This window comes from Pedobacter duraquae (genome assembly GCF_004362245.1).
GTDB lineage: Bacteria > Bacteroidota > Bacteroidia > Sphingobacteriales > Sphingobacteriaceae > Pedobacter > Pedobacter duraquae.
Genome location: NZ_SNWM01000003.1, coordinates 57068 through 114738, shown reverse-complemented (window position 1 = coordinate 114738; position 57671 = coordinate 57068). Strand labels below are relative to the sequence as shown.

The 57671-nt window shown below is 40.8% G+C and carries 40 protein-coding genes and 1 tRNA gene (2 of these 41 running past the window's edge); 16 read left to right on the top strand and 25 right to left on the bottom strand.

Annotated features, from left to right (window positions below; genetic code table 11):
- The 10 genes from CLV32_RS11945 to CLV32_RS11900 all read right to left on the bottom strand — a co-directional run.
- On the bottom strand, positions 1-1650 hold the 5' portion of the coding sequence (locus CLV32_RS11945; RefSeq protein WP_133555808.1) for a glycosyl hydrolase family 28-related protein. Its footprint begins 1338 nt before the window's first position; the window shows 1650 of its 2988 coding nt (coding positions 1-1650); it begins with the start codon at positions 1648-1650; the stop codon falls past the left edge of the window.
- Between the two features lie 18 nt (positions 1651-1668).
- Complete coding sequence (locus CLV32_RS11940) at positions 1669-3072, bottom strand: glycoside hydrolase family 30 protein (RefSeq protein WP_133555806.1); 1404 nt, start codon at positions 3070-3072, stop codon at positions 1669-1671.
- 6 nt (positions 3073-3078) lie between these two features.
- Positions 3079-4566 (bottom strand): glycoside hydrolase family 30 protein, encoded by a 1488-nt coding sequence (locus CLV32_RS11935; RefSeq protein ID WP_133555804.1) that lies wholly within the window; start codon positions 4564-4566, stop codon positions 3079-3081.
- Positions 4567-4669: 103 nt separating this feature from the next.
- The gene (locus CLV32_RS11930) at positions 4670-6199 is read right to left on the bottom strand and encodes a RagB/SusD family nutrient uptake outer membrane protein (RefSeq protein WP_133555802.1); all 1530 of its coding nucleotides are present in this window, start codon (positions 6197-6199) and stop codon (positions 4670-4672) included.
- A gap of 11 nt (positions 6200-6210) precedes the next feature.
- On the bottom strand, positions 6211-9333 hold the full coding sequence (locus tag CLV32_RS11925; RefSeq protein ID WP_133555800.1) for a SusC/RagA family TonB-linked outer membrane protein: 3123 nt from the start codon (positions 9331-9333) through the stop codon (positions 6211-6213).
- 271 nt (positions 9334-9604) lie between these two features.
- Positions 9605-12514, bottom strand: coding sequence for a triple tyrosine motif-containing protein (locus CLV32_RS11920; RefSeq protein WP_133555798.1), 2910 nt, complete (start codon positions 12512-12514; stop codon positions 9605-9607).
- 375 nt (positions 12515-12889) lie between these two features.
- Positions 12890-14122: an alkaline phosphatase family protein gene (locus CLV32_RS11915; protein ID WP_133557110.1), complete on the bottom strand. Its 1233-nt coding sequence runs from the start codon at positions 14120-14122 to the stop codon at positions 12890-12892.
- Positions 14123-14144: 22 nt separating this feature from the next.
- On the bottom strand, positions 14145-15047 hold the full coding sequence (locus CLV32_RS11910; protein ID WP_133555796.1) for a metallophosphoesterase: 903 nt from the start codon (positions 15045-15047) through the stop codon (positions 14145-14147).
- Position 15048: 1 nt separating this feature from the next.
- On the bottom strand, positions 15049-16839 hold the full coding sequence (locus CLV32_RS11905; protein WP_133555794.1) for a RagB/SusD family nutrient uptake outer membrane protein: 1791 nt from the start codon (positions 16837-16839) through the stop codon (positions 15049-15051).
- Positions 16840-16871: 32 nt separating this feature from the next.
- Positions 16872-20081, bottom strand: coding sequence for a SusC/RagA family TonB-linked outer membrane protein (locus tag CLV32_RS11900; protein ID WP_133555792.1), 3210 nt, complete (start codon positions 20079-20081; stop codon positions 16872-16874).
- A 185-nt stretch (positions 20082-20266) separates the two neighbouring features.
- On the opposite strand from CLV32_RS11900, the gene CLV32_RS11895 reads away from it, so the two are divergent.
- Positions 20267-20890 carry a TetR family transcriptional regulator gene (locus CLV32_RS11895; protein WP_133555790.1) on the top strand — a complete coding sequence of 208 codons (624 nt, stop codon included), beginning with the start codon at positions 20267-20269 and terminating at the stop codon, positions 20888-20890.
- Here the strand turns inward: CLV32_RS11895 and CLV32_RS11890 are convergent.
- From CLV32_RS11890 to CLV32_RS11870, 5 genes are all read right to left on the bottom strand, one after another.
- Complete coding sequence (locus tag CLV32_RS11890; protein ID WP_208110999.1) at positions 20861-21121, bottom strand: CBU_0592 family membrane protein; 261 nt, start codon at positions 21119-21121, stop codon at positions 20861-20863. The two genes, CLV32_RS11895 and CLV32_RS11890, sit on opposite strands and share 30 nt — an antisense overlap.
- Before the next feature lie 132 nt (positions 21122-21253).
- Positions 21254-22318 (bottom strand): phytase, encoded by a 1065-nt coding sequence (locus CLV32_RS11885; RefSeq protein WP_133555788.1) that lies wholly within the window; start codon positions 22316-22318, stop codon positions 21254-21256.
- 2 nt (positions 22319-22320) lie between these two features.
- Positions 22321-23583, bottom strand: coding sequence for a right-handed parallel beta-helix repeat-containing protein (locus CLV32_RS11880; protein WP_133555786.1), 1263 nt, complete (start codon positions 23581-23583; stop codon positions 22321-22323).
- Positions 23584-23609: 26 nt separating this feature from the next.
- Positions 23610-26387, bottom strand: a complete 2778-nt coding sequence (locus tag CLV32_RS11875) for a TonB-dependent receptor (RefSeq protein ID WP_133555784.1) — start codon at positions 26385-26387, stop codon at positions 23610-23612.
- A 269-nt stretch (positions 26388-26656) separates the two neighbouring features.
- The gene (locus tag CLV32_RS11870) at positions 26657-28270 is read right to left on the bottom strand and encodes a tetratricopeptide repeat protein (protein WP_133555782.1); all 1614 of its coding nucleotides are present in this window, start codon (positions 28268-28270) and stop codon (positions 26657-26659) included.
- Positions 28271-28431: 161 nt separating this feature from the next.
- On the opposite strand from CLV32_RS11870, the gene CLV32_RS11865 reads away from it, so the two are divergent.
- Together CLV32_RS11865 and CLV32_RS11860 are read left to right on the top strand one after the other, a co-directional pair.
- Entirely contained in the window at positions 28432-28662 is a 231-nt protein-coding gene (locus tag CLV32_RS11865) for a hypothetical protein (protein ID WP_133555780.1), read from the top strand.
- 487 nt (positions 28663-29149) lie between these two features.
- The gene (locus CLV32_RS11860) at positions 29150-29608 is read left to right on the top strand and encodes a hypothetical protein (RefSeq protein ID WP_133555778.1); all 459 of its coding nucleotides are present in this window, start codon (positions 29150-29152) and stop codon (positions 29606-29608) included.
- A 32-nt stretch (positions 29609-29640) separates the two neighbouring features.
- Here CLV32_RS11860 and CLV32_RS11855 read toward each other — a convergent pair whose 3' ends face one another.
- The gene (locus CLV32_RS11855) at positions 29641-30765 is read right to left on the bottom strand and encodes a WG repeat-containing protein (protein WP_166641939.1); all 1125 of its coding nucleotides are present in this window, start codon (positions 30763-30765) and stop codon (positions 29641-29643) included.
- Between the two features lie 130 nt (positions 30766-30895).
- On the opposite strand from CLV32_RS11855, the gene CLV32_RS11850 reads away from it, so the two are divergent.
- The 5 genes from CLV32_RS11850 (at position 30896) to CLV32_RS11830 (ending at position 35377) form a co-directional block, all read left to right on the top strand.
- The gene (locus tag CLV32_RS11850) at positions 30896-32200 is read left to right on the top strand and encodes a hypothetical protein (RefSeq protein ID WP_133555774.1); all 1305 of its coding nucleotides are present in this window, start codon (positions 30896-30898) and stop codon (positions 32198-32200) included.
- Positions 32201-32202: 2 nt separating this feature from the next.
- Positions 32203-33204, top strand: coding sequence for an SPFH domain-containing protein (locus CLV32_RS11845; RefSeq protein ID WP_133555772.1), 1002 nt, complete (start codon positions 32203-32205; stop codon positions 33202-33204).
- A 10-nt stretch (positions 33205-33214) separates the two neighbouring features.
- The gene (locus CLV32_RS11840; RefSeq protein WP_133555770.1) at positions 33215-33454 is read left to right on the top strand and encodes a hypothetical protein; all 240 of its coding nucleotides are present in this window, start codon (positions 33215-33217) and stop codon (positions 33452-33454) included.
- 12 nt (positions 33455-33466) lie between these two features.
- Positions 33467-34630 carry a hypothetical protein gene (locus CLV32_RS11835; RefSeq protein WP_133555769.1) on the top strand — a complete coding sequence of 388 codons (1164 nt, stop codon included), beginning with the start codon at positions 33467-33469 and terminating at the stop codon, positions 34628-34630.
- Between the two features lie 138 nt (positions 34631-34768).
- A complete protein-coding gene (locus CLV32_RS11830; RefSeq protein ID WP_133555767.1) occupies positions 34769-35377 on the top strand; it encodes a hypothetical protein in 609 nt (202 codons plus the stop codon).
- An 82-nt stretch (positions 35378-35459) separates the two neighbouring features.
- Here the strand turns inward: CLV32_RS11830 and CLV32_RS11825 are convergent, their stop codons facing one another.
- Positions 35460-36557, bottom strand: a complete 1098-nt coding sequence (locus CLV32_RS11825) for a hypothetical protein (RefSeq protein WP_133555765.1) — start codon at positions 36555-36557, stop codon at positions 35460-35462.
- Positions 36558-36794: 237 nt separating this feature from the next.
- On the opposite strand from CLV32_RS11825, the gene CLV32_RS11820 reads away from it, so the two are divergent.
- The 5 genes from CLV32_RS11820 to CLV32_RS11800 all read left to right on the top strand — a co-directional run bounded on the left by CLV32_RS11820 (position 36795) and on the right by CLV32_RS11800 (position 44311).
- A complete protein-coding gene (locus tag CLV32_RS11820; protein WP_243732297.1) occupies positions 36795-38663 on the top strand; it encodes a 7TM diverse intracellular signaling domain-containing protein in 1869 nt (622 codons plus the stop codon).
- Between the two features lie 264 nt (positions 38664-38927).
- On the top strand, positions 38928-40793 hold the full coding sequence (locus tag CLV32_RS11815) for a glycoside hydrolase family 30 beta sandwich domain-containing protein (RefSeq protein ID WP_243732296.1): 1866 nt from the start codon (positions 38928-38930) through the stop codon (positions 40791-40793).
- 19 nt (positions 40794-40812) lie between these two features.
- Positions 40813-42039 carry a family 16 glycosylhydrolase gene (locus CLV32_RS11810; RefSeq protein ID WP_133555761.1) on the top strand — a complete coding sequence of 409 codons (1227 nt, stop codon included), beginning with the start codon at positions 40813-40815 and terminating at the stop codon, positions 42037-42039.
- A gap of 47 nt (positions 42040-42086) precedes the next feature.
- A complete protein-coding gene (locus tag CLV32_RS11805) occupies positions 42087-42977 on the top strand; it encodes an omptin family outer membrane protease (protein WP_133555759.1) in 891 nt (296 codons plus the stop codon).
- A 149-nt stretch (positions 42978-43126) separates the two neighbouring features.
- A complete protein-coding gene (locus tag CLV32_RS11800) occupies positions 43127-44311 on the top strand; it encodes a serine hydrolase domain-containing protein (RefSeq protein ID WP_133555757.1) in 1185 nt (394 codons plus the stop codon).
- Between the two features lie 1416 nt (positions 44312-45727).
- Here the strand turns inward: CLV32_RS11800 and CLV32_RS11795 are convergent.
- From CLV32_RS11795 to CLV32_RS11780, 4 genes are all read right to left on the bottom strand, one after another.
- Entirely contained in the window at positions 45728-46147 is a 420-nt protein-coding gene (locus CLV32_RS11795; RefSeq protein ID WP_133555755.1) for a hypothetical protein, read from the bottom strand.
- Between the two features lie 378 nt (positions 46148-46525).
- A complete protein-coding gene (locus tag CLV32_RS11790; RefSeq protein ID WP_133555753.1) occupies positions 46526-46969 on the bottom strand; it encodes a JAB domain-containing protein in 444 nt (147 codons plus the stop codon).
- Between the two features lie 178 nt (positions 46970-47147).
- Positions 47148-48185 carry a GTP pyrophosphokinase gene (locus CLV32_RS11785; RefSeq protein ID WP_133555751.1) on the bottom strand — a complete coding sequence of 346 codons (1038 nt, stop codon included), beginning with the start codon at positions 48183-48185 and terminating at the stop codon, positions 47148-47150.
- Positions 48186-48247: 62 nt separating this feature from the next.
- Entirely contained in the window at positions 48248-49138 is an 891-nt protein-coding gene (locus tag CLV32_RS11780; RefSeq protein WP_133555749.1) for a hypothetical protein, read from the bottom strand.
- 134 nt (positions 49139-49272) lie between these two features.
- Between CLV32_RS11780 and CLV32_RS11775 the strand changes: the two genes are divergently transcribed.
- A complete protein-coding gene (locus CLV32_RS11775; RefSeq protein ID WP_133555747.1) occupies positions 49273-50373 on the top strand; it encodes an AbiH family protein in 1101 nt (366 codons plus the stop codon).
- A gap of 71 nt (positions 50374-50444) precedes the next feature.
- Here CLV32_RS11775 and CLV32_RS11770 read toward each other — a convergent pair whose 3' ends face one another.
- The 3 genes from CLV32_RS11770 to CLV32_RS11760 all read right to left on the bottom strand — a co-directional run bounded on the left by CLV32_RS11770 (position 50445) and on the right by CLV32_RS11760 (position 52661).
- Positions 50445-51656 (bottom strand): hypothetical protein, encoded by a 1212-nt coding sequence (locus tag CLV32_RS11770; protein ID WP_133555746.1) that lies wholly within the window; start codon positions 51654-51656, stop codon positions 50445-50447.
- A gap of 550 nt (positions 51657-52206) precedes the next feature.
- On the bottom strand, positions 52207-52428 hold the full coding sequence (locus CLV32_RS11765; protein WP_133555744.1) for an Arm DNA-binding domain-containing protein: 222 nt from the start codon (positions 52426-52428) through the stop codon (positions 52207-52209).
- 159 nt (positions 52429-52587) lie between these two features.
- Positions 52588-52661, bottom strand: a tRNA-Ala gene (locus CLV32_RS11760).
- 152 nt (positions 52662-52813) lie between these two features.
- Between CLV32_RS11760 and CLV32_RS11755 the strand changes: the two genes are divergently transcribed.
- Positions 52814-54877, top strand: a complete 2064-nt coding sequence (locus tag CLV32_RS11755) for an IPT/TIG domain-containing protein (protein WP_133555742.1) — start codon at positions 52814-52816, stop codon at positions 54875-54877.
- A gap of 23 nt (positions 54878-54900) precedes the next feature.
- The gene (locus CLV32_RS11750) at positions 54901-56706 is read left to right on the top strand and encodes a Kelch repeat-containing protein (RefSeq protein WP_133555740.1); all 1806 of its coding nucleotides are present in this window, start codon (positions 54901-54903) and stop codon (positions 56704-56706) included.
- A gap of 32 nt (positions 56707-56738) precedes the next feature.
- Here the strand turns inward: CLV32_RS11750 and CLV32_RS11745 are convergent, their stop codons facing one another.
- Positions 56739-57671, bottom strand: partial view of a TolC family protein gene (locus tag CLV32_RS11745; RefSeq protein WP_133555738.1) — the 3' portion only. 543 nt of this gene lie beyond the right edge of the window; the window shows 933 of its 1476 coding nt (coding positions 544-1476); its start codon lies off the right edge, out of view; it ends in the stop codon at positions 56739-56741.

The window sequence follows — 57671 nt, the reverse complement described above, 5'->3', positions numbered from 1 at the left end:
GTTTGTAATCCAAAGGCTCCAGTATTGAGAATCCCAGGCAACATCCTTACCTTGTAAAATTCTGTTTTGCGGTTGATTACCTGTACCTCCTGGTGCTCTCGGTTGTTGCGGCCCCGGATTGATGGATCCATGCCCGCCAATAAATTTAACGTCGTTAAGAAAGGAACCTACGCCCGACATCCATTTGCAGGCTACGGCACGATTATTCCAGACACCTGTATTTAAGCCGATACCAGTAACAATGTTTTCTCCGCCTTTTGGGGTTTCCAGAAGGGCTTTAGGCCCGCCAAAAGAACCAAAGGCAGGTGTAAGGTCTGCAAGTATTAATTGCGTGGCAATCGGGCTAAGGCCAATTAACTTTGTATTCTTTTTCAACAGTATTGTTTGTGACACGCGATACCAGCCCTGTGGCAGATAAATCGTCTCATATTTATCAATGGCATCCTGAATGATTTTGGTATCATCCGTGTCACCATCACCCTTAGCACCCAGGCTTTTTAGATTCACCCAGCTCTTGATCGCCGGGAACTGAGGTATATCTGAATGATAAGGCTTTGGAAAAATCGCTAAGTTCTCTAACTGCTGCGTAGTTTTATAAACGGGCGCTGCATGTAGACCATCAATTTGCAGTCCTATAGTCAATTCTTTAATTTTATAGATTTTCCCGCTACCCGGAAGCTGATTTTTGCTGAGGCGATACTTTATTAATAGCGGCACATCTAAACAGTCCACATTACGTAGCGCAATCTGATTGAATGCATTACCTTCATTACTTATTACTATTGCCGCAGCTGAAACCTGCTCCAGCTGACAGTCTTCCATAAAAAGTTTTTCATGGTAGTTTGAATCGATATCTACCGCTATTGGTACGTTTTTTACGCGCATACGGACAATGGTCAATCCAGCTTCCTGCGTTTTTATAGCGGCTCTACGTTGTCCTTCAAAATAGGTGTCTACCATCATAAACTGCCATCCTGGTGAAGCTTTTGTAGTATAAATCCCGTAATCTCCGTTAAAGAAACGCACATCTTCCATCTCATTCCCCACATCGTATATCCCTGCTTTGCCTGTACCTATGTGAATATCCACATGTGCGATAAAGCTATGCTGGGCGTAATGTGTCCTGAGTGCTATGGCCTGTGGGTTTCCATCAGCAATGCGAAGGTCTACGTTAGAAAGAGCACTGTAGAAAGTACTCGGCCCGGCATCACGCACGGCTTGTCCGGGTTGTACGACGGCGTTTGTAAACCAAAACATGTATTTTGACTTTCCTTTGTCTTGCGGGTCTGGCAACTGAAAACCTGGTGAGTTCCGACCGAGAGTAAATTCCGGCCGCGTTGTCCCATATCCTATAAGTCGCACCGCTGTAGGAATAAAGATTGTTTTTGATATCAGGTATTTCCCTTCAGGAATAAATAAGATGCCAAAATTATATTTGTTCTTAACCTGATTAATTGCGGACTGCAATTCATCAGATACATCTGACTTCCCGTCCGCAGTGATCTTAAAGCTTTCCGAGGTAAAGTACAGTGCATTGGCATCATCCAACTTTTGCGGATAAAAAGATCTACTTCTGCCCGGGTCTGCGGCACGTGCCAGGGTAAGACCAAAGCATAATCCCAATAAACAAAAACCCGTTTTTAAACACATATAGAAAGCATTATTTACTTACCAAACGTAGGTACCAACAGCCCCTTTGTCGAGCGTTGTTGCAACTAACAGTCCGTTATAGCTGATGTTAAAATTTGCTGTTTCTTTTCCAGTATTTGCGACAATCAATACATGTTTTCCTGCAGGTGTTTTAAAGGCTACGTTCGACAATGATTCTGGTTCGTTAGATGCAATTCTAAGTGATCCGGGACGTACAAATTTTGAGGCGTGCGCTATGGAATAATATGCCAGATTTCTGGTGAAATTATTTTTATCGATTGTTACTGCACCCTGGCATGTTGGACAACCACCACGATCTGTAAAAGGCTTGTTTTCAGGATCTGCAGCCAAGTTCCACTCCAATACATTCCGGCTCCAGTTTCTTGTTGCACCAATAATTAGTCTTTTTACGGGTGAGGCAATACTGATACCTTTGTCATTTGGACGGTCGACTACCATTTGCTCGGTAAAATAAATATTTTTATCTGGGTGGGCATTGTGTACGTCTGTTAACGCGTCGATAGTGCCTCCGTATAAATGAAAGCCTGAGCCATCAATGTATTTCCTTGCTTCGCGATCATCGAGGATACTTATCGGGTAATCCGGCCTGTCGGCATTGTGGTCATAAATAATTAATTTCGTAGTCAATCCTGCTTTCTTAAATGCCGGACCCAGATTTTTTTTTACAAAAGTTGCCTGATCCGGAGCCACCATTAACAAACTTGGGTTATTTCCGGGATGTAGAGGCTCATTTTGAACGGTGATCGCGTCGATAGTAATCCCATTCTTTTTCATTTCCTGTACATACTTTACAAGGTAATTGGCATAAACCTGGTAATATTCAGGTTTCAACATGCCACCCCTTGCGTCGTAAGTTGTTTTCATCCATGAAGGTGGAGACCATGGAGAGCCCAGGATTTTAATTTTGGGATTAATGGTAAGAATTTCCTTCATGACCGGGATCACGTCGGTTTTGTCTGCTCCCAAATCGAATTTCTCCAACTTAAGATCCTGCTGTCCATCAGGAATATCATTATACGTAAATACCCGCTCATTTAAATCTGAAGCTCCAATACTTAGGCGGATATAGCTTACGCCAATATTATTGCCATCTGTAGCGAAAAGTTCTTTTAGCAGGGCTGAACGACTTTCCTTACTCATCCTAACGATGTGCATAGCACTGCCCCCTGTTAGCGCATATCCGAAGCCATCGATTTGCTGGTAATTGATCTTGTCATTAACAAGAATGGTCGGGTTAGTATTGTTCAGTTTAGAAAAATTAAGCTGTGTTGTCTGCTGCGCAAATAATGCAGACTTGTCTGGTTTGGTTAGCCAAAGTTGTGCCTGCTGAGCCTGGCTTCGCAGCGCAATAAATATGCAAAGCGAGCCAATGGCCAGTGCGGCAAAGTTTTTTGTTCCCATGTCTGATTAATTGATCACATATGTTGATATAGAGTGTGGTAAGGCTGTCGCCTCTGCCGCTTTTCCAGCTATCCAAACAAAGTGCGAGACTTTATCATTGCTTTTATTCATTACCACCACTACTACTTGTCCATTTGTATTTTGGAAGGCCGTAGTAATTAACTTATCGCGATTTGATACTGCAGCGATACGTTTAGCTCCCGGTCGGATAAATTTGGAGAATTGGCCCAGGTAATAATACGAATTGGTATAGATAAGGCGTCCTGTTTTGGTATCTCCGTGAATTGGAGAGAAACAGAAGTTACCCACGTGGTTTGGACCACCATTTTCGTCAAGTAACATATTCCAGTCTGTCCATGCAGTTGCGCCGCTATTAAAGTCGTTGATCAGTGACAGGCCATATCTTTCCCCAAGTGCCCAATCATTAATCCTATCCATATCAAATTTCTCCACACAAGCTTCTGTCAGCATCAGGTTTACTTTTGGGTATGCTTCATGCACCATCCTTACATTTTCAAACTGTTGTGCACTACCTGTCCAGGTTTCGTACCAGTGAAACCCTACTCCCCAAACGTATTTAGCAGCTTCAGGGTCGTTTAACATGATACTTGCACGTTGATAGATCAGATCACGGTTATGGTCCCAGGTAATTAGCTTTTTATCAGCCAGACCTTGTTTATGCAAAGTTGGACCTAAATATTGTTTAACAAAATCACGTTCTTCTTCAGCAGTATATATGCAAGATTCCCATTTCTGGGTAGCCATTGGCTCATTCTGTACGGAAAGACCCCAGATTGGCATACCCATTTTCTCGTAAGTCTTGATAAATTTTACATAGTAGTCTGCCCAGGCTTGTCTGAATTCTGGTCTGAGTTTACCCCCATGCAACATATCATCATTGGTTTTCATAAACGCTGGTGGACTCCACGGGCTCACAAACATCGGAAGTTTGCCTCCAGCAGCCTGAATTGCCTGTTTTATCAACGGGATACGGTATTGTTCATCATGAGCGACATTGAAAGTTTTCAATGCGGGATCATTATCTTTTACGTAAGTATAGCTGCCACTTGAAAAGTCACTGCTGTGTATGGTCGTTCTCGCCAGGGTATATCCAATACCTTTATCGCGATCGTAGTAAGCTCTTAAAAATTGCTGCTGGGATTCTTTGGGGAGTTTAGCAAAAGTTTCTGCTGTGGCATCAGTGATGGCACCACCAATCCCAAGGAAGGATTGAAATTTCTTATCAGGATCTACAAAAATGCAGATTTGTGTCTCTACAGGTTGTTTTAGCGGCTTAAAAACAAGCGATCCTGATTCGCTTAGCCGGAGATCAGATTTCTCTGCTGTGGTATAGATTTTAGAAGGTCTGTTTTGAGCATCATAGCTTTTTACAGGCAACACTTTTTTCTTTTGTGCTAATACCGGCGTTGAAGACGATGCTGCAGCGCAGATCAAGGAGAGAGCAAATAATGAGAATTTAGTAATTGGTTTCATATTAGCATTTAGGTTGGTCGTTCTGCCGATTTGGCTTGAAAGGATAAAAGTAAGGAGATGATCGTTGATCATCTCCTTAGGTAATTTTTAAAAAAGTCGGGGATTATTTAGTACCGCCCCACTCTTTGCTTTGCAGAATTTTAGTGTTTGAAAGCTCCCCATTCGGAATTGGTAAGATTTCGTTTTTACCAGCAATAAATCCTTTAGAAGCTAATTTAGTGCCCGCTAAGCCCCAACGAACCAAGTCAAACCATCTTTGTCCTTCAGCAACTAACTCCAAACGACGTTCTTTCATGATGTTGTCCATGGTTACTGGCACAGGATTCAATTTTACCCTTGCACGTACAGCGTTCAAAAGGATATATGCTCTACTTCCTGCACCAACAGCAGCACCGCTTCTCAGTAAAGCTTCAGCTTCCATCATATAAGTATCCGCAAGACGCAATTCATACATATCCTGACCAAAGTTTAACTCCAACTGCCCAACAGCAGCTTTAGTAGAAACCCTTCCAGCATATTTCTCTACGAAATAACCTGTATTCGCATTCGCATGTTTGTAAGTCACAATACCCGCTTTTTCCAAACTATCTAAATTCGCAACAGTAGGTTTATTACGCGGATCATAGTGGATCAGATCAAATAATTCCTGTGTGATTGGCATCACGCTCCATCCTGAAACATAATCAGGAGCAGCAGATGTTTTAGGAACATAGTTACGCGGACCAACAAGAATGCCCATTACGTTACCTTCACCGCTACCCACGTTACCCCATCCCATGTTTGATGTGGTGTTGTATACAAGTTCGATGATAGACTCTGAATTAAATTTGTTTTTTACGTTCCATAGGTCGGCAAAATTATCCAATAATTTATAGCCATAGGTATTTGTAGATCCCGGAGTACCGTTCATCAATGCAAACTCTGCAGCTGAAGCAGCCCATTTTTCCTGCCATAAATATACTTTACCCAACATGGCGTGTGCCGCGCCGGCAGTTAACCTACCCGCCTCACCGCCAGTAGCAGTATTCGGGAGATCAGGAATTGCAGCAGTTAAGTCTGCTTCAATTTGTTTATACACATCGGCAGGTGCTGCTTGAGTTACATCATACCATTTATCCAATTCAACAGGCCCAAGAATTAAAGGCACATTTTTGTAGATACGAACAAGGTCAAAATAGAATATAGCTCTTAAAGCCTTTGCCTCAGCAATGTATCTGGACTTAACAGCAGGAGTAAGTGCAGCAGGAGTTTTGCTGATCTTATCCAGCAATACGTTTGCACGATATACGCCAACAAAACCTTTGTTCCATAAGTAACTTGTATTACCACTTAAAGAGGTCATTGTATAGTTATTCATAGATTGCAGATCGCCAAGATCTGAAGGAGAGTCACCTCCGGCAAAATGGTCGTCAGACGCAGATGCAAAGATGTTTAATTTTGTTAAGTAACCACCAGATTGATTTCCCAACTGGTCATAAACAGCCGTTACACCTGTGAAAACTTCTGCTGGCGTAGCATAATAGCTAGACTCCAGAATCCGCTCCCTTGGATTTACATCCAGTTGTTTTTTACAAGAACTTACCAGCTGCGCTCCAACAAGTAGTGCTGCTGTATATAAAATTTGTTTTTTCATTTGATATGTTTTTAAAATCCAACATTTAATCCTAACATAAATGATCTCGCCTGAGGATATACACCTCTGTCGATACCCAATACGGTACCGCCGATTTCAGGATCGTAACCTGTATAGTTTGTTGCAGTGAATAAGTTTTCACTCATCAAATACACGCGGCAGCGTTGTGAACCGAATTTTTGCGAGATTGTTTTAGGCAAAGTATAGCCTAGTTGGAGTGTTTTAAGTCGGAAATAAGCACCACTTTCTAAATATAATTTAGAGAATTTGGTATAGTTTCCGTTGAGGTCTTCCTGAACAACACGAGGTATTGTATTGGAAGGATTGGTAGGCGTCCAGCGATCCAAGATCTTAGTCTGCCAGTTAGAGAACGTAACATCCAGACGACGAAGACCCTGGAAGATTTGGTTACCTGTTACACCGTTTCCGAATGCGGTGAAATCCCAGCCTTTATAAGCAAGATTAAGCGTTAAACCATAAGTCCATTTCGGAATTGGGCTACCTAAGAAAGTTCTATCAGCAGCATCAATTACGTTGTTTCCATCTAAGTTCGCAAATTTAACATCACCTGGTTTTGCACGAGGCTGTAATACTGTTCCGTTAGCGCTTTTGTAGTTATCGATCTCAGACTGACTTTGAAAGATGCCAAGCATATCATAACCGAAGAACTCGCCGAATGAACGGCCGAGTGTAGTTCTGGTTACGTTACCCATACCTTGGAAACTCTGCGCATTATCATCAGTAAATAATCTACCTGGAAGTAACTTGGTAATTTTGTTCTGAAGGTAGGTAGCATTACCATTGAAGCCAACTTTCAGGTCACCAAAAGTTTTGTTGTAGCCTAACTCAAACTCAATACCTTTATTTTCAGTATCACCAGCATTAGATGCAGGAGAACCGGCATAACCTAAGTAAGCTGGGATACCAGGGTACTGTAAGTTACCAGTAGTTTTTTTCTTGTAAAGGTCAACAGTCAAGGTAAAATTCGTAAGTATCGTTGCGTCGAAACCGATGCCTGCCTGACTAGTTTGCTCCCATTTCAAGTCCGGGTTTGAAGGACTTGCTGGGCTCCATCCTATGGTACTTTGATCTGTTGTACCGAAAGTATAGTTTCTTCCAGAGCCAACTAAACCTACATAGGCAAAATCACCGATCGAATCGTTACCAGTTACACCGTAACCTCCGCGAACTTTCAGGAAGTTAACAACTTTGTTCTCAGGCCAGAATCCTTCACGCGTTGGTACCCACCCCAAAGAGAACGAAGGGAATACACCAAACTTGTTATTTGATCCGAAACGTGACGAACCATCACGACGTAAGATACCAGTTACCAAGTATTTCTCATCGTAGTTATAGTTCAACCTTGTAAACAGTGAGTTGATTACGTGCACTGTAGCATCACCACCTTCAGCGATTCTATCACCGTTGATTGGCTTGTAGTTTAAGTTACCCTCGTAGAAGTTTTTAGCGATTACATTGTTGAAACTTACGTTAACATTTTTGTTGTTGTTATCCAGGTAATATCCTTGTCCAACCAATAAGTTAACGTTGTGTTTGCCGAAATCCTTACCGTAAGAAATTGTGTTCTCCCAGTTATAGTTCAGCGTATAGTTCATCTCTCTGTAGAAGTTAGTAGAACTACTGATGTTAGACGATTGCAAATAGTACAATGGTCTGTAGCTTTCTGAACCATAGAAGGCAATCTTTGTACCTAACGAAGATCTGATCAACAATCCTTTGATAGGCGTAACCTCACCGAAAACGTTACCCACAATGTTGTGATCCCATCCGTAGTTACCTAAACGTGTTTGTTGATAAGCAAGCGGATTGCTCATTTCTTGTCCTACAACGGGAGAGATTCCGTAAGGATTGCCATTTGGTGCTCTTACTACGTTTGCACTAGTGTAAGGTGCTGCGTTATATTTAGCCGGATCATTCTCAATCGCCGGAGTGATTGGGTCTAAACTGATCGCTGAACTCAACGGCCCGCCGAACTCACTGTTTGTATTGCCAATTCCTGTACTTACAGAGTGACTATAACCTAAATTTTCGCCAAAAGTAATCCATTTATTTGGCTTGAAAGTAGTGTTCAAACGTACGTTTGCCCTGTTCCATTTAGAGATATCAGAAAGCACAATACCTTCCTGAGTAATATAACCGAATGAACCATATACACTTGCTTTATCTGAACCTCCAGCAACACTGAATTCATGTGTTTGACGTCTTGCGTCATCATTGAAAATAAGTGATTGCCAATCTGTTCCTTCTCCGAAAGATCCTGGATTAGCATAAGGAGCAGCAACACCAGCATTTACTGCAGCTTCGTTTCTGAGTGTGGCATATTGCGTAGCATTAAGCAGGTCTAATTTCTTAGCAGCAGCTGATACGCCATAATAGCCATTGTAATTAATCTGAAGACCAGATTTTCCTTTTTTTGTTGTCACGATGATAACTCCATTAGCGGCCCGTGTACCGTAGATAGCTGTTGAAGCAGCATCCTTCAACACCTCAATCGATTCAATATCTGCCTGGTTAATGTATCCGATACCACCGTTATCCACGATAACACCATCAACTACCCAAAGTGGGTTGTTATCACCATTAGCAGCAAATGTAGAATAACCACGGATACGAATGTTTGAAGAAGATCCTGGCTGACCGTTACTTGTCGAAACGGTAACACCTGAAGTTCTACCTTGCAAAGCCTGCTCAACCCTGTTGATTGGCATACTTTCTAATTGTGATGCTTTCACACTTGAGATAGATCCTGTTACGACACTTTTCTTTTGTGTACCGTAACCAACCACCACAACCTGATCAAGCACCTGTGAATCCTGATCCAAAGCAATGTTCACTGTTCCGCTCGAAGGAACAGCAATTGTTTGTGAGGTCATACCCACCTGCGTAAAGGTTAAGCGTGCTCCTGTAGTAGGAACTGCAATGGAGAAATTTCCACTTGCATCTGACATTACCGCGCGGGTAGTGCCTTGTAGTCTAACTGTAACACCAGGGATGGGCTTTCCATCTGTCCGGTCTGTTACTTTTCCTGATACTGTTCTATCCTGTGCTATTACAGCAAACGGCAAAACAATCATACAGTAAATGAAGAAAATGAATGTAAATCTTCCTTTCATACAAAATGATTTAAGAGTTTATATTTGGTTAGTTTTCGAAATATGGGATCTCCCACAAATCAAGATCAAATCTATACCGGAGATTCATTATTGTGTAATTTTAACACACCTACACGAACCATACATCCTGGTTTTTAGCCCTACATTTTGGCTATTTTGACCCTACATACACACTACACGACACATTCAACATGTTGATTTTTAATTATTTAGTTTTGTATAATATTTTAATTACAAAATTTGTTAAAATGTGTTAAAATTGATAGAAAATCTATTCTTTGCCTCTGGATATATCAATTAAAAACTCATACAGGTTGGTCTCAGGCATCAGCTGGAGCTTCTTTCTTAGCCGATATCGACCTACTTCGACCGCTTTAATTGTGATATTCATGAGTTGCGCCATTTCCTTTGAAGAGAGATTCATTCTGAGGTATGCACAAAACTTAAGGTCGTTTTGGCTCAGCTCAGGAAACCTATCCTTTAACCGGTTGAAGAAATCTGTATTCACGTTATTAAAGTGCATAGTGAGATGATCCAGATCCTGATCTCCTTTTTCAACATCCCTTATTAGTCGGATTAAATGACGGAAACTCGGTGAGCTTTCGGAAACATCATGATTCTTAATTACTGAAGAGATCACCTCTTTAATCTTAGCCAGGACCTTGCCGCGTTGTACCAAGTGCATTGTCATTGTTGATAACTCCTTGTTTTTATAGTTGACATCAGCCTCCAGTTTTTCATACTCCAGCCTTACAATTTCTTTTTCAGTTCTGTCGAGTTCCAACTGATGCAGATAACTCAGACGATCCTGTTCACGCTTATGGGTATTTTTCTGCCTACGTATAAACAGGCGCAGCAGCATTAAGCAAAGCAGTGCATAAATGATTTTGGCAAGTACAGAATTATACCAGGCGGGGGAAACTTCAAATGTATAGCTCCTTATTTCCGACTGATTTTCCGGGCCTGTACGCGCTTTTACGTTGAATGTATAAGACCCAGAAGGGAGATTGGTATAATCTTTTTCTGATCTATTTGTCCATGGCGACCATTCTTTATCAAAACCCACGAGCTGGTAGCTAAACTCTATATTTTTTTCCTGTTCAAATAAAGTCGAACTAAATTCAAAGTGCAGAGAGTTAAAATTGTAATCAAACTTACCTGGCGCAGTTAAATCTTGTTTATCAGCAAGTTGCCCTTTTTTCATGTAGTAGCCACCAAATACAGTGCTATCAGTCTTACCCAAAAGCTTCACAGATCCGATGCTTACCTCTGGTTTGGCAAGGTTTTCTACATACTTGTCATAGTTGATATGATACGCGCCCTTATTAGCGCCAATAAATACGTTCTCGCTGTTTAGAGGATAGATTGATTCAAAACCACCTACTACTTTGCCGTCTAGTTCAGGAAGATAAATCACACTAAAGGGATTAGAATTCCCAGGCCTATTGAAATCAATTACCCCAACTTTCTTATTCGTCACAAACCAAACATTGCCTTCGTTGTCTTCTTTCAGATATTGAATTGGTAGACCCGTCAAGGCTGCATTCAGCAGCTTAAAAGGAACAAATTTCTTTTGCCGGGCATCGTATTCATAAACACCTTTTAAAGTTGCGACTACAATTCTGTTTTTAATACGATATACATAATTGTATAGGCTGGAGGGTAGTCCGTCTTTTTGGGTAAACAATGTTGTATTTTTTATCTTAGCAAAATCGGGGGTCATCTCCATCCGATATACTCCGTGATAAGGATGCGAAGTCCAGATGTTGTCGCTATTGTCGGTCACTAAAAATCGTAGCGATTCTACAGCACCGGTGAGTTTGCCCTGGTTACTTAAAATACCGTTTGCATAAATAATACGTTGCAAGCCAAAATACGTACCTACAATAATTGTTTTTGATGGGAATACTGCCGACATGGGCTGAAAAACCCAGGTTCCGGGCGAGCTGTATAAAGGCTTTGCTGCGCCATCGTTAATTAAAAAGGCACCATCCTCATGTCCCATCATTAATTGACCATTTACTTCATCCAGATTCCATACCTGACCTTTTGTATCTTTAACCTCAGTAAAGTTGGTTGATGAAAAACTTAGATCCGGAGCCCCCAGCTCCAAAGGAGTCGTGTATAATCCATTAGATGTTCCTACATAAAATTGCTGTCCAAACTTCCTAAAAGTATAGCTTGTTGTTTGTTTGTTCCGATCAGGGAAGATATTTTTCACTGCACTATTAATCGCCACAAAGGCAATTCCATCGTCCAGTGCCAGCCACATATTCTTATGCTGATCTAGCCAGATGCCACGCACATTATTACTTTGAACTCCCTCTCTATAATTATATTTCTGTACAAGTTTCCCACTCTGTGTCATTAAGTATACCCCGCCGGAAGTGGTTCCAACAGCATACAGGTCTTTATTAATTTTATTGACCACATAAATGCGTTCATTATAAAATACTGGATCCAGACTGGTTTTTTTAGGAATGAGCTTATTGTTTACCACCAGGAACAACCCGTTCTTCTTGGTCGATACCATTAGGGTATCATTTGTATAAGGCAAGACAGATGTAATACCTGATGTTTTCAATATTGGATCCTGACAAAAAGGTTTCCAAGTCTCCTTGTCATATACCATAAGACCATCTTCTTCAGAATCAGCATAGACCCTGCGGTTAACCTGTCCAATATACCGCCAGGAGATGTTCGGCTTATATGTTTTAATGATTCCGTCTTTGTAATGGAGGATGACATTAACAGCCCTAAAGAATACTTCGTCATTTAAGATCGTAATTTCCCAAATGTCTGCAAACTTGCGATAAGCTTTAGGCACCAGATTTACCAAAGAATTAAACTTAAGTTTTCCTTGTTCATCAGGATAAAAGAACCCGACCTCATCCTGTCCACCTACATAAATCCTGTTTTTAGAGTCAATTCCAATCGACCTGACTGATGTAGAGTTCGGTAATTTATAGAGATTCCAGTACTTGCCATTAAAAGACAGCAGTCCTTCATTATTTCCAAAATACAACATGCCAGTTTTGTCCTGTTTGACGCACCAGTTTTGAATTCCAGCCATATACTGGTCATCCGTGTAATTAACAATCTGCGGTACACCCAGTTGATCTTGAGAAAATAATGGTTTTGCGCCCAGCAATAGAATCAGGGCAAGGATATACTTAATCATATTTGGCTTCGAATACTGCTGCAATGTTAAATATAAAAAATTAATCACGTTGCAGCGAATAGAAATCTCTTCCACGTTTACGTAATACTACGTGATCGCAGATTTTCTGATTTCCAATAATAGTAATTTCTTAGCTCCCTAAAAAAATGGCCTGTACGATGTAGTAAAACTGAATCAGCACATAGAAAGAAACCAATAGCAATAAATAATTTTTAACAGTATTCATGGCATTTAAATAAAGTACTAATGTACTTGCATTAAGACAACCAAAACTGCCACAATCACTTACAAACCCGCCATAGTACATTGCAATCTTGCCATACAAAAAAACCCGCTTTACATCCATAAAGCAGGGGTACACGTAAAAAAACTTCGTTATTTAATGCTGATCCATTTGTTAATGCTGTTTTCTGATCCTTCAACAACGATCTTGTAAAAACTTGATGGTAAATCTTTGACATCTGCAAGATAATGCTGTTGTGTCAGATCAACTTCTCCGATCATTTTGTATACATCCTTTCCGCCGGTCTTCACCTCATTCGTTGTTGCAATCCAAATCCTGGCTTTTCCTTTTTTCTCCAAAGCTTTCCAACTGATATCCAGCAAGCCTTGGGTATAATTAACTTTTAGGTTAGCAACAGAAACAGGACCGATAAACGTTGTGCCGTCTACTTCTTTCGCTACATTTTCAGGCAATTTGACATTCAGGAACCGGGCAATGGAGGGCATGATATCTACAATGCCAAGATCAAAAAACTGTCCATATATATTCAAATCCTTGTAATTGCTCACCATCCATGTAGAGCGCTGTCTATCTGACTGACCGCCGTGTCCGCGACCGGATTTCTCGTCCCGACCGTGGTCGGTGGTGATGACGATAAGCCAGTCTTCTTTAAATTTCTGTTCACGGTAGTTAATAGCATCCCAGATCTTTCCCATTTGTAGATCTAACAAGGCGATGGCTTTGCGGAATTCAGGACTATCACCATAACGATGTCCCATATCATCTGTATATTCCAAATATACCCACGAAAGATCTGGCGCCGTTGTTTGTATGGAATTTACCGCTTGTTTTATAACCTCTTCATCGATTTGGTGCATGTAGGCAGAAACTTGATCATGCTTAAAGCGCACAGTATCCAATTCATAGCCGTCAAAAGCATAATCTGGCTTAAAACGAGCTGTTGCCGCTAAGCCATCACCCAGCAATTTAGTTCGATTGTCTGTCCAACTCGAGAAAATGGCAGTTTTCTTTGTGGGATATTGCTCTTTAAATAATTTGAAGATAGTTGGATAGTTGTAGTTCGGATCTTTAATTGCGTTATCTGGTACATTATGTTTGTTTACCCAGGTCCCGGTAAGCAAGCTGTTATAGCCTACGGCTGATATTGTCGGTGTTTCATTATAGGTACCTTTATCTCCGCCAACATGCATGCGGGAATATGAACCCGCAGTGATAATCTTTCTGAAGTTTGGTAAGTTTTCGCGCTCCAGAGCATCCGCAGAGATTCCATCAGCAATAACATAGACCACTTTTTTTGCACGTTGCTGCGCTGAAACAGTCACAGATATGGCTATATAGGCCGTAAAAATAATTCTTTTTAGCATGATCATTTTTCTTAAGTTAAATTTAAAAGGAATGCGGGAAATATGTGTTTTCCACCGATCCATCTTCATATAGTTTCAACATAGCATATCCAGGAGGCGTTTCCAGGTAATATCCTGGGCCGGCAGACTCAGCATCACCCTTTCCCCACCAAAAGCCACTCATAGCTCCATTACAGCAATACAACACATTATTATAAGTTGTATGGTCTGATAAATGGTTATGGCCGCTCAGGCAAACCTTTACCTTGTCGCGATGTTTATAAAACAAGTCTTTAAGCTTTTTGCAGTCTGAGTGCCCACCGCCAACCAATACCTGTGTTGTACCGAGGATTGGGTAATGCGACATGACCAATGTTGGTGTATTTGCCGGTAGTTTCTCCAGGTCTTGCTGCAGCCACGCATATTGCGCATCGTCTAAAGATATTTTGTCGTTGTTACCGTCAAGGATTATAAAATGCCAGTTCTTTTTAGAAAAGCTATAATAACGATTAGGAATCTTGAGGCGTTTCACCACATAATCTTTACCGTACATCCCATCTGTTTTGCTGGGGGCCTTCCACCAGGTGTCATGATTACCGATACAGCTGTGGAGCTCATACCTGCTAAGCATTTTTACACAGTCATCCCAGATCGCCCATTGCTCGGTTACCTGGTCACGCACTACGTTATCGTATGATGCATCATTAATCGAATCACCGCCATTCAAAAAGAAATCAGGCTTATGCTTATTGATAATCTCCTGGAGGCAACTTTTAAATCTTTCTGGTGCCTTGTCACCTGCACGGATATGAACATCGGTAATATGCGCTACATTTAAAGCAACTTTCTTTTTATCCTCTGTCGCCAGAGCCGAGAGTCCGCCGGTGGCAACCAGGGTTGCTGCCAGTCCGGCCGACTTCAGTAAAGATCTTCTGTTAATCTCCATCCTACCAGCCAAAGTTTTGTTTCAGATTCGGATTAAGTACAACTTGTTGCTGTGGTATTGGACGATAATAATATTTCGGTTCTACAAAAGTACGAACAGTACTTTCCGTAACGATGTTACCTCCGCTATTTCCGTTTTTCAAATATACTGTAGCATCCGAGCCTATTGTTCCTGCCCGGTAATACACCAGGACCACACCCAATGAATTTTTTTCTTTTGACGCTTCAGCTGGAATTGTTGATGCGCGATCAATCAGGATAATATCATCTATACCGTCGCCCGTCATATCATATTTACCAAGGCCTTTAAAATACATCCCTTCTGGATTTTTGGCTAGCAGTTTACCTGCTTTCCAGCGCATCAGATCGTCAAACCTTGTATTTTCAAATGCAAACTCTACCCTACGTTCACGTCTGATCTCTAAAATCACGCCCACATTTGATGTGACATTAGGGTATTGTTGTTGTAATATAGGATCAACGCTACCATTTGCTACGGCCAGGTTAAGATCTGGTAAGCCCGCACGTCTTCTCAGCAAATTAACCGATTGGTCTAATTGTGTCTGAGTTAGTGTACCCAGCTCAGCAAGAGATTCAGCATACGTAAGTAGAACCTCTGCATAACGGTAAACAGGAAAATCTACACCATTGATCGTATTGTTATCCGTACTGTTAACATATCCTTTCAATTGGTGATAGCCGGTAAAGTTTTTATTTAAACGCTGAATGTAAGCTGTGGGATCAGGAACACTCACCCAGCCCGGATATACAATACTTTGTGACATTCGAGGATCACGATTTTTGAACTCTTCAACAAAACTCATTTGCGCGTAATTAGCCTGACTGGTAAAGCGTGATCCATCTTTCATCAGATAGGTCTGTAGAAGATCTTTTGCCGGTCCCTGTTCATAGTCTCCAAAAACAGCACGTTGTACATTTTGCCCTTTACCTTTAGCCAGGTCAAAGATATTAGTGAGAATAACCTCTGTATTTGTTGTCAGATCCTGACTATTAAATAGTGTACCATAGTCCTGCTCCGGTTTTCCGGTGTTGTAAATTGTATACTTTTTAGAAGCGATAATCTCCGACGACACTCTTGCAGCAGTTTGGAGGAAATTATTCGCAGTAGCAGCAAGATTCACTTCGTCATGGTATTTACGGAAAGTTCCTTCATACAAAGCAGCACGGGCATAAAAAGTTGCTACCGCCCATTTACCTGGTGTACCCACAGGCACGGTTTCACGTACATTTTTGTATGCAAAGTCCAGATCCGCCATAATACTGTCAGCGATCAGGGCACGGGAATCACGGCCTTTATAAAGTTCCTGACTCGATGGCTCAAGCGTTCCAGAATACCAGGGCACATCCGAAAAGCGTTTCATTTTATCAAGATAGAATGCTGCACGATAGTATCTTGCCAACCCGGCGTAGTGATTTTTCACTGCTGCTGTAACACCGGCCTTCTTATAGTTTTCAAGAAAATAATTGATGTTACGCAACCTGGACCAATCCCACCCCGTAGTCATATTCTGGGCATTTGCGGTACCGAGCATAATGTTTTTTACTTCTACAGCTCCGGTAGTTGCAGAGTTGTCAGTTTCCTGATCGTTAGCATAGGAGTTGCGGTCTGGCTGGGACAACAAGCCATTAACATATAAGTTCAGGTCATCTTCCGTATTAAAGAATAAGTTTGGAGAGATTGAAGTTTGCGGAAAACGGTCCAGGTCGCCTTTCTTACAGGCAGCAAATGTACTTACTGCTGCGATACCCAGGATATATATATACTTTTTCATGTGATAATTTTGAATGATAAAATCTCTGTTAATTAAAAATCCAGATTTAAACCGAAGGCATAACGGCGTTGGTAAGGGTAAGCGGCAGCATCTGCCCCTTTATTAATTGCTTCCGGATCAACAAATTTCTTGATAGCGGAGAATTCGTAAAGATTTTCACCCGTAGCAAAAATCCTTAACCGAGTAATACTAAACTTCTTTGTCCATTTTGAAGGGAAGGTATATCCCAGTGACACATTCTTTATACGCAGGTAAGCACCATTTAGCAGATATTTTGTCTGTGGGATATCCAGCCCCGACCCGTAATTGGCATCTGCCAGCCAGGATTGTAACACAGGATACTGTGAATTGGTATTGGCATCAGCAAGACCCGCAGCAATATAAGATGCCGAGTGTTTGGCGCGTTGCTCAGGAGAATCTGCTGTTCCACGATAGTAATCCAGGTTCCATGGGTATACGTTCGCATAAGGCTGCTGGTATGGGCCCCAGAACAGATAATTATGTGGGTAAAAATCGCGTTTCAATACTCCTTGCAGGAAAACTGACAGATCAAATCCTCTCCAATCCATGTTCAGGTTTGCTCCAACCGTATAGCGGTCGGTGCTGTTCCCGATCACCTTCAAATCCTTCGGATCTTTGGCACTCAAGCCTTTCTCAATCTTGCCATCTCCGTTAAGATCTTTGTATTTAGGCCAGCCTTCCACAATTGAGAGGGCTCCCCATGGAATAATCGAACTCTGGTCAAGTGCAGCGATCTCTGCCGCGTTCCGGAAAACTCCGTCATTTTCTAGTCCCCAGATCTCACCAATCGTCTGCCCCTCCCTGTAACCAGAGAACAACTGCTGATCGTTTTTAAAATGCGTGATTTTAGATTTAGAATCTGAAATGAAGACTTTAGCATCAAAACTAAATGGTTTAGCGCCCAGGTCAAATCTGTCTTTATAGGTCACGGAAAGTTCCCAACCTTTAGTACGCAGATCCGCTGAATTCTGCGCAGGCACTGCGGTACCCAATACACCTGGCAGCTCCTGACCCGCAGTTAGCATTCCTTTAGTATCCCGGATAAAATAGTCGAATGTGAAAGAAAGTTTATCGTTCAATAAGCCAATGTCCGTACCCATGTTTAGCGTAGATACACGTTCCCAGGTATACGTTTGCGGATCAACGTTGAGTCCCGGAGCACCGGTAATAATCTGATTTTGTCCGGCGCCACCAATCAGGTAACCAGAAGTCGCTGTGGCCAATGATTGGATATAAGCAAAGTTCCCTACGTTCTGATTACCCAGCTCACCATAAGAACTACGCAATTTGAAAGTAGAAAGCACCGGGGCCAGGGGTTTAAAGAATTCTTCCTGACTTGCTATCCAAGCGACCGATCCTGAAGGAAACAAGCCCCAGCGTTTCTGTACCGGGAATCGCGAAGACCCGTCATAACGACCTGTAGCTTCCAGAATATATCTGTTTTTAAAAGTGTAGTTTAACCTTGAGAATGCAGAGTTTGTAGCGTAAGCTGCATAAGCACCACTTGCTGTAGCCGCACCACTAGCAAGTGACAGATATGGGAGAGAAGACGAAATTAAAACATCGCGGGCAGCATTGGCTGTCGAGTAATCGTAGTCTTCGCTATTGAAACCAACCATGGCACTGAAAGAATGATCACCAATGGTCTTTCGATAAGTGGTGTATAAGTTAAAAGCATTATTATACAGATAACCATTACTTTCACTTACAGAACCCAATCCACCTTCTTCACGGATATCATTGGGGCCATAACCAATCTTGTATTTTCTGGTATCCCGATGTGTTCTCCACAACTCACGTTTAAAAGACGCATCTCCGTTAACCTGTAGATCGCCATTTAAAAACAAGGCTATGGCACTGGTAATATTCTGGAAACCCACCATGGTTTGCAGATTATTTCCTCCATCTACTAATCTGGCGGCAAGCTTTCCTGCATTTGAATTTGCCCATGTACCATCAGGATTTTTCACCACATCGGTAGGCATCAGATAATATAGATCTGTAATGTTTGTGTTAGGTAAGGCTTTCTTAGTTTCATATACGTTGGTATTATTATCAACCTTAAGCCATGAAACAGGTGAGAATCCGATTCTTGACCGAAGGCCATACCGGTCAAAATAATCATCTGTCAGTTTATTTAACCCGTTGTCTTTACTGTAGTCGGCCGACAAGTAATAAGTTAATGGCTTTTCATTTACTGTAGCTCCGCCTGATAGGGTAAGGGTGTGACTTTTAGACATGCTTGAGTTGTTTAGAAAATAGCCATACCAATCATTACTTCCCATATATTCCCATTTAGTAGGGTCTGTAGGATTTAACCGCGTATCGGCAATTGACGGATTATCAGAACGCTCTTTCGCCCAGCGGTAATACTCATCAGAATAATTTACATAATCCCATGGGGTATTATCGGTAGAGGTTTCCAATACTCTCGAGAAGATATATGGGTCTGTTACCGGTTTAGGCAACAAGGTTGGCTTTCCCCAGGAAGTAAAAGTATTATAGCTTACTACATTATGGCCGGCAGCACCTTGTCTGGTGGTAATTAAGATAACGCCGAATGCTGCACGGGCACCATATATAGCCGCAGAAGCCGCGTCACGCAGCACTGTAAAAGAAGTAATATCTGATGGCGTTAAGCGTAACATGTCATCATTACTTGTGGCCGGAATACCGTCAATTACGATCAGTGGAGAACCACCATTAATTGAAGTATATCCTCTGATGTTGATATTAGGTACTGAGCCCGGAGCACCTCCGGTATAGGTAATATTTAAGCCCGGACTAATTCCCTGCAGTCCTGCTGCAGCACTGGTGAGTGGTCTCGATTCCAGCTGTTTTCCCGAGATCTGGTCTATCGCACCTGCGATGTTAATCTTTTTCTTTGTACCGAAGCCTACAACCACAATCTCATCAAGATTGGCATAGTCAGGAGCTAAAGACACATCAATTTTTGTACGTGTGCCTACAATAATTTCCTGTTGCTTGTATCCTATGTAAGAAAATACCAGGACTGCATTAGATTTTAGATCGGTAACACTGTACGCACCATTGCTGTTTGTAGCCAGGCGTAAATTTGTTCCTTTTACATTAATATTCACGGCAGGAACAGTTTCTCCGGTCTTCTCGTCAGTGACCACACCTTTCACGGTGATCCCCTGCGCAAAGACACTTGCCGAAGTAAACATAAGGAAGAGCATCCAAAGTAGCTTTTTTTTCATTTCGTTAATATTAGTGATGGTTTGATTGGTACCTTTTTAATGGGGGCTAAATTGACCATATCATATTAAGGCGAGGTTAACAGTAAATTAAAAGATTAATTGAACGTACAGTCAATCTATTATTAATTTGGAGATGCCGATTTCTTTTAAGTAGTTTGCTGAAACCAAAAAATTAACGGGAACTCATGGGGAGAAAAAGTCTTAAAGAAACAAGACAACAGGAAATCATTAAGGTATTCTATAAGGTTGCAAAAAAAGAGGGATACGAGAATACCTCTATCGCCAAGATTGCGAAAGTGATGGATATTAACCCCAGCTTAATTATACATTACTTTGAGACCAAAGAAGATTTAACCTATGCATTGATCGATCATATACTTGACAGATATCTGCTGATTTATACAATCAAGCATAAGGACCAGGCTACACTGGAAGACTTGCAGCATACTATAGAAATGTTGTTCTCCAAAAAATGGAACCTCTTGTTCGACGATGGCCTCTTCTACACTTTTTATGCCCTCGCATTTCGCGAGAAGAAGATAAAATTGAAATATAAAGTAATTCTGGATTCACTACGGTTAGGACTGGCAACCATGATTGACCAATGTAACGCTGCAAAACTCACCAGCGTTGTTGATCCACAAACCACAGCAGATTTTATCTTTGTACTGGTGGATGGCGCGTACTTTTATCTATCTCTTGAGAGCGATAATCGCGCTTACGCCGAGCGACTCGACTATTATAAACAAAAGGCTTATGAAATCCTCGGAATTCCGCAATTAGCGCTTGCTGACTCTACGACTCCTTAGGTGCTTTCCTAAAGCAAACACGCCAATAAACATCCAAAGGAGATTTGCCGCTGCATTGGGCAGGTCACTGGTATCCAAAGCGGTAACCGTAAGGCATAATCCACCGAAAATATTGAGTAGCTGAAAGCTCCAGGATTCTGCACGAATCACTTTCATACTCAACAAAAGATAGCCTAGGGTACAAAATATAACTCCCAGCCAGCCGATACTTAACAATAGGATTCTGGGCATAACCGCATTTTAAAGATGTAAAAGTAAGGATTGCAGGTTAAGCTATTGTGAACTTTGCAAACGTCAGCCTGGCTATGGAAAAAAACCGCCTGCTTTGACTGATCAAAGCAGGCGGTTTAAGTAAATAAGATCTTATTTTTTTACCTTCAGTTCTTTGCCGGCAATATCTTCCCACCGGTAATAATGAAAAGTCTTATCATCACTCATGACTACAAAAAGTCCATGTTTAAACGTATCATTTAAAGGAACATTAACAACATCAGAACCGTCGCTTTGTGTGGCCTGTACATCAGCGATCTTCAAGAGCCTGTGCTCAAAAGGATTTTCTTTTGTACCCTCCCTGCTGAAGATCTGGAAGCGGTTAGCACCTTGGTCAGACACCAATATATAGCCGGTTTTCCCATCCAGCTTATAGATCGAAATTCCTTCATGATCTACCTTAAAACCAGTTGTACCAAAGATAGCCAATTGTTGATTTCCCTTTTCAGGATCCGCATAATACTGTCTGACGCCCGTCTGCTCGTCCGAATAGTAAATGTAACCAAGCTCGTTGTCGACCGCTATAGATTCGATTTCCTTCTTGCCACTGTATTCACCAAACTTACGGACAAGAGTAGCTTTCACGTTTCCCGTGCCATCGTCACCGAGTAAATATTGCCATAAATAACCGCCGGTAGTAGGTCCGGTTTTGCGACCAACAATAGCATACATTTTACCATCTTTAGCAGTATAAATTGAAATCCCCATCAGGTCCCGATACTCCGCTTCAGTTTCGCCTTCAAAAACAGGAATACCCCCGTTATCAACAGGCTTCATGTCGGGCACAGAGAATATGCGCAGCTTGTGCGTCATGCGCTCCGTAGTGATGGCGATATCGGTTGGCTTACCATTCAACTTTAAACCATAGGCAAGGTCAACATTATTGGGTCTTTGCAATCCGCGGACAACTTTATCCTGGATAATTTTTCCCTGTAGATCGAACACGTACAACGCGCCATCAGCATCTTTATCAGTACCGATCACAATACTTTTAGAGGGGTCAGCTTTATTGATCCAGATTGCAGGATCATCAGTATCATATTTTACCGGTTCAGTAATTATAGCCGGTTTTATTGCATTTTGTGCAACCTGCTGTACCTTACATGCCGATACCGACAAGCCAAGGAACAACAGGTAAATCAATTCTTTTTTATTCATACTTAGATTTTAGTGCCATAAGCCCCAACAATTACAGAAGGCTCAGGAGATACATAAGTTATTCCGTTTGCAGTAGTGATACCTGCTTTATGGTGACGCGTAAACGCGGTCGTTCCTTTCGTTAACGCAGCAGAGTTTCCTTGCAGATGGAAATCCCATGCTGTGTTAAAATCAGCGTTCAATACTGCAGTATTGGTAGGGTAATTTACAAATTTAGGGTCATTGTCATTAGCCACTTTGCTGATCACATCGTTGGTACCGGCAACTACATCGTTGCTTCCTGGCTGGAACTGGTTCACTGTAGTCTGATCGAAACCGAAATACCAGTTGTTACTGTATTTAGAGCGACTGTCTTCAGGTTTCTTTGGATCTCTTTTTACACCAAAACGGGTATTTGCGAAAATGTTATTATACAATTCAGTACGCACAGTTGCTTCAATCCATACTGAGCCACCTTTAGCCGTTGGTCTTCTCCAGCCTGTATTCACAAAAGTATTGTTATAGGCAATGATATAAGCCTGAGGCGTTTTATCACCTGCGTTAGACAATTTCAAGGCATTCGTATTAGCACTGTATACCAAATTATTGGCCACATCAGCTAAACATCCGGATTTGAAGTTCATTGCCTCACCACCCGTCACACCAGTTGTGTAGAACATGTTGTTCGCGAAAATAATCTTTCCGCCTTCAATGTAAGTACAATCTTCCTGGAAGTTACGGATAATAGAGTTTTGAACAATTAATTTGCCATTAGCATTGGCAAACCAAAGTGCCGGCAAGTTTTCTCCGGCAACGGCCTTGTACAAACCCATTTTTACCGAGCTTGACGCATCAGAGGTAGTACTACCACCGTATTCCAGGATGGTGTGATCCAATACCACTTCAACAGCAGTTGGTCCACATAAAATTCCACCCCACAATTTACCGAATCTTTTAGCCGTTGTTTTGTAGCTGTCTAATACCGTAAATCTTACCGGGTTCTCTGTGGTACCCAAAGAATATAGGTTACCTTTCACAATAAATTCAGGTTTAGCGATGGTATCCATCAATACCGTAACACCTTCTTCGATAGTCAATGATTTCCCTTCGGGGATGATCACGTCACCTTTAATCAGGTGGATACTTCCTTTTGCCCATACACCGGAAACCTCTCCTGTTGCAGAGCCATCAATTGCCGTGGTATCCACGTCGATGTTTGCTTTCTCACAGCCAGCGAAAGCGATCGCTGAAAGCATGGCTACTGTAAAAATCTGTCTTAATTTCATGTTATTTAATTTGAAATGGGAATTGCTTATTTATTGAATTTATAACGTACACCAATCAGGTAATTCTGTCCATACAGATCTTTGCGGATCAGGGTATGACCGTCTTTTACGAGGTCTTCCGCAATCTTACTGTTTTCTGCATTTGTACCTTTGATAAACAGTTCTGTTGGCGTATTTAAAATGTTATTTGCTTTAACAAAAACGCTCACACCACTTTTGAATCTCTTTTCTGCAGAAGCATCCATCTGGATAAATCCTTTTTGCCAAAGATCATTGTTCAGGAACTGAGAGATGGTATTGATACGTTCACCTGTGTAAGCACCTGCCAGTTGCAGATCCCATCCATGTTTGGTGTCTTTATAAAGCAACGATAAATTGCCGATGTGCTCTGACTGGCCAAATAAAGGTCTGGTCTGGTCTACCTGAAAAGCCTCGATGTTACCTGTTGCAGCATTGATCCTCCTCGATGTTTTTGGCGTCGTGATGCGGGAGTGGGTATATGTATAGTTCGCTTTCAAACCAACCTTGTTGAAGAACTTAATATAATCAGCTTCCAGTCCGTAGTTTTTAGCCGTACCAAAGTTACCAGGTGTATAATAGATATCCTGACCACGTGTGGCATCAGCCTGGAAAGTATATTCGATCGGATCCTTAATACGTTTGTAGAAAGCACCAACCAATAGTTGCTCCGAAGCGCCTGGGAACAATTCGTAACGCAAATCGTAGTTATCAGCAAGCGCGCGTTTCAGGTTTGGATTACCACGTTCCTGAAACTCCTCATTTACAATTTTACTTGGAACGATTTCATAAAATCCCGGGCGATTTAACGCTTTATAATAAGAAGCATGTAACTGAGCTTTCTCAGTAAGGTGATATTTAGCAGTCAAGCTAGGCAATAGATCGGTATAAATCTGACTGCCTTTAGGATTGGTCTCACCTGCAGGAAATAGTAAATTATAACCTTGATTGGTATGCTCTACACGGGCACCACCAATTAACTCCAATTTCGCATCTGTATAAGTCAGCATTCCGTAACCAGCAGTTGTTTTCTCTGTGGCATCATATGTTAACGGGTTAGAAACTGCACCAGTAGGGTTGGTTACAACCAAGTTCAGATCAGTATAATTCTGGTAATCTACACCATAAACCTTAGTTGCATCAGCAGCCGAAGGCGAAAGTGTATATTGGTTAAAGAAACTACTGCGTTGTTTATCGCGATATAAGCCACCGATTTGCAGGTCCAGTTTCTGATCGCCACGAATCAAAGCATAGGTAAGGTCTAAATAGCCTGCTTTGTCGTCATCAGTGTTACGTTCCCAACGGCGTTGTACAGGAGAGGTATTTACCAGGGTAGTACGTCTGCTCTGGAAGTTTTGTTGTAAACCATTTAAGCTAATGGTTGTGTTATCAGGAACATCATTTTTTGCCGATGCATAAACTGCAGACCATTGAACTTTAAAGCGGTCGTCAAAGAATTTATGATCACCATGCAGGGTGCTGTTATAAATCTGTTGCTCTGTTAAGCGACTACGGGTAGTATAGCTAACCTCTGCATTACCTGCAGTAGGATTATACACCCCATTATATGAAGTACCAAATGCATCACGCAATTGCTGATTTTTCAAGTTTACGTAAACGTTGTATAAACTGATCTTGTTATTATCGTCAAAAACATAATCCACTTTACCATGCAAACCTAAACGTTGTTGCTGCTCAGAATACTCGCGATAGCTTTTGCTGGTGATTACTGCATATTGGTCGGTACCCGTTACTGAAGAATTGTAGAAAGTACTGTTGCTTCCGCGATAAGTGTTCTGGTAACTACCGGCAACGATAACCCCAAGTTTGTTATTCAGGAAACGCTGACCGATCGACATACTTCCGATCAGATTAGGTGCAGGTTTTTTAGAGGTATAATCTAAAGTTCCTTTAGTAAAATCCTTTTGCGTAGCATTATAGGTTCTACCATTAATCTCGTAAGGCGATTTAGAACTGATATCAGAAGCCTTGAAGCTGGTGAAATCTCTGTCGAAGAACAACTGGCTATATCCGGTGGCAATATTGGCATTGATCTGTAGTTGATCAGGCGCATTTTTCATCACCATATTTACCGCACCGCCAATCGCATCACCTTCAAGATTTGGCGTTAAAGTTTTGTACACTTCTAATCGGTCTAACAGGTCCGAAGGAAAAAGATCCAGGGGAACATATCTGTATTTGTTATCCGGACTGGGAATCTTTACGCCGTTTACCAATGTATAGTTATAACGCTTGTCCATACCGCGGAGAATGGCATACTGACCATCACCATTGCTATTCCGCTCTAAAGAAACACCAGACACACGTTGCATCACATTGGCAACCGTTAAATCCGGAGAAATCTCTATTGCACGGCCTGAAACAATGTTCATCACCTGATTGGCATTTTGCTCAATACGACGCGCATCACGGTCGTTAGACCCAGCAGCTGTTGCACGAACTACTACTTCATTTAAGTCAGATGCACTTTCCATATAAAACTTCAGGTGATCATTGTCTTCTTTCTGGATAGTGATTTCCTGAACGATAGTAGTGTAGGTCACATAAGAAACGCGGATAGTGTGTTTACCTATCGGTGCATCTTTGATTTCGAACGTTCCATCCAGCCCTGTAGAGGCCGACTTGCCCGTCTTCTCTAAAACCACGGTTGCACCAACGAGGGCTTCACCGGATTTTTTATCATACACGTGACCTTTAATTTTTGTGGCATTCGCAGTGATGACACAGAAAAGTAAAGGAAATAAGATTTGTAAAAGTTTATTCATTGCTGTTTGGTAGCGCTACATTTTTTAAACGCCGTCGCAAAAGTGTGTTACATTCAAATCAAAAAAGAATCTTGAGCGTTACATAACGTGAACACCGTTACAAGTAACGTATATCAAAAGGCAACATAATACTTTAAGACACTGAAAAAAAGGCAATTATATAATCACAAAACCTCCGTTACCATTTTATTACCGTTACATTAAGATAATGTTAAGCCTCCCATTTGAGCCTGAAATGGTCAAATAGTGCTGTTGCGTGTAACGGTCAGTTACAGCTTTTGAACGAATGCAGTGAGATTGTCTCCCTGCGCAATATTGAGTTTTTTACGTAAGCGGTAGCGCGAAACCCTTAGGCTATCTGTCGAGATTCCGAGCAGTGTAGCGATGTCTGAAGAGTCCAGGTTCATCTTGAGCAATGCGATCAACCGCATATCGGTAGAAGTCAGTTGGGTACTAAATTGCTTTAAGCTATCAAAGAACTCCTGGTGAACCTGCTCAAATGCAACCGTAAATTCTTTCCAGTGTTGCTCATGGTTAAAACTTTCATTGATCTCGCTAATCAGTTGCTGCATTTGCTTCTTTTGATCGCGTTTTTCTTCTTTTACCATAGCCTGCAGCGTGCTACGCAGGTGCTCCAGGAACTGGTTGTTCTTGATTAAATTAAGTGTATGGGTAGAAAGCTCCCTGCTTTTGATATCCAACTGCTGTTTTAAGGTAGACTCTTCCAACTGCTGGTTTTTGAGTTCCAGTTTAACTACTTCATGTTCGGCAGCTTTCTGGCGCGCCTGGTTTTCCTGGACACGGAGTTTAAATCGCTGCCTGGAGAAGATTACAACTCCTAAAATGATGATTAATACAATTACTACTGCTACCGCAACCCCAGTAATGCGGTTTACCTTTCGGATGTTGTTTAAGCGAGCAATCTCGTCACTTTTCTTATTGATATCATACAAGACCTGAAGAAAAGTGGTTTGTTTCACCCCATCCTGCGAATAAAGGTCCAATGAGTATTTACGACTGAGTTCAGCGTAACGGTAGGCACTATCCATCTGATGCATCAGATCGTAGGTACGCCCCAGATCCCTACATGCCGAAGCCACCTGATACATATTTCCTGTTTTTTCGGCAAGTCTCAGTGCAATCCGTGTTTGCGCAATGCTTTCCGGATACTTACCTGTTTTACGGAGTATGTCGCCCAGATTATTGATTACTTCAATACTCCCAATCTCATTGTGCTCTTCTTTATATAGTTGTAGCGACTGACTGAAACTTACATAAGCAGAATCATATTTTGCCAGATCTTCATAAATGCTACCTAGATTTTCATAAATCTTTGCCGCTCCCTGTTTAAAGCCTGCCTGGGTGTAGCGCTTCAATGCGAGGTGCTGGTAATAAAAAGCACTGTCGTACTGCTGACGTTTCTCATACGAATGGCCAATGTTACCCAGGATTTGCGCCTGACCTTTCAAATTCCCCGTTTGATTGTAAATCGTTAATGCTTTATTATAGGTTAATCTTGCTTTATTGAGTTGCTTATTATAATAATACAACACACCCATCTCACCAAGGTTACCTGCCAGGAGCTCTGGCTTGTTAAGTTCTGTGTAAATACTGTCTGCGTGGAGATAGAACTCCATAGCCTGACTGTAGTGTCCCTGATTGTAACAAACATTCCCCATTTGCTGAAGGGCCAAACCCTCAGACACCCTGTCGTTTTTATCGAGTGCTGTATTGTATTTCTTCCTTAATACCGATAAGGCTGAGTCCGGCCGTTGCTGTAATAGCATATTGATACTTTCTGATGTTTCACTTTGAGCTTTCAACAGATTAACAAAGCAAAAATTGATAAGGAATAGCAAGATGTAAACCGAAGATGTTCTCATTAGGGTTCAAAGAAAGGGTTTACTTGTTAAGTTAATGTTAACACAACAACCTCAGGGTAGGGTTACGTTATTGTTATGTTGAAAACTAATAAGATAACATAGACTAAGCAATTAGTTAAAATTATGTATCTTACTTTGCGCATATCGCAAGATTAAATTTTATGGAAAACACACAAGTAAAAATCAGCGCCGACTTACAGCAATTTCTTGATAAGTTTCAACCAACCAAATTTAAGGTTATGCTTAAAGGTGTTGAGATCCGTGGTATCAGAGACATGCACAGGAACATTACCCAAGCCAAGGATTTGATCGACAGGTTAGAATTAAATCTGATTGTTTCGCATAACGCTGAGATGTTGAGCTACGGCGGTTTCGAAGTATTAAATGCTTAACCCATAGCTCAACAGTTATTTTAAGAATGTATGGATTACTCTAGTTGCCGATATTAGGCAGGGGTTACTATGTTTTTGTTAAAAAGCATATGTTGTTGACAATGTTCTGTGCACAATTCGAACGTTGTCTTTAACTTATTTGAGATCTCCATTTTATATTTATTTTTACCAAATATTTAACGCAATCTCAATCGTATCATGAAAAATCTCCATAGGAGTTTCTCAATACTCGTTTTTTTGACAATATTCAACAGCTGCAAAAAGGAACATACACATTAAATCAGATTAGGAAAGACGAACTTAGCATTAATTCGGCAAAAGCATACTTTGAGTCTGAAGTACTGAAAGGCTCGACTGGTTTAAATACGATTAGTACAAAAGCGTATGTGAGTATTAATTCTATAAAAACTATTCGGAAGCTAATTGGGATAAAGGGGATAAATGCTGCAGCTACTTCCGAGAAATTTAATCTCTATAAAGCGAACTGATGAAATATATAGCCTTCTTAATTTGCCTATTTTTACTTAGCTGCCAAAATCCTACAACGCTAGAGATAAGTGAGAACAAACTCATCAAAAAACATTATCCTATTGATACTGCTGAAGCTTTATTATTTAGCTTTGAACGTATCTTTAGAGATCATGAAAATTTTCCGAAATACTTTGGAAAAGAGCCACTTTTAATTGTTAAATCGAAGCAAATTCCGAATTCGCCCACAATTGTATTTAAAGGAAAAAAGTCAAAATGGGTTGACCAAACTGTTGGAATAACGCTAGAAAACATAAAACGCCCTTTACCTTATATCGAAATTAAACGTTTTGAAACGAGGAATGACAGTGTTCTTGTAGATCTAATGCTGACCCAATTGAACAGAGTATATCTTATTATTCTGAAACAACACGATGAAAATCTAAAATTAGCCTCTTTTGAAGAAATGCAACTCTAGCCGAAAGGACAAAATTAAATTTTTGATTTTTGTCAATTGAGGTGTTTCCAACTCACTGCTATAAGTTTATATCCTGATGTTGTGTGCAAAAAAGAATATCGTTCCTGATAACTGGTAGCGCCTGTTCCGAAACTGACAACTACATCGAACAATGGATATTGAGCATTGTTAGCTTCACCACAATCAGTATAGAAAGATTTATACAATGTCTGGGTATAGATCATGTAATTCAACTCCTCAGGTATAATCTGTAAATCCTTATTATCGGGCCGAATGTGCGACATCTTTTTTATTAATACTTGCTGATATTGAGTATGAAATGATTTCCGGGAGTAAGATTTTCTAAGCGTTCTTCCGGAAAGCCCCTCAATACTTACAAGATCGAAAGTATGCTGGCCAGATTTACCAGCAAGGCTCTTTATATAATCATTATAAAACCAGTATTTAAACTCTTTCTCATAGTTGCTAAACGTATAGTAGCGCCCATCTTTAGCTTTAAAAGAATCGCGAAATGTTGTATCGGCCGGTTTATCACGTATTTGCATGGAATACCAGTTCAGATGATCGAGCATATTATAATCCAGACTATCGATGATAACCTCAGCAGCCGTATCGATTAATGCCGTCACCCCAGCCCAGCTCCAATGCTCGCATGGGTGCTTTGCGTCGTATAAACTTCCATCAGGGCAAAATCGCGTTCCATTATACAACACAACTGCCACTCCATTATAAAATGGCCTTGCATCATTATATAAGGCACTAATCGCCACTTTTCCATGCTTATCAAGATAACCAACCTGATCTGTTTTAGGATCGCGGAACCTGATTTTGCCCTCCTGTTCACAATCAAAAGTAAAGTCGAATATATAGCTACTATCCCGCGCAACCGCTCGTCCATCTTTTAAAAGATAATACGATTTATAGGTCTTAGGATCCATTACCGCTATGATGTTCCTAAATATCCCCGCTCTTGTAAAACCCCCAAACTGAGCAGGAATTTTCACCTTACCTGATGCGTCTTTATAGCCGATCAATTCTTGTTTAGAGTCGGTAAAGCTGTACCAAACCGGAACTTGCTGGGCTAGAACAGGCTTGCCAAGCAGCAACAGACAAAACGTCATTCCAACTAGTAAGCCATACATTTTTTTACTGTTCATCAAATAATATTTACACCACATACGCATGCCATTGCAGCCTCACATATCTTCTAAGCTTAATTTAAAGGTCGGGATAATTTCTATAAACTGGTTATCAAACTTATCTCAGCACTTATTGTTTATCTGGTACATGGCAAGAGAAATTAAAGCAGTACAATGTCCAAAATGTGGCTCAACAAAAAAGGTGGAGCTTCGAAAGGACTATTTCAAATGTCTGAACTGCGATACGGAGTATTATATCGAAAATGACGACGTCACGATTACCCATAACGTCAATTACAATAACGCACCACTCGCAAATAATACTCCCTCAAAAACTCCCTCAATAGTAGTCGGCATACTCCTTCTTCTGTTTTTTTCTGGATTCATCATCAGTCAATTTTTTAGCAGTAAGCCTGCCAACCAGTATTCAACCTCAGAATCGCCTACCGCATCCAAAGAAGTCTTTAGATGGTCAGATAGAGATCTGACAACCTACACTGACGCTGCAGGAAAACCAGTAGTTGTAATCTTTGGGCAACGCGATTATGATAATGATGAGCAAGCCAAGAAATCAGGTAAATACATCGCTTTTTATGACCCCCTTACAGAGAAAGAAGTAAAGGTAGAGCGGCTCCCCAATATACCTACAACCGACAGGGACGAGGTAGAATTTATGAATTTTAGTAACGGTGAGATTTACGCCATTACCAATGATAGAACAATTTTTAAGCTCAACACAAGCAACAAGGCGTTGGAAAGTTTAAACCAAATTATGGCTAACCGTTACCCGGAATTTTCAAGTGGCATTGCCAAAGCAGAATTTGTTGGTGATCGCAATGGCGATGGTTTCAGTATCATGAGCAATGAAGGCAAGCACTACTATTATTTCCCTATAAATGGTAAGGTGTACAACGATAAAGCCTACCGCCAAGCTCAACTTGATATCGCCACCAAGGATCCGAATGCCAAAACAAAGACCTATTTTACGTTTAGTGGCGTAAGCTCAGATTATCCCGACGAGGAATCTAAATTGATCAGGTTCACCCAAAAAGATAACGCTGGTGGCCCTAAAGACTGGCCCTGGTTCGAAGTGTCTGACCATTACAATTATTATGGAAAATATAAGAGCGACTTCCGATTTGGCGAAAAGCTGGTCATATCCTATAAAGACTTAACGCCAGGCAGAAAATATTTCGCCACAAAAATTCTGTATACCGATAAAGATTTTGTCTTGCTGAGCATGAGTGCTACAGCAGCAGAGGATGCTAACAGCTCAGTTCAATGCCTAAACGCCAATACTGGTGCCATCATTTTTACCCTTCCCTTTACAGAAAAGATAAGCTTTGATGAGCAGACCAGCCGATATGCAGGTGGATTTATCCTGAAAACCTACAATGAAATCTATGTGATCGGCATGGACGGAAAATTAATAAGAAAATTTAAAATCAGCTAACAATGGGAATCGGCAATTTTTTCAGAAATCAACTTTCACAGGTCATAGAATGGAAAGACCAGCAACCAGATCTACTCGTCTGGAAGTTCCCGTCAGAAAACGATGAACTCAAAAATGCCGGAAAACTCATTTTATCTCCAGGCCAGGGTGCGATCTTAGTTTATGAAGGAAAGGTTACCGACCATCTTAACGAAGCGGGTATTTACAACCTGGAAACAGATAATCACCCCTTCATTACAACGCTGCTCAAGCTCCGCACATTTTTTGAAAGTGAACATAAGCTGAAGATCTGGTTTTACCGGACTGCAGAAAATGTGAACCAGGGTTGGGGAACATCACAATCCATTAAATACATTGATCCGGTGTACAAGATTCCTGTAGAGCTTGGGGCAAATGGAAGCTTTTCTTTTCGCATCGCTGATCTTGAACACTTGTTCAGCAACGTAATCGGATCAAAACATGTTTATACAGTGCAGGAGGCACGCGACCTGCTGCAAAGTCGATTCCCGCAGCAACTAACCTCCGTACTTGCCCAAAATCGAATTTCTTATCAACAAATTGATGCAGAACTGCCAGCCTTGTCAGGCCACATTCAGGAGCAACTTAAACCGGAACTAGCCACACTGGGATTTGAGCTTACCGACTTTCAGCTAAATGGAACTGTCTTTGATGCCGGAACAAAATCGCGGATTGATAAGATAGCCGATATCACGGCTGAGGCTATGGCTGCCGGCGAAGGCGGATTAACTTACGTAGAACTTGAAAAACTCAAAGCGTTGCGTGATGCTGCTAGAAATGAAGGTGGATTGGCGGGCGCAGGCCTTCAACTGGGTGTAGGCATGGATCTTGGCAAAACATTCAATACTGCAAAAGATGAACAGCTTAACGCAGATACTTCCGATCCTGTAGCCAAACTGAAACAATTAAAGCTGTTGCTTGATGAACAGATCATCACCCAGGAAGAGTTTGATATGAAGAAAAAAGAATGGCTGAATAAGCTCTAAACCCTGCATTATGAAAAAGCTCATTGGCGTTATTACCATCATATTCATTGTTCTTTTTGTTACTATTGTTGTACTTAACATCTGGAAAATCCAGATCGTTAATCTTGATACGATCATACGCAGCAATGCTACCCTTTTCGTACTTGGCATTGCCATCGTTATTCTACTGGTTATCTATGGTGGTTTCTTCCGAAAAGCCGATCAGGTCTATAACAATAAGATCGGCAACCGTGCACACCCAAAACAATAATTAAAGCTCCCTATGGCTAAAAACATCAAGGCAATCCAATGTCCCAAATGCGGAAGCGTTAAGAAGACAGAACTCAAGCCAGACTATTTTCGCTGTGATAACTGCGGCACAGAATATTTTCTTGACAATGATGATATTAATATTAACATCAGAAACACTTCAGTACCACCACAAGGCAATATTTTAGCAGATGGAAAAAGAAGCCGTACACTGGGCGTTGTCATCGTCGCGATAGTAATACTAACAATCCTGTTGATCAACATCTTTTCGAGAAGCAATTCCAGCCCTGCCTCACCAGTAACAACAGAGGCTAAATATAATTTCGGCAGCGCGGGTAGTATTGTTTATCAGAATACAAATACCGGCAAAGCCGTTTACATGCGTATCGGTCGGGAGTTTATCGAAGATGAAAACCAAAGTAATGACTATGTAAACACACATGTGCTATTTATTGATCCGATCAGTAAAAAAATAATGAAAGATGACCTATTGATGTCGCGCATCCGGAGACTCGACGATTACTTCCCCTCCTTTCAGGTTTTCAACGACGGAACAATTTATATGTTATATCCCGGAGCAAGGCTTTTCACAATAGACCGCGAGGCTGATAAACTGGTAGAAGTAACCAAATCACTATTTAAAAACCATCCAGAGCTAAGTGTAGGAATAGCGACTATTTCATTGAATGAAGATTACCTGGATCTGTTAACCAACGATGGCCACAAGTATTTCTATATTCCGAAAAGCGATGTGCTCACTACCGAATATGACGGAAAAGACAGTGCCTTAAAAGTTATACAACCCGATATTTCCTTTAAGTTTACAAACGATGAGTTGCTTAAAATGACACCTAAAGCTTCCACAAACATCAGTCCCGATAGAAAATATTTTCGGCCTGAAATTGTTTACCAGGATAAACAAAGCCTCATTATCGCTTCTGGTGCAACAGCAAGTCCTCAAGCACCAAAAATGCTCCAAAGCATTGACATCAATACAGGCAAAATCATCTGGTCCTTACCAGCAAAAAGTTTTTACTACGATAGTGGTGCGAGATGTAAGGAAGGTTTTGCCATTGAGTATTCCTCGGGCTCAGATCAGGATTATATTTCCGGTATATTGGTGATTTCTCCTGAAGGAAAGATTGTGAGCGACTACCAGCTTGACCGTAGTCAGTAGTCAGGATATCCCGCCTGGCCGGGGTAAAATGCATGAATATTCCTGAAATGTTTAAATGTAATAAAACCCGATCTGTGTTATAGTGTTGAATAAGGTACAATTCACCTATAATTTATACTTATCGAAAAAGGTTACCCTATGCAATTACAGACTTTTGACATTTTCACAATTAATGCAGATGCTTACTACACCAGCTTAGAACCTGCAGTTAACACTGATATTGCCAATATCAAAGATATTCTATTAACAGATGCTGCTTTAGAGGACAAGACAATAGCTATTTTTGAAAAACATTACATTTTCAATGACTTTGAAATCCAGGATGTGGACAAAGGGATCATTACAAAAGATCTTGATGATAAAATCGCAGCCAGCCTAATTGGGAATAGTTTTATCGCAACAGGTTTGACTAATGGGATTACCGAGATTTGGTACGATCTGGAAGTCAAAAGCGGATTACTATCTGTTCATCAAACGGTACAATATCCTCAGCAGTCAGTTAAAGGTGCACTCAAAGGAAGCCTGATGCGCCTACAGTTTCATTTTCAGCAATCTGACGCCACATTGATTGGTCCTATAGCCTTACAGGAAAAAGAAAGAATTATAGCGCGGATCAAAGCAAATAATGACGACTTAAAGATGTATTTTGAATCAAGGAAAGTGTTGTTTCAGGCACAAATCAAATTGAAGATTCAAGACCAAGTTGCTCGGAATAAACGGCAGGAAGAAGAGAGAAATCATTTTTAGCACCCTATACACTAAATACCCTGAGCATTTCAGGGTATTCTAAATCAACTATTTCGAAACTTATCTTTCCCATTTGTCAAGCTTAATTTTTATTGCCGGACTCTGGAGGAATTCCCTTTGTCGGCATTATTTTGACAGGCGGCTCTACTGTAACCGGAACAATCAAAACAGGTTCATCACCAACCTTCTTGCGCGAACTAACTTTATTTACAAATAGAGCCTTTGATATTTTTTTACCCGTTACAAAATCTGTAGCCGATTGACTGGTAAGCGGAACTCGCTCATAACTCAACATGTAGCGCTCATCATGGTAATCCGCCACCTTCGCTTTGGTATAATCAACGCCTTTTTTGTAAATATCTTTACGAATAAACTTATTGCTGGCCGGATCTAATGTATAGTTCTTAATATCAAAAATAGAAGGTTCTTCGGTAAGATAGTTTACGCCCGTTGCCGACTTCAGCTGATCATTAAAATAAAAAACAGTGTTTTTATCCTCCTGACTTTTTTCCTTTTTACTGCGCTTCATATAGGTATCCCACTCAACATCCTTTACCTCTGTCTGCTTTTCAAATTTGCCCCAACGGGTATCCAGAACAACGGTGTCGCCAATTGTTTCCAGAGTACCCTCAAACGGTCGTTGTTCAGATGAGCCGGCAGCGTAGTATAAAAGAAAATCGTTAAAATGAACTGGCAACTTAAAGCTATTGGTATTAAATTGATAGAAATTTTGATCGTAATTTTCAGCAAGAGTTAGCGTCTCCGGTCGGTACGCAATTTGTTTGGTAAAACTCGATTCTCCTGTTGGGTAGCCTTCAGCAAAAACACGCATCATTTCAGCAGCATCAAACTTTACATAGGTTAACCCATTTCTATTAAATGATCCTGCAAACGTAAGTTTAATCCCCTTTTTGATCGAAGTATTTTTTCTACCGAGCATAACAAATGGTTGCTTTGGAACGTCGGGTACAAAACTGATGTTATTATGTTCAAGTGTATATTTACCCCAGAGCAAGGTAGCATATCCATATAATGCAAATGTACCATCATCATAGATATCAATCCCTGCAGTACTTCCCTGCAGATAACGACCCGAACCAGGTTGCTTCATTAAAGTGTCTTGTTGTGCATCCACAATCACTGGGATTAAAAAGATCAGAAATAGCATATACTTTCTCATTACAAACCTAACAAGTCGGTTAACCTTTTTGTTGTCATACAACCAGAAGAATGTATTCCGATGCCAGAGATTGTTAAAGAAAATTAACAACTATTATTTCAGACGAAAATTTCTTAGCTTGCTGTAACCAATATAAACCTGATTTGCCAGCTTTTTTTATTGCTGGCAACGCAGCTCAACAGCACGATATGATCTATGCATAAAGTTTGTCACGGCTTTTTATGCCTTTTTTTTCTGATGATATTCTGTATCAACTCAGTACAGGCACAGGTAGCAGTACCCGTTACCGATACAGAAAAGCAACATGTATTTCGTCTGCACGAGATAGAAAAATTTACAGACTATAATAATAAGCTTAGTATTTACGAGGTCACGAGTCCACAGTACAAAAATAAATTTAAACCAAACACTACCCCCACACCTCAGTTGACAGATGTAAATGCTACATATTGGTATCGCATCACGCTCGACCAGTCCATCCCTACAAAGAACGACTGGATCCTTGAATTTTTTGATCAGACCATAGATAGCATTACCGTATATGCCCCAGCTCCAAATAATACCTTTGAAGTGACGCAGCTGGGGAGCAATCGCCCTTTTACAGATCGCCTGTATAGCCATAAAAACTTCGGACTAAACCTGAGCAGATATAAACATCAGCGTAACGTATATTATTTCAAATTACGTTCACACCAGTCGGCCAATGTAATTATCGTACTCCGGTCAGTCAATTGGTTTATCAGCTACGCATTGGACGAGTATTTTTTCTTCGGGATATTTTATGGGATGATCCTGGTATTTGGATTATACAACCTGATGATGTTTATAGCCCTCCGGCAGCGTCAGTACCTATATTACATTTGCTATAACCTGAGCATTGGCCTGTACGAAATGTGCGCAGATGGGATCGCCTACCAGTATTTATGGCAGATGGCCCCATCCTGGAATCACTACGCCTATGGCATAGCGCTTTTTTTTGCCAGCATCTTTGCCATCCTTTTCACACAGAGCCTGCTCAACTTACGGGACAATGCCCCCCGATTCAACAAATTGCTTAGCCTTATTATTTTGGCGCGTAGTTTATTCTTCCTCGCCTGCCTCTTCATTAATAAAACCTGGTTTGGCTATAAAATTATTGAACTCATCCCGCTGTCGGTGGCTTTGTCAGCAGGCTGCTATGTACTCTATAAAGGTTACCGGCCGGCCCGCTTTTTTGTAATTGGGTATGCCTTTTTGTTTTTTGGGTTTGTTATAAAAACCTTGATCGCTTTAGATCTGTGGTGGCTTCCGGTAACAGCACTTAATTTCTATACACTTAGTTGCTGCTTTATCCTGGAAATGCTGTTCATCTCGTTCGCAATTGGCGACAGGCTACGGTTGCTTAAGCGCGAAAAAGACCAGGCGCAACTCAAAATAATCGAAGAGCTGCAGCGTAACGAAGAGTTAAAAGATATACTCAATAAAAAGCTGGAACAGCAGGTCGCCTACCGCACCATGGATATCATAGAGCAGTCGTCGGTTATCGCCAAACAAAATATGGAACTCACCATAGCCAATGAGCGCCTGCAAGCACAGGCTGAAGAAATCCTGCGGATGAATGTTTTACTGGAAAGCGACAACCTTACATTGCATCATAACATTGAAAAGGTGAGTCATGACCGCATCATGCTTACCGATGTTGATTTTGAAGAGTTCAGCCAAATCTATCCAGATAAAGAAACGTGTTATAAATTTCTTGCAGAACTAAAATGGAAAGATAATTATGCCTGCAGGAAATGTGGAAATGGCCTGTATGGAAATGGACATCAGCCCTATAGTCGACGGTGTTCAAAATGCGGATATGAAGAGTCCGTTATTGCTTATACAATTTTACAAAATACCCGCATCCCCCTTAACAAAGCATTCTATATGCTCTTTCTAATGTATTATACCAAGGGACAAATATCGTCACATAAATTATCGCAGATCCTGTCCATCCGGCAAAGTACATGCTGGTCTTACAGCATCCGCATTAAAAAAGCCATGGACGGGATGAAAAAGGAACTGCACAATGCCGGTAGTAAAGGATGGAGTAAGCTGGTTATAGATCAGCGTGCCCCACAATAAGCACTTCCCCACCATTCATCTCCAAATTCTATTAAAAATCCAATTGCGATGGTAGCGTATCAGGCTATTTTTGCTAAGGCTCCATTACAGGTTCCAAACCCCATTCTTCTTGTAATAAGCTTGTGACGCAAGCGTATCACAACACACACAACAATCTATATATCAATAATTTATATCATTTTTTGTTTGCTATTAAAGCTCGGATTGCGTTAACTTTACTGCAACCAAATAATAAAACCAATCCTCTAAAAACCAAAAACCTGTATGAAAATCTACTCCAGTTTAAAAATGCTGGCGGCGGGTCTGTTGACCTTCATGCTGCTAAACTATGCCTGTAAAAAAGACCTCAGATCAGAAGATCCGGAAGTTGCAAGCACCACCACAACTACACCCCGCGCTGCCACAAGCCCCGTAAGTGTTTTCCTAACCAAGGGTGATCAAAGCGCGCTCTTAGCTCAGAGTACCGTAAACTTCGCTGCCGACGCAGGTACCAATGCCAATACCATTACTGTTGATGAAGGCGTAACCTATCAGGGTATCGATGGCTTTGGATATACCCTTACCGGAGGTAGCGCCAGCTTGCTGAATGGTTTAGGTGGTAACAAAGCTGCCGTCTTGAATGAGTTGTTCGGGACTGGAAACGGACAAATTGGTGTTAGCTATCTGCGCATCAGTATTGGTGCATCTGACCTCAGTTCGTCAGATTTTACCTATAACCAAACGGCAGGAGATGTCAATATGAACAACTTCAGTATTGCACAGGAAAATACAGATCTGCTGCCGATCCTTAAAGCTATTCTGGCCATCAACCCCAACATCAAAATTCTGGCTACCCCCTGGACAGCGCCAACGTGGATGAAAGTTAATACCACAGGTAACAATGGCTATACCGGCGGCAGCTTAAATACCGCTTATTATGATGCCTATGCCCGTTATTTTGTTAAGTACATCCAGGCAATGAAGGCACAGGGTATTACCATCGATGCCATAACCCCACAGAACGAACCACTTAACCCATACAATAATCCAAGTATGGTGATGCAGGCAAATGAGCAGGTCGCCTTTATTAACAACAACCTTGGACCCCAGCTGCGCAATGCCGGTCTGAATACCAAAATCATTGCGTACGACCACAATACCGATGTACCAAGCTATGCCACAACCGTTGTTGGCAATGCCGGCCAATATGTTGATGGGTCTGCATTCCATTTGTATGCAGGAACTATAGGTACACTGACAGATGTACACAACGCTTATCCCAACAAAAATGTGTATTTCACCGAGCAATGGGTGGGTGCGCCAAGCAACTTTGCGGGCGACTTAAGCTGGCATATCAATACGCTGATCATCGGCGCCACGCGTAACTGGAGCCGCAATGTTTTAGAGTGGAACCTTGCCGCCGATCCAAACAACAATCCACATACAAATGGTGGCTGCAGCACCTGCCTGGGAGCAATTACCGTAAGTGGTACATCCATTTCCCGGAACGTAGGCTATTACATTATCGCCCATGCATCAAAACTGGTTAGACCTGGTGCAGTGCGCATCAATTCCAATATCGCTGGAAGCATACAGAATGTTGCCTTTAAAAATAGCGATGGCTCCAAAGTCCTTGTCGCATCAAATAGCGGCAACAGTCAGGCAAGCTTCAAAGTAAAATGGGGATCCGAGTCCTTCACCTATACCTTGGCAGCCGGAGCGGTAGCAACATTTAAGTGGACTGGCACGCCAGGTGGCGGAAGTACCAGTGCTCCCATCGGCTCTGTTGTCACGTTGAAGGGCTTCAACAACCAGTATGTAAACAGTCAGAATGGCACACAAGCCATGACCTGCAGTAGCGCTGTAGCTTCTACCTGGGAGCAATTTACTGTTGTTGACGCCGGGGGTGGTAAAATTGCCCTGCGGGCGATGAACAAATATGTATCGTCGGAAAATGGAACACAAGCTATAACCTGCAGCCGGACCACTATTGGCGACTGGGAGAAATTTGACTGGGTTCCTACCGCTGATGGGAAAGTTACTTTCAGAGGAAGTAACGGGAAATACATCTCCAGCGAAAACGGCACTCAGCCAATGACCTGCTCGCGCGCAACAGCTTCCGGATGGGAGGCATTTGCCATCAATCAATAAACCACCTAAATAAATTAATATGAAAAAGCAATTTAACCAAGTCCTTAAAGGTGCCGGATGGGTACTCGTTTTAGGGTTATCTGCAATGGCCTGCAAAAAAGACCTCAAAACTGTTGAGACGGCAGATCCTGCAGCCTTATCTGCAACAACAACACCACGGGCCTTAACACTGGTATGGTCTGACGAATTTAACGGCACCGGTATTGACGGCAGCAAATGGAATGTTGATACCGGCAATCCCAATGTAAATAATGAAAAAGAATACTACTCATCAAGCAATGTTGCAGTAACTGGTGGAAACCTGGTAATCACAGCTAAAAACCAAAGTATGGGCGGGCAGCCGTACACCTCTGGCAAGATCACCACTGCAGGTAAGTTCACCGTAAAATATGGCCGTATCGAAGCGAGAATTAAACTTCCTGCTTTCCAGGGTAGCTGGCCGGCGTTCTGGATGCTGGGTAGCAACATCGGGCAGGTAGGCTGGCCACAATGTGGTGAGATCGATATCATGGAACAAACAAACACCAGCAATACCACGCTGGGCACCATGCACTGGAATAACAACGGACATGTTTATTATGGTGGCAACACGCAGGCAAATCCTGTTACCGATTACCATGTGTATGCGGTAGAATGGGATGCGAATAGTATCAAATGGTTTGTTGATGGCAACCTGTTTCACACAGGAAACATTCAGAATAACATCAATAGCACAGAGGAATTCCAACTGCCATTCTTTATCATCCTGAACCTCGCCGTGGGTGGCGATTTACCTGGCAATACCATCAACAATGGTGCTTTACCTGCCAACATGCTGGTAGATTATGTACGCGTGTACAATATCACAGGCGGTAGCAGCAACCCTTCTATCGTTGGCCAGACTGTTACGTTGAAAGGTTTCAACAACCAATATGTAAACAGTCAGAATGGCACTCAGGCTATGACTTGCACAAGCGCCACAGCACAAGCCTGGGAACAATTTACAGTAGTTGACGCGGGCAATGGCAAAGTTGCGCTACGCTCGATGAATAAATATGTGTCTTCAGAAAACGGTACACAGGCGATTACCTGCAACAGAACCACCATTGGTGACTGGGAGAAATTTGACTTGGTGCCTACGGCCGATGGAAAAATGAGTTTCAGGGGAAGCAATGGTAAATTCATCTCCAGCGAGAACGGCACTCAGCCAATGACCTGTACCAGAGCCACCGCGTCGGGATGGGAAGCATTTGGTATTAACCAATAAATACATAAGTTTAAGCCTGCCCCTTTGGGCGGGCTTAATTACTGAAGATGAGCAAATTTATATTAAGCTGTATTATCTGTACGTTATGGAGCTGCCATTTATCGGCGCAATCCAATGCGCAGAAGTTATCTATAGGCCTGAGTACAGGTGCTGTGAATCAGGACCTGAAATGGTCAATTGCAGGCAACCTTGCTGGCCAAAACCCAAATATTTTTTCAGAGCTCCACTGGCAAAAAGTGGGCGGACAGTCTGTGGGCACAACAATAGTTTGGAATGTATATAAGCGCCTGTTACTGTCGGGTGATTACGAACGCGTATTTATCCGTTCTGGCACCGTTACCGATCAGGATTTCAGTGGCGATAACCGGTCGGGAATTATTTACGATGAACGCTTCAATGCTGATAAGGGCCATGCGACCGATTGGTCTGCCAGCGCAGGTTACAAGCTTATCAACCAACCAAAATTTAACCTCCATGCATTTGCCGGATACAGGATCAACAGGCAGTCGCTGGTTCTTTACGACCAGACCGGCAGCTTTCCCAATTTGAACAGCACTTACACGGCGACATGGAAGGGCCCTTTTATCAAAAGCATGGCAGCAATTGAGCTCGTTAAAAAACTCCAGGTATCTGCTTCACTAAGCTACAATCAAGTGAACTATCAGGCTATATCAGACTGGAATCTGGCCCAGAACTTTCAACACCCCATCAGTTATCGCCATACCGCTAAGGGCTTTGGCATTACAGGCGATCTGGGCTTAACCTATGCTGCTTACAGGCATGTTGCTATCCAGGTTAGCGGAGGCTATTTTACCTGGCAAACCGGGAAAGGCCTTGATGAACTATTTTTAACGAGTGGCGCCGTTGATAAAACCCAATTAAACCGTGTTGATTGGAGCGGTTACCGTGTAACGGCAGGTTTGATCCTGAAGTTATAGAGCCGTGCTGTAGCTGCCATGAATCAAGGCGTTAGTTAAAAGAATGCCACGAGAATTGCTGGTTCAGATAATGATTGACTGCGTTGGGATAAGAAAGTGTTGAGCGGGTTACGCTTTCTCTACATTTATCATGATCAAATTTTACGTTCATGAAAAAAGGAATTCTATGCCTGTTCGCTTTGACGCTATGTTTTGGATGTGCACCGATCAGGGCAGTACGTTGGTGGCAACCAGATTTAAGCGATAGTTCCAAATTTGCTAAGGCCGACATACCGAAAGCAGCACTACCATTCAGATTTGTTGAGGCCACCGGTCAGCGTAAATACCAACAGCTTACAGCGTATTTAGATTCCATGCTGATCAACACCAATACTAACGCTTTTCTTGTAATTAAGAATGACAGCCTGATCTATCAGAGTTTTGCTGAGCACAGCAACAAAAGCACGTTACACCCAAGCTTCTCAGTAGCCAAATCTTACATCGGAACGCTAACCGGGATCGCGATAGACAAAGGCATTATTAGATCGGCAGATGATCTAGTGATTAAATATCTACCTGAACTCGAAAACAACGATAGTCGTTTTAAACAACTGACCATACAGCATGTGCTGGATATGAGGTCTGGATTAGATTTCGATGAAGATAAACAAAGCCCATTTGCAGGCATCACAAAATTATATTACGGGTCATCACTGAAGAACCAGATCGCTGGTCTTAAAATGAAGAGAGCACCGGGCAGCACTTTTGAATATCAGAGTATCAATACCCAATTATTGGCGGCGGTATTAGAGAAAGTAAGTGGAGAGAAAGTGACCACATTACTAACAAAATATCTGTGGCAGCCCTTGGGAGCTGAGTCTGATGCGCTATGGAATCTGGATGATCAAAAGATGGTAAAGGCCTTCTGCTGTTTAAATGCAACCGCAGCAGATTTCGCTAAACTTGGCAGACTATATTTGAAGCATGGAAACTGGGAAGGCAAACAGGTGGTAAGCAGAAATTGGATCAACAGGACTACAAATCCGGAAGCGCTTGCTCAGTCGGGCTACAAGAACCAATGGTGGGCCTGCAGCAACGTCACATATTTTAAAGATTCAGTGAGTGCTGTTGCCATGTTAGATCGAAATCAACTTAAAGCTCCGATCAGAAAAAGAACTAATGGGGGGTATTCAGTTAGTTTGAAGACCGGAGACTATCGCGCAGAAGGCATTCTAGGCCAGCTTATCTATGTAAACCCAGACAATAACGTGATCATCGTGAGACTAGGAGATTATCCAAAGAAAAATATCTATTTCAATGGCTTTATACCGAAAGTTGGACGGGAGATTAAATAGTTATTCAGGTAACAATAATGAGGTATGGTTGCTAACTAAATTCCTAATAAAAATCATCAATTTACCCGGATTTTAATCCTAAAAATATTGCCTGATTTGAGCCTAAAAAGCCAAGGAAATTTTCGTCTGGAAATCTGAAATTTAATCAATATAGCCTGATGCAAGACTTGAGTTTCTGAAAGAAAAAATTCACAGGATTCAAGTTCCAATACCCACACAAAACCAGGTCTACCAAATCCGGATCTTCTTCGACTTTTGTCGAACGAGGTACGAACGAGGTACCCGGAAAGTCAGTACAAAGTGCGGTGAATTTTTAACCAAACCAGCAAGGGTGCTGGCAGGATAATTTGTGTAAAAAAGTATAACCTTTTGATTAGTATAAAGTCAGGTTAAATGGCGACTTACAAACCCGATTTCAGCCAAAACCATTCAACTAAATTACCGAAAATTTTTAGAAAAAAATAGGCAGGTATATTTATTTATTATTTGCTGTTCTGAAAATGATCAAGATTTGATTTGGCTGATCATGCCTCGATTTTGTAAAACGCCATAGACAAACCTTTACTTTAATCTCTAACATTTCCTTAAAACTAAATCAGCCTTTAAACATGTTTAAGGCCAGTTTCTTTAACAAATTAATCAAAAAACCGCTTTTATCAGGTCTTTGAGGGGGGTGTATAATTTTTTGCACAATAGATTTGACCATCGGCCTTAAAAGCGGTTTAAAGGCCGATTCCGCTTTTTTTCAAAAAAACTTTTTCGCACTTTAAACCACCGTAAAGGCCACTTTTGCCGTTTTTTTGAGGGGGGTGTAACACCCCCCTACACTGACGTAGGTTCTTTTATATGCCGATCTTTACTAGTAGTTAAATAATCAGAAAATGATGATGTGTGGAGGCAACATCTCTGACTAAGACTATTTTAATATGTTACTCAGATATCTGTTAACGCAAATATTGAAACGGTTTATCGGTTCGTGTAACTGACAAACCAGGCAATCAGCCGGGATGGCGTTGCAAATGTTCTTTGACATATGGACAAGTTTATTGGAGGGTTAACTTCGGGCGGGAAGTTAATCAAGTAAACTTGTGAAAAACGAAAATAGGGCTGAATTATAACAAGCTTCCCTGGCCAGGAGGCTTGTTATTTTATGACTAGCGATAGTATATTAGGTGTAATCTCACAGATGGATGGTTATATGCTAAAATGATTCCACTCGCATCTTTTTATATTTTATGAAGTTGACTACATACCTTTAACGTATGTTACAGTACCTGTGATATCCCTATAAAATATGGATGGCAAGTATAGTAGGAGGTTCTATCCTTTTCTTGCTTTGGATATATGTTTTTGAATCGTCAACCAATACAGGACCAAATGATTTCTATCCTTTAGCATTATAAATGAAACGTTTTGTTACCGTTCTATCTTAACAGACAGTAGGCCCTTCCAAATCAATAAGTAAGCAGATGACATACCTAAAATAATCATGACAACTGCCATACCACCATCTTTAAGTTCATAACTGTCGCCATATAGCCTTATGTCAGTTACACTGATAAATAGACACAGCAGTATCAACACAAGCCAAATAACGCAAATAACTAAGGTTGCTTTTGATTTGTATCTGGGAGCTATCCATCGCGCTACAACTAATGAAAGGAATGAGGTAATAAAAGGGTTTAATGCATGTTTGTATCGTTCTAACGGTGCTTCACTGACAACAAATGATAGAATAAACCCAATGACTGATGAAGCGAGCAGTCCAACGGCAATGGACAGCGGCAATAGCAACGTCCAGCGCAACCAATAAAAAATGAAGTCACGATTGATCATGAATTTTCGAGAGGGATTAGTTGACTATTTAATTTAAATACAGTTCTAATATAGCAGTTTGCATTCAGTCTTTAATCCATTTGTATTGTAAAAAGCTTGTGGACATTTTATACGCGTATATGATCTTTCAAGACAGCAACTTAACTTGCATTTAAGCAAAAAACCCTCCCAGTATCACTGAAAGGGTTTAAAACGGGAGTGGAGAATAGCGGAGTCAAACCGCTGACCTCTTGCCTGGCAGGCAATGCCTAACATGCCGCTGAAAGACTCATAACCCTGCTTTTACCTTTCTAATTTATTTCTCGCAAGAATCTCGCAAAAGATTCGACCTGTATCTAGTTTTGTTAATTGTATATTGTTTCTAAGTTACAAATTTCCCTAGTCACTGAAACTGTAAAATTCTTCGTGACCTATGATGATGTGATCCAGTATCTGAATATCTAGTAGCTTTCCTCCGTGTTTCAACTTCCTTGTAATAGTTATGTCTTCCTGGCTCGGTTGTGTTTCCCCAGATGGATGATTGTGTGAAAGTATTATACCATTAGCACATGATTTTAATGCTGCTGCAAATATCAACTTTGGATCTGCGACTGTTCCGCCCATTCCTCCCGAAGAAATATGGACCACTCCTAGTACTCTGTTCCCTCTATTCATCAGAAGGATTTTAAACTCTTCTAGTAAACCAATCTTGTTCTGATCCCAATGATCTATCAGAATCTGACAGGCTCCGTTAGAATCCTTGATTTTGGGTTTATCTGCTGTTTTGTAATTAGGTTTGTAAGCAAGTTCTATCTCAGCCACTTTGAATGTTTTGTTTACCATAAGATTTAATTAATTAGGGAAACCAACCAAGCTTTATCCGATCATAAGCAAAGGAGGAACGGAATAAATGGACGGTGTGCACGCCTGCGGGTTTATGCCGTAGTTCCTTTAAGTGTTTTGAGGACACCGAGCTTACCTTTGTGGATAATTATTATAATCACAATAGGCTTTCAGCACTTCAAAAGTAATTAAGGGTATCTTGAACATGATCCCCTGGAAACTTTTTGAGATTTACGTTATATGCCATTAGCAAAGGTGCCATATCTTTGACAAGCATAAAATTACTAGTGTAACTTTTGGCTAAATACCTATCGATGTCACTTATCATCATGATGTCTCGAAGCAAACCGATATAGTTGAGATATAAATTAGCATGTATATGTTGTGTTTTTTCTATTAAGTCAACAGGTATGATATTATCAAGATCACGTATTGTTTTAATCCCAAAGTTGAATAGTTCCTTTAGAATCTGTTCATCTTCGCCAATAAAATAAGGGTCTAGATCAGTCGTACTTTTTAGTATATCGAACTTCACATTAAGATACTCCATCAACGACAAAGAATTTAATTCAATATCGAATGAGCCGACTTGCGCATGCTTCCTGACTGACTGACTATAGTTATCAATCTCTTTTGATAACTGGTTAAACTCTCGATCAACCAATTCCAGTGTACCAGACAGCAGCATTAGCCTCCTTCTGAGTTCCGGCGGTAAAACTCCAGAATATTTGTAGTTTTTGTCATGTTCTATTTCTGCCCAAGAATGTTGCAATATCGTTCTCACTTGTATTTCAAATGACATATCCTTAAATTTCACAAACTCCGGCAGTGAAGTACGATCACTTCCTAATTTGCAGATCAAATGGATCGATTTATAACCGACTCTGTCTGCACCAAGTTCGTCATTCTTATTGATGCTGCGAACTTGATCGAGCACGAATAGCGTTTCAGCCATCGCGCAGACCGTCTTAACGTCGTCCTCAACATATGCAATAATCCTAATACCCAATAGATCAGTTATATCGCTTAAAGGATCTATGTAAGTTTTATTCAATATTTTCCTTTGAAAACTATCAGTAGTTTTAACTCGAAAAGCTACTGCGTGAGTTTTAATAAGTTTCAATTCTAAGTTCTCTGTAATAATCTGACTAACCTTTTCACCTAGCTGATTATAAGTGTGCCTAATCTCTTTGAATTTATTGATATCTTCTTGCATGGAATTGAATTGCTTGAGCACCTAGTTGATAAGAGTCAACCTTAACGGACATTACGGAGCTATTATCCTTGTTTGAGTTGCCTAATTGTTGATTCAATCAGGCTTAGTGCGTTATAGTCAGGGAAAGCTTTCTGTATATCTTTATCCTCCGTCATTGGAATTATTTTCGCTCCTTTCTCAATCATTCCTGCAATAGTTTCCATTGACAATTTAAGTCGACCAATAGCCTCTGGGTCGTTGTGGTTGTAGTGACCATTGGCAAGCGCCGCTGCTTCCGCCTCAGTTATCATTTTAAGTTGATTGTTTTGGGCACTGACTAAACCCTCTAAAGCTTCATTCTTTAGCGCCAATGTCTTAGCTTGTTGAATAAAAATATCAGCTTCAGCATGCTTTTTTCTTATAAGTGCGGCAGACCAACATAATGCTCCAACTAACTTCAAAGCTGCGATCGTTCCCACCGTAACATACAATATTATCGATCCTTGATCAGCACCGACAATATTGACGTCACCATTTATTGATGGATCAATTACAGGGAATTCAATTGCCTTCTGCAGGTCTTTTGAATATTTAGCTAGTTCATCGAAACCCTTAACTTCTGGCAACATGATTAATAATAAATCCTCTTTTCCAACTAATGAAGAAGATGTAACAATGCTGTACAACAAGTCTAACTTATTGTGCATTGCCGCAAAGGCATTACGCAGCAATGTATCTTCTTCACTGCTAACCCTAGTTTGATCATTTGACGTAGTAAAAAGACTTGTGGCTTTAAATTTTTCGATATCATCATCAAAAAGCCCGATTTTACTAAGTTGTTCAAGTATTGCTCTAATTTCTTTTAAATTCGTAACTGTGTACGGAAAGTCGCCATCTGCTGATATATAAGTGTATTTATAAATCAATTTGTTAATGGCATTGAGGATGGTGTCGTGATGCTCTAAAAAGTTCATTTGCTAGCGTTATGAGATCCCAATATAACTATATTAATGATTAACCAAAGACTAACATATAAAAACGATTAGATCAGGTCTATCTTAGAAGCACCAGAATTATATATATATTTGATACCCAATGATGACTCTCAATGAATAGACTTGTAATAGTAGGTAATGGCTTCGATCTGGCTCATGGAATGAAAACAGGTTATAATGACTTTTTGATATGGTACATTATCAATAGTTATGAATTAGCATATAATAATTCTGATGGCATTTACGAAGATGGAGCCTTGAAGATCGTTGCTGATAAAAGACGCAAAGTTAAGATAATTAACCATCATGGTATTCCTGCATTTGTTAATTACTTTTATCAAAAAGGCGAACTTGGTCGAATGATGACTCTCACAACTTTTGAAGATGGTAAATATATGTGGGATCAAAATCCATTCACTACGACTATCAAGTCAGAATTCATTGTGCAGTTAATTAGCAAATGTTCAATTTCAAATTGGGTAGATATTGAAAATGAATACTATCAATCCCTTAAAGAATCTGACAAGCTAGAATCTTACTCCGATGTAGCCGTCTCTATGTTAAATCAATCGCTGGCTCAAATCGTGTTTCAACTTCAATCATATCTAAGTAGTTTACCAACGGCAGCATTCGATGCTAGATATACTCAAATATTAAGTTCAAACATTAATTCTCGTGATATAATCGGCCTTAATCCTAATTATGAGTTCCAAGCGGAACACACTATGATTTTGAATTTTAATTATACTGCCACGGTTGAACAATATATAACAGACTCACAGACCGAAATTAATTATATTCATGGCAAACTTAATGAAGATGATAATCCTTTGGTATTTGGTTTTGGTGACGAACTTGATGAAGAGTATTTTAAATTTGAAAACACAAATACTAAGGGAGTCTTCGAACACATTAAGTCATTTTGGTATTTTAGAACCCGGAACTATCATAATCTTATCAGATTTATCCGAGCTCAAGAATACCAAGTAGTAATTTTGGGGCATTCGTGCGGTCTTTCAGATAGAACTATGCTTAATATGATATTTGAAGACCGGAATTGCCACTCAATAAAAATTTATCACCATGAATATAGTAACACTAATAATTACACTAACTTAACTTACGAGATAGCAAGGCATTTTAGGAATAAAAGAGAAATGCGTGAAAAGATTGTACCTTTTGATAAATCAAGCTATATGCCACAGATCATCTGAGGCCTATTTGGCGAACCAATAAACTTAACATGATTACCTTCGTTTCACACAAAAGTCAACAATTCTATTTTTTATTCCGGTAATTCACCTTGATCGCCATCATTGTTAGGTTGTGCCTTATTTAAGTGATCGTCGATACTATCAAAATTTCCAAATTCGACTTTCCCAGCTTCTTGCTTAATTAGTAACAAGCCATTTAGTTCAATTCGAAAATCAGAGTCTATTGTGGCAAGCCCGCTTGCAAGAATTGTGCTGCTCTTACTAATTAGATCCATCGAAGATAGGGCATTTGAGATTTTTAATGCCTTTAACTTTTCTTCCTCTTGTTGTACTTTAAGTTCATGCAGTTTTTTGCTTAAATCAACAGGAATTAGTCTACTGATAGCTTCCTGCTGCATTTTTCTATCAAGTTTACTTTTCTCAACCGGTTCGATATGCCTGTCTAAGGAGTAAGCTTCTGCAGCTTTCTGTGTTTTTTTCCAGAGCTGCTTTGTTTCTTCCTTTGCAAACCAACCATTAAATTTTACCGACCAATTTTGCCAAAAACTTCCGACACCGGCGTCAGTGATATTTATATCGACGTTTTCAATGTTTGATAAGACACCAGAAATAATATTCATAAAGCGATTTGCTTCACCTGCATGGTTTGTATCTATCCAAACTTTTATATCGCATTCATAGACAGTTTCCTCATTTTCTAATCGATTTTTTTCATGACCTGAAACTTTAGCTAAAACTAAGTTATTGTCCTTTTTTTTAATTACGATTTCACTAATGGCGCTGCTCATTAGCGAGAACAGGTATTGATGTTGCTCGATTTTTTGCTTAATAATCGTGACTGATTGAACTTTGTGTCGCAGATCGTTAATTAATCTAGTGTCTACCAAGAAATTATGATCAAAATCGTATTCAATATTCTCATATGATTTTGACTCAACATTTTCCAACTTCACGTATGCACTTAAACGGTCCAATTCATCGGAGAACAGATCATAGGTATTCTGATGAAAGTTTTGATCACTGTAAATTGGCAACCAGATACTGAGGATTTTCTTTGTCTGGCTAATTACTAGTGCATAAATATTGTCTTCAAACTCCAACTCCGCAGTAATTTTTTCAGACAGGTCTTGTAAATGACGTTCAATGAGTTCGACCTTTTTCTTCAAATGTGTGACGTTATGATTTGATCCTTTATTTAATTCAAAATGCTCGAATTCAATAGCGAAGTGTTCGAAAACACCATTACCTTCACCAATCTGATCTATAAGTAGCGCAACTTCCATAAAAAATTGATAATGATTAATTGTTTCTCAAGGATACCGATTTAATTCTAGAATTCAGATCTTTGGTTGATCATTATTTTGCCAACTAATCGAATTTTGATTACGATTTAAGTGTAATCTGGCCTAACTTGGGAGTTTCAGCAACAGTGGCCACTCAATCCGCAATTAAACTGACACCTGATTTCGCTGCAAACTGACCCTCTTATTTCGGTGCAAAGTAGCCGTTTTAATAGCTTAGGTCACTTTTTTTAGGTTATAATCCCTCTACCTATCTCCATGCTCTGAGACTAGATAATAGCCGCCAGGCTCTGATATAACCCACCTATAGGGAGTAAGTCCATAGTGGTGCTGGATGCGCTTATAAGAGCTGATTTAAGCTGGCTTTAAACTGGCTTATGGATTTGTTAGCACATCTATTTATTTATACAACACGCTTAAAAGTAATGAAGGGTTAGATGCGGCTACTTAGGTAGTAGTAGAGCATCTGTTAGAAGGAATAATTATATTTGATCTAGTATGTAGGGCATTCGCAATTATATTCGGCAGCTAGTCAGGCGGCCAATTTGACCCAAAACCGAGGGGTTACTTTTACTGAATTATACAGACTAGCGCTTTTTATTAATTTCTTACTATCGTCCCAATGCTTCTCGAGCACACAGATCTTTGTAGATCTGGTAAATGACCGTTGTTGATGATAGATCCTAAAGACGATAGGATAGGTGCCGTCTTTTTTGACTCTTCTGATGTCGAGATTGATTGTGATGTTTACCATAATTTGAGTTCTTATGGCCGAACCTATTGCGAGTTTTTGCGCAAGGAATTTGCAAGATTATTGTGAGTTTCTTGCAAATCGCTAAATGCGACATAACTCACATGAAACCTCAGTAAAGAAAAAACCCTCTCAGTATCACTGAAAGGGTTTAAACGGGAGTGGAGAATAGCGGAGTCGAACCGCTGACCTCTTGCCTGCCAGGCAAGCGCTCTAGCCAGCTGAGCTAATCCCCCGTGGGTGGCAAAAGTAATACAATTTGATCTGTATGCAAATTAAATGTGGAAATAAATATAACCCGACAATGTTAATTGGTGATTAATTATGTAACTAAATCTTTATTTAAAGATCGCTCAAAAACCTGTATTTTACAGCACTATTATATGCAATGAAAATTACGCTCCAACTCTTAACCTTTGTTACGATATCTTCATTAACAATTATCTTCAATTCTTGTAAAAAAAGTGACACGCCGGCACCAGTTCCTGTACCTCCAACCGATGTTGTAAAAAAACTGACACTCGTTTCGGCGACGGTATATCAAGATGGTGGCGTTAGCCTTATTGGCAAAGTGAATCAAATCCCGGATGCTGTACTTGATTACGGTTTTTTAATAGCGAAAGACAGCCTTTTTAAAAATGGGGTACAGGTTTTTAGTATTAAAACCCCTATAAAACTCGGCGAGTATAAAGCAGACGTACATTATGGGATGAGCAAAGACTCACTATATTATGTTACTGCATACGCTATCACGAGTATCGGTAACTCTGCCTACTCCTATTCGTTCTTTAACATCAAATCTTTTGTTTCAACAGGTGCTAAAATCGTAAAAATAGATTCCATTTATCCTTCTAAAGCCCTGATAGGAGATACCATTTCCATTAAAGGAAAATACTTTACAGGGCACAGCTTTAGCATTGGATTCGGAGACCGCTCTGCAGGTTTAGTTTCGATAAACGATAGCGTATTAAAATGTGTTGTGCCTACTGATTTAAAGGTGTTTAACCCCGCCGTTCTCTTAAAAGAAGGAACAAAAACCGATACGGTTAGTAAAAAATTCTCACTGTATGCCCCTACCATAGAAAGTTTTACTTCTACAGCTACATTCAGAGATACTGTAACGATCAACGGGAATTATTTTAATAGGTATGTTAATGGAAATCAGGTTAGTTTTGGTACAGTTGCTGGAACGGTAATTAGTTCAACAAAAAACCAGATTAAGGTTGTTGTACCAGATAATATTCAATTTAGTAAGACAATAATTTCTGTCAAAGCTCAACTGCAGACCATGGCAGCAACATCACAATTTATTATAAGAAAGCCCGAACTTACTATTGTGCCGGGATCGGGAAAAGTTGATGAGGCAATCCTTATCCAGGGCAAATACTTTCACCCGACAGTATTCAATAATACTGTAACATTTGAAAATACCCCGGCCACCTTTACTTCTGGAACTACAACTAAATTAGCCTTGCGCATACCAAACGGTGCCTATCCAAATAGGAAGGCCAAAGTTGTCCTGAAAGTACTTGATTACGAAATAGCCTATACTTCCGACATGGCCATTAACGACAAATGGATTGTTGTGAATGATCAGATTCCCTTTTCGTCATATGTGAATTCCGGTACGTTTACAATTAACAATATTTCCTATATTATAACTGGCTCGAAGGATTACTTTGATAGGAAAAAGTATGTGTGGAAGTTCAACGCTTCAGACTATTCCTGGGCAAAGTCTGAGATTCCTTTCAGTTTTGATGTTGGCAGAGTTGTAGCAGTTGGCACTAAAGCATATTTCTATACAGGAACTGATCTGAATAATTTTTGGGAGTACAATACTGTCAACAACCAATGGGTTCAAAAGTCAAGTTATATGGCGGGTGTTCGCTTTGCCGGCACACTGTCTGCTGTTGGAAACAACATCTATCTTGGTGTGGGTAGAAAGGTGCTTGCTTTCGATCAGCAGCCCGATAATACCGTTTATAAATATGACATTGCCAACGACACCTGGCAAAAGGAAACAGATTATCCAACGGATTTTGGAAATAATGAAAGGATACATGCCTCCACTTTTGTAATCAACAACGAAATATATTTTGCCTGCGGATCTACAAATACAGGAATGCTGCAGTTTAAAAAATATACTCCGGCCACTAAAACATGGGTAACGCTGGCCAATTTCCCTGATGCGCGAAGTTATACAACTGCTTTTGTTTTTCAGGGTGCCGGCTACATCGCCGGAGGTGCTGATGTTGGTGGTGGTCCTTCTAAAGATTGTTACAGATATAATGTTGCATCCAATACCTGGACCAGATTACCTGACGATATCGGTGCCGGTAATGGATTTGAAAAAGCTTTTGCATTTGTCAATAACGGGAAGGTATTTTTTGGAGGAGGAAATAGCTCGTCAGATCGGTATCAGCTTTTTATGGCAGACAACACATCACTTTAATAGCTCAATTAACGCACAGCTCAATGAAAAACAAGACCAGCTTTTTAATCGGCAGTATCCTGATTATATTTTCACTATTCTCCAGCTGTAAAAAGCAGACGGTTGCAGACGCCACAATCACAGTCACCGTATCTGAGACAAAAAATGGCAATCTCTTTTATGCAAAAACAAGTGGTATTGCGGCAGATCAGATTACAGAAGTAGGGTTCGTGTGGTCTGCAAGCGCAAACCCAGATAAATCGAATGCTTTCGTATTTATTAACAAAACAGTTACCACCGGTTTTTCTTATGAAGTGCTGTCGGGGCTTGCTGATAAAGCAACATATTATGTCAGTGCCTATTATATCGACAAGGATCTCAACGTCCATTACGCTCTGCCCATTAGTTTTGCTGCAAAGGGAACTGCTGGTTTACAAATAAGACCGGATGTTGGTTCCTATACCTGGGATGATGAAGTTGCCGTAGAAGTAGTTGGCACACATGATCTTGATATTAAATATATCAAAGTCAGGATCGACGCCCTGGTAAGTCTTGTACCCACAAAAATAGCTGACCATAAAATTTATTTTAATGTTCCTCGGTCTATAACGAAGAAAGTGAACAGGCTTTCCATTGAATATTTTGGGCAGGAAAGTGATTCGATGAACTTAATCCTTAAGTCGCCTTCAATTCTCGATAAGTTCAAGGTGGCAGCCAGGGACAACGAAATAATTACAATAGCTGGTGATTATTTCAATCCTGATAAGAATAAGAATTTAGTGATGATCGGTGGCAACATCGCAGAAATTGTAAGTAGCTCTAAAACCGCCTTAAATGTTCGTGTCGCCGTTCCGGAATATTCATTTTTGTCTGAAATCAGTGTGACTACCGGAGAAAATCTTACTGCGAAGACTTCTGAGCGATCGAAATTTTATAAACACTTTGTGGATATGGGATCCTTTCCTGGGGAGGAGCGGGGATGGGGAATTGCATTATCTCTGAATGATAAACTCTACGTTGGGCTTGGGAAGGGGCCGATCACTGGCGGGCAAAAAGACCTTTATGAATATACGCCCTCGTCTAATACTTGGAAAAAAATGGCTGATTTTCCTGGGGGCGCAACCTGGGCTGTGCGTGGTTTTGCAGCAAACAATAAAATTTATGTGGTGCTGCTATCGCTGGACTCGCGTTACACGCGTGATGTCTATATGTTCGATCCCGGCACAAACTTGTGGACTAAAGTAGCACCTTATCCAAGTTCAAGTGCGTTTATATCAAACCCATCAACATTTTCTTACGGAAACTATGGCTATCTATTTGGCGGAAACGCCTCAGAGCCTGGATATATCGCACCACTTGGCCAGGTATTGCGTTATGATGCTAGCAATAACACCTGGAAATTTCTGCCTACCTTTCCAGGCTCTCCTCGATCTGCAGCAACTACAATGCGTATTGGGGATAAAATTTATGTAATGGGTGGAAGTACTTATGGGTACAATGGTTTGCCAAACTATCCAAGAGATTGTTGGGAGTTTGATTTGCCAACCGAAAAATGGAAAAGAATTGCAGACCTTGCCGCCGGGGTTGGCGGAAGTAATTCCTTTAGTTTCGGATTAAATGGTAAGGGTTACGTTGGTGGTGGCTATTATACAAGTGACAGCAGAACAAACTTTGTTTATGAATATAATCCAGCCACTGATAGTTATACTAAAGTAGATAACATTATCGATGCCATCGCGGTGTACGCAGAGGCTGCAGTTGTCAATAACAAAGCCTATATTGTTTTTGGAGATTTCGATAACTCAAATTCTAATCCTGCTTCTAAAAGTTTCATCCAGTTTGTACCTTAAGGGTAGCAAAACTAACGCGAGTATGACTCTCGTTAGTTTTGCCTCGCAAACTGTCTCGTTCCTGCTTTGTAATACAATTCTGCCAATGTTTTCTGATACCCGGCAATCATGCTTTCCTGCTTAATTTTCATATCGATCAGTTTACTTTCCCTGCTGTTAATTAAAAACAAAGTACTCTCACCCAAGCTGAATTTCTGGTTCTCACCATTAACAAGCAACTGTTGATTTTCTATACTTTTGATCTGCACGTTCAACTGAGCGCTGTAGGCCGACAAGTCATTGTACGAAGCGGTGATGTTATTTTTAATCTCCCTGCCAAACTGTTGCAGATCGTAGTTCAACTCCTGCTGTTTAATCTTAACTTCACGCAACTTCCCTCTCTCCGACCGTAAAAACAGCGGAAATGCCAACTCTACGCCAAACTTATAATTACTCCAATTGAAGTCATAATTGGCAGGTATGCTACTCCCAAAATCGGTTCTGCTAGAGATCAGGTTCCCGGTAACATTCAGCTTAGGCTTCATCATTTCCTGGCGGTAACTTCTTTCTATCGCTAGCTGAGCTCCTTTTGTCCGCAGCTTAACCAACTCTGGATGCTGATCCGAAGCCTGGCCTAACAACGTATCCAACAAGAACTTGTTGGGCTTACTAAATGTCTGCCTCACAAGTTCTGGTAACGCGTCTGCAGGAAGTTCCAATGGATTGCCAACTTCATTCCAAAGGTGATTAGATAACACCAACCTCGCATTCTGTAACTCTATCGCCGTTTTCTCTTTTTGGATAATCCGTTCCTGAACCGTAATATAGGCTTCTACAGAGTCGATCGCTGGTTTATCTCCGATAATAGTTTGTCTGCTTAGTGCCTCGAATCTACGCTGAGCCAATAATACGCCCTCATTAACCAGCTCAAATTGTTTGTAAGCGTAATACCAGTTCCAATAATCTTTCACGATGTCGTACCACAC

Coding starts and splice junctions, on each gene's coding strand:
- CLV32_RS11940 (WP_133555806.1), bottom strand. CDS start 3,072: ATGGGAACAAAAAACTTTGCCGCACTGGCCATTGGCTCGCTTTGCATA.
- CLV32_RS11935 (WP_133555804.1), bottom strand. CDS start 4,566: ATGAAACCAATTACTAAATTCTCATTATTTGCTCTCTCCTTGATCTGC.
- CLV32_RS11930 (WP_133555802.1), bottom strand. CDS start 6,199: ATGAAAAAACAAATTTTATATACAGCAGCACTACTTGTTGGAGCGCAG.
- CLV32_RS11925 (WP_133555800.1), bottom strand. CDS start 9,333: ATGAAAGGAAGATTTACATTCATTTTCTTCATTTACTGTATGATTGTT.
- CLV32_RS11920 (WP_133555798.1), bottom strand. CDS start 12,514: ATGATTAAGTATATCCTTGCCCTGATTCTATTGCTGGGCGCAAAACCA.
- CLV32_RS11915 (WP_133557110.1), bottom strand. CDS start 14,122: ATGCTAAAAAGAATTATTTTTACGGCCTATATAGCCATATCTGTGACT.
- CLV32_RS11910 (WP_133555796.1), bottom strand. CDS start 15,047: ATGGAGATTAACAGAAGATCTTTACTGAAGTCGGCCGGACTGGCAGCA.
- CLV32_RS11905 (WP_133555794.1), bottom strand. CDS start 16,839: ATGAAAAAGTATATATATATCCTGGGTATCGCAGCAGTAAGTACATTT.
- CLV32_RS11900 (WP_133555792.1), bottom strand. CDS start 20,081: ATGAAAAAAAAGCTACTTTGGATGCTCTTCCTTATGTTTACTTCGGCA.
- CLV32_RS11895 (WP_133555790.1), top strand. CDS start 20,267: ATGGGGAGAAAAAGTCTTAAAGAAACAAGACAACAGGAAATCATTAAG.
- CLV32_RS11890 (WP_208110999.1), bottom strand. CDS start 21,121: ATGCCCAGAATCCTATTGTTAAGTATCGGCTGGCTGGGAGTTATATTT.
- CLV32_RS11885 (WP_133555788.1), bottom strand. CDS start 22,318: ATGAATAAAAAAGAATTGATTTACCTGTTGTTCCTTGGCTTGTCGGTA.
- CLV32_RS11880 (WP_133555786.1), bottom strand. CDS start 23,583: ATGAAATTAAGACAGATTTTTACAGTAGCCATGCTTTCAGCGATCGCT.
- CLV32_RS11875 (WP_133555784.1), bottom strand. CDS start 26,387: ATGAATAAACTTTTACAAATCTTATTTCCTTTACTTTTCTGTGTCATC.
- CLV32_RS11870 (WP_133555782.1), bottom strand. CDS start 28,270: ATGAGAACATCTTCGGTTTACATCTTGCTATTCCTTATCAATTTTTGC.
- CLV32_RS11865 (WP_133555780.1), top strand. CDS start 28,432: ATGGAAAACACACAAGTAAAAATCAGCGCCGACTTACAGCAATTTCTT.
- CLV32_RS11860 (WP_133555778.1), top strand. CDS start 29,150: ATGAAATATATAGCCTTCTTAATTTGCCTATTTTTACTTAGCTGCCAA.
- CLV32_RS11855 (WP_166641939.1), bottom strand. CDS start 30,765: ATGAACAGTAAAAAAATGTATGGCTTACTAGTTGGAATGACGTTTTGT.
- CLV32_RS11850 (WP_133555774.1), top strand. CDS start 30,896: ATGGCAAGAGAAATTAAAGCAGTACAATGTCCAAAATGTGGCTCAACA.
- CLV32_RS11845 (WP_133555772.1), top strand. CDS start 32,203: ATGGGAATCGGCAATTTTTTCAGAAATCAACTTTCACAGGTCATAGAA.
- CLV32_RS11840 (WP_133555770.1), top strand. CDS start 33,215: ATGAAAAAGCTCATTGGCGTTATTACCATCATATTCATTGTTCTTTTT.
- CLV32_RS11835 (WP_133555769.1), top strand. CDS start 33,467: ATGGCTAAAAACATCAAGGCAATCCAATGTCCCAAATGCGGAAGCGTT.
- CLV32_RS11830 (WP_133555767.1), top strand. CDS start 34,769: ATGCAATTACAGACTTTTGACATTTTCACAATTAATGCAGATGCTTAC.
- CLV32_RS11825 (WP_133555765.1), bottom strand. CDS start 36,557: ATGAGAAAGTATATGCTATTTCTGATCTTTTTAATCCCAGTGATTGTG.
- CLV32_RS11820 (WP_243732297.1), top strand. CDS start 36,795: ATGATATTCTGTATCAACTCAGTACAGGCACAGGTAGCAGTACCCGTT.
- CLV32_RS11815 (WP_243732296.1), top strand. CDS start 38,928: ATGAAAATCTACTCCAGTTTAAAAATGCTGGCGGCGGGTCTGTTGACC.
- CLV32_RS11810 (WP_133555761.1), top strand. CDS start 40,813: ATGAAAAAGCAATTTAACCAAGTCCTTAAAGGTGCCGGATGGGTACTC.
- CLV32_RS11805 (WP_133555759.1), top strand. CDS start 42,087: ATGAGCAAATTTATATTAAGCTGTATTATCTGTACGTTATGGAGCTGC.
- CLV32_RS11800 (WP_133555757.1), top strand. CDS start 43,127: ATGAAAAAAGGAATTCTATGCCTGTTCGCTTTGACGCTATGTTTTGGA.
- CLV32_RS11795 (WP_133555755.1), bottom strand. CDS start 46,147: ATGATCAATCGTGACTTCATTTTTTATTGGTTGCGCTGGACGTTGCTA.
- CLV32_RS11790 (WP_133555753.1), bottom strand. CDS start 46,969: ATGGTAAACAAAACATTCAAAGTGGCTGAGATAGAACTTGCTTACAAA.
- CLV32_RS11785 (WP_133555751.1), bottom strand. CDS start 48,185: ATGCAAGAAGATATCAATAAATTCAAAGAGATTAGGCACACTTATAAT.
- CLV32_RS11780 (WP_133555749.1), bottom strand. CDS start 49,138: ATGAACTTTTTAGAGCATCACGACACCATCCTCAATGCCATTAACAAA.
- CLV32_RS11775 (WP_133555747.1), top strand. CDS start 49,273: ATGAATAGACTTGTAATAGTAGGTAATGGCTTCGATCTGGCTCATGGA.
- CLV32_RS11770 (WP_133555746.1), bottom strand. CDS start 51,656: ATGGAAGTTGCGCTACTTATAGATCAGATTGGTGAAGGTAATGGTGTT.
- CLV32_RS11765 (WP_133555744.1), bottom strand. CDS start 52,428: ATGGTAAACATCACAATCAATCTCGACATCAGAAGAGTCAAAAAAGAC.
- CLV32_RS11755 (WP_133555742.1), top strand. CDS start 52,814: ATGAAAATTACGCTCCAACTCTTAACCTTTGTTACGATATCTTCATTA.
- CLV32_RS11750 (WP_133555740.1), top strand. CDS start 54,901: ATGAAAAACAAGACCAGCTTTTTAATCGGCAGTATCCTGATTATATTT.